Here is a 57503-nt window from a genome sequence, read left to right on the forward strand (position 1 = left end):
GCGCCGGCCAGGCAGGTGTCGAGCGCGCGGCTCGCCATCGCCTCGAGCAGCGGCCGCTTGTCGGCCTCCTCGAGCTCCGACAGCGGGACCTGCTTCGGCTTCGGCAGCTCGTCCTCGACCTTGCCCTTGGAACCTGTCCCTTGGGACTTGCCCGAAGCGCCGGCGGCGGCCTCGGCGGCGGCCGCCTTGACCTCGTCGACCGGCGAGCGCGCGGTCTCGATGTCGTGCAGCTGGCGGTGCAGCTGCTTGTCGCGGCAGCGCAGCGCGGCGGCCAGCTTGGGCCGGGCCAGCAGGGAGATCAGGAACGCCGCCTGGCGCACGCCCGCGTCGGTGTCGGCGGAGAAGCGGCGCAGCGCCGCCTGGACCTCCGGCAGGCCGAGCATGCCGCGCTGGTAGAAGCGGATCAGCGCGGTGCGGCGGATGTCGGCCTGGGTCGCGCGCAGGGCGATGAGCTCGGCCTCGGGCGAGCTGGCGTCGTGCAGGTCCTCGAGCGCGGCCAGGGCGGCGACGCGGACCTCGCGGGGCTGGCCCGACAGCGCCGAGACCAGGCGGGTGAACGCGAGGTCGTCCTTGCGCGCGAGCCCGGTCAGCGCGGTGATCGTCGCGGTGCCGATGTCGCGCTTGCCGACGGCCAGCGCGAGGTCGAAGATCCGCAGCGAGTCGGCGCCCTCGAGCTTGAGCAGGCCGTTCAGCGCGGCCAGGCGGACGGCGTCCTCGCCGGCGCGCAGCAGCGGCTCGAGCAGCTTGATCGCCCGCGGGCTGCCCGACGCGCCGAGCAGCTCGGTCGCCAGCACCTTGAGGCCGTGGTCATCGTCGCTCGAGACCCGCTGCGCCAGAGTCTCGAGCGACTTGGCGTCGTTCCAGCCGGCCAGGGCGCGCAGCGCCACCTCGCGCAGCTTGGGGTCGCGGCGCTTGAGCTCGTACTCGGCCCACTGGTGCGCGCCGTAGTAGACCAGCTCGCGGTCGCCGAGCTTGCCCTCGGCGTCGATCGGGAACAGCCGCAGCGTGTTGTCGATGCACGCGGCGACCAGGTGGTCCTTGCCCTTGTACTGGCCGAGCGCGAGCGCCACGACCTTGGCCAGGCCCTCCTTCTGCGCGGCCGGCTTGCGCTGGCCGGCGCCGCGGACCCACGCCTTGATCTGCGAGTCGAGGCCCGAGGTGTAGAAGCGGTCGCCGCCGCCGTTGACGATCGCGGTCGTCTTGTCGCCGTGGCCGTTCTTGCCCGAGCGGTCCTCCGGGTCGAGGTCGCCGCGCACGTGGGTGAGCAGCAGCTTGTGGTCGACCGCGGCCGACATCACCCGCAGCTCGTCGGGCTCGAAGCACAGCGCAGTGACAGCGCCCTCGTGCAGCTTCTTCGACTCGCCGGCGTAGAACGCCTCCTTGTTCTCGCAGTCGAACACGCTGAGGGTGCCGCGGTCGCTGCCGACCACCAGCCACGTGCCCGACGGGTCGGAGGCGATCGTCGTCGCGAACTCGGCGAGCTCGATGCGCTGCAGCTCCTTGCCGTCCTTCTTGGCGAGGATGACGAGCTGTTTGCCGGCGACCACCGCGAGGCGGCCGTTCGCGGCCGGGGCGAGGGCGACCGGCGGCGGGTCGAACACCGGCCCGAGCGGCTTCGGCTCGCCCTTCTCGAGCCCGGCCTTGTAGACCTGGCCGTCGCTGCCGGCGACGAACACGTGGCCGTCGTCGGCCGCGAGCGCGACGCCGCCGGCCGGCAGGTCGCCGACCACCAGCTCGCCGGTGTCGAGGTTGAGCCGGTACAGCGCGGTCGCCTGGCCCTCGGGGTGGACCGCGGCGATGAGCAGCTGGACGCCGTGGGCGAGGATCGCCTTGAGGTCGCCGCGGATCTGCGTGTACTTGTCGTTCGTGAAGCGATCGGTGACGGGCGTCGACATCAGGCGGCCTCCGGCGAGAGCTTGAGGTCAGGGTGAGCGGCGCCGACGCGGGCGAGGGCGACCAGGCAGGCCGCGCGCTCGCTCGCGCCGCGCGAGCCCATGAATTCGACCAGCACCGGCCCCGCCAGCGCCGCGAACGTGGCGTCGGCCTCGGCCAGGTCGCGCATCGCCTCGACCAGCGCCAGCTTGGCCTTGCGCGCCGGCAGCGGCCGCAGCTTCCTGGCCTTCGGGGCATGTTCGACCGGCGTCGCCACGCCCTCGGCGTCGGCCTGCTTGGCCTCCGCGCTCGGCTTGGTCGGCGGGATCGTGAACAGCAGGCGGCGCATGAAGTCGCGCAGCGCCTCGCCCGGCGCCGGCAACCCGGCCGGCCGCGACGGCGCGCCCGGACCCTCGGGCGGCTCGATCTCCGCCTTCTTGGCCGTCGGCTTCGGACCCGGCGCGGCCTTCTGCGGCTCGGGCCGCGGCGTCGGCTTCCACCCGTCGGTGATGCCGCGGTCTCTGTAGAGGTGCCAGATCGTCCGCACCACGAAGGCGACCACGTGGCGGTCGGGGCTCTCGCTCAGGCGGAACAGCTCCTCGGGGATCGCCAGGCGAGCGTCACGCCGGACCAGGCCCATGCCGATCGCCCGCACCTCGGGGATCAGCGACTCGCAGAACGGGTAGACCGCGGCCGGCGTCAGCGTGGTCGGGTCGATGCGGAAGCGCTTGTTGTCGGCGTTGTCCTCGGCGAACAGGGCCTTGGCGATGAACTCGCGCACCTCGGCGTACGGCCCCTCGACCACGCCGAGCAGCTCGGACAGCGGCGGCGACCAGCGGGCCAGCTCCCAGCGCGCGAGGTCGAGGCCGAACTGCCGGATCGGCGCGCGGCTGTCGGTGAGCAGCGGCTTGACGCGGGCCCACGACAGGAACTCGGCCGGGATCTCCGCGCCCGGATCGACCGGACGATCGGTGAGCGCGAGGCTGATGTCGGGGTGGTGCCGGCGGATGTACTGGCGGGCGAAGTCGGCCTGCGGCGCGTCGGCCGGGCCGGGCCCGGTGGCCATCTCCCACAGCCGCTCGCAGCCGGCCTGCACCGAGTCGCCGCTGAAGCTGCGCTGCTCGCCGGCCAGCATCTGCAAGAACGCGGTCTCGGAGATGATCTTGATCGGCGCGCCCTTCTCGACCAGCTTCTCGGCCGCGACCTGCTTGCTGCCCTTGCGGCCCTGGCCGTACAGCGGCGAGCCGTCGTCGCCGATCACCAGGTAGTCGAGCTTCGCCGTCACGCTGCCGGCGTTCTTGCCCTTGGCGTTCGTGACCTTCTCCTCGGCGTCGTCGCGCTTCATCGTCGCCAGCTTGCCGGTGAAGAGGAAGGTCTTGCCGCCGAGGTCGATCGCCTTGCTCGCGCCCTTGGCCTCGGCCTTCGGCGCACTGGCTTCGCTGGACTTCGGCGCGAAGTCGGCGGGCACCAGCGCCTTCGTCATGTATTCGAGGGCGAAGTTGCGGTACTGCGGCTCGGGCCGCAGCGCCAGCTGCATCAGCCAGTCGAAGCCGAGCTGGCTCGGCCGGAACCGGCGCACGTCGCTGAGGAAGCCGAGCGCGGTGGCCGCGAGGCCCTCGTCGAAGTTGAGCTCGCGGGCCCACGGGCGGCCGCTGGCGATGAGCTCGGCGATCCACTTGTCCTCGGCCCACGTCGGCTGGAACGCGACCGCGCGCCAGAAGCCGGCGTCGATGTCCTCGGCCTTGATCTTCTCCTCGGAGATCCACTTCAGCAGGGTCTGGCGCGCGTACGGGTGCAGGACCATGCGCGCGAGGAAGTCCTTGCCGAGCTCCTCGCCGGGGAAGCGCGACAGCGCGTCGAGGGCGAAGTTGGTCGCGTTGGCGGAGATCCGCGGGTCGTCGAGCAGGTCGCGGAAGTACTCGGCGCCGAGCGACTTGTAGGTGTGGATCTTCGCCAGCAGGTCCGAGGCGAACGCGAACACCTTCTGCCGGCTGTCGAGCAGGCGGTCGGTGAACCACGCCGGCGTCAGCTCGCGCGCGCTGAAGTGCTTCCTCAGGGCGGCGACGGCGAGGTCGTGGCCGTGCTGCGTGCCGAGCAGGCGACCCCACGCGTCGAGGCCGATGTCCTTGCGCGGGTCACGGTCGCCGAGCAGGTCGGCGACCAGCTTGCGCACCTCGGCGTTGCTGTTGTTGGCCAGCAAGATCAGGCGGTCGAGCGCCAGGTCGCGGGCGTGGGTGCGGGCGTAGTTGGCCGCGTACGCGCGGGCCGAGTCGGCGCGCGAGTCGAGCAGCTGCAGCACCGGCTCGTGCAGGCCGAGCTCGCGGAAGCTGCCCTGGTCGAACTTCGGCACGTTCGACAGCAGCCAGATCACGAACTCGTCGACCGTCGCCGAGCCGACCGCGATCAGCCGCGCCGCCCACGGCGCCTCGACCTCGCGCAGGTTGGCGCGGAAGTCGGTCTTCAGCGCCTGCACCGCGAACTTGCGGACCTGCTCCGAGCGCGCCCGCTCGAGCAGCTGCAGCACCGGCCGCGGGGTCCGCCGCCACAGCTCGGCGAACGCCCGCTCGTTCAGCTGCGGCGCGCCCGAGCGGTACAGCTTGAAGTTGCGCCGCGTGTACTTCTTCGTCTCGTGATGGAGGATGTGGTTGTAGACCCACGTGTTCTGCCACGTGGTGCTGTCCTCGTAGTGGCGCAGCACCGCCGCCGCCGCGTCGACGTAGGCCGGCGCCGCGGCCTCGCCGAGGCGCCGCAGGAACCGCCACGCCCGCCGCACCAGGTAGCCGAGCGTGTGCCGCGAAATCTCGCCGACCTTGCGCTGCTTGGTCGCGTACGCGTGGTCGAAGCGGACCGCGAGCGCGCCGAGGATCTCGACGTCGCTCTTGGCCTCGGCCTCCTTGAAGATCTGCTTGAGCCCGCGCCACGGACCCCAGCGCAGCGGCACCTTCTGGATCACGTCGAGCAGCGCGGCCCGCTCGTAGGCGCCTTCGGAGCGCTTCCACAGATCCAGCAGCACCTCGTGCAGCTGCAGCCGCGGGGGCAGCGGAGTCTCGGCGTCCTTGGCCTCGAGCGCCCGCATGCTGTCGATGCGGTAGCGAGCCCGCTCCTGCGGCTTGGAGCGCACGAACTTCCAGCTCGTCAGGTGCTGGGTGAAGCTCGCAAAGGTCAGCGCGCCTTCTCGTGGCGGCTTGTCCGGCCGCGGGTCGGCCGCGTTGGCGAGGCTCACGATCAAGGTGGACAGGTCCGGGTCCCGGCTGTCCCACGCGCGGCGGATATCATCGAGGCTGAGTTCGAGGGCCATCGCCTGCTCCCGAGAGAGGGAGCCGGAGCATGCCGCGAAGGGCCGAGCGCTTTCAACTGTCAGCGTCGCGCCTCGGCTGTCCATTTGGACAGGTCAAACGCTCGACTTCGCGCCCCGCGATCGGGACATCCCCTTAAAGTCGCCTGGCTCGAGGGGCACATCCTTGCAGGTACAGATCGCGCCGAGATCCTCCCCTCGGGCCGTGATAAAAGCGTCGGCATGACGACCACCCGGACCTCGTGGACCCTCGCGCTCTCTCTCGCCACCCTCGTCGCCCTGCCGAGCTGCAAGAAGGAAGCGACGACGCCCCCCGACGGGTCCGCAGGCGGCGACGCGGCGGCCGGGAGCAACGACGGCGGCGGCGGCAACGGCGGCAACGAGGGCGCGAGCGAGGAGCCCCTGACCGCCGACTCGTTCGAGGAGGCGATGCAGGCCAGGCAGGGCGACGTCGCCGACTGCTTCGCCCAGGCGAAGGAGGCCAAGCCCGACCTCGCCGGCAAGCTCGCCCTCGACGTCACCGTCGCCGGCGACGGCTCGGTCTCCAGCATCAAGTTCACCGACACGAGCACGATCAAGGAGGCCAGCATCACCTCCTGCATCGAAGAGAAGGCCAAGGGCTGGAAGTTCAACAAGCCCAGCGACGGCAACCCGATGACCCTCGGCTACTCGCTCAACCTGTCGTAGACCGGGCGGTGAGACCGGGCGCGCGATCGCGCGTGAATTTTTAAACATTACCCAAAAGACATCCTCCTCGACATCGACCGCCGCGGCGGTCACGACTCCGGCGTGACCGTTGCGCGCGCAAGCTCGCCGAGGAACTCGGCGAAGCGGTCGCGTGGGGAGTACCCGAGCTCGCTGCGGATGCGCGTGCCCGCGACGCGCATGGCGGGCGCGTCGTCGGGCGGGTCGGCGGGTCGCCGGCCGGTCGCAGCCGCGAGCGCTTCGTGGTAGGCGCGGGTCTCGCCGTGTCCGTCGACCACGTCGAAGACGCCTCCCACGGCGCGCGGGTGCGTGGCTGCGAGCAGCGCTGCGTCCGCCAGGTTGTCGACGTGCACGAACGGCATCGTCCGGCTCGCGAATTGCGGCTGCGCGCTCCGACGCGCGCGCTCCAGCGCCAGCGGCCCCCAGAACGACGAGCGGTGCATCGACAGGACAGGCACCGGCCGGAGGACGACCCAGGCGAGCCCGTGGTCGTCCGAGCGGACGAGCTCCTCCGCCTCGACCTTCGAGCGGCCGTACGGATACACGTCGTCGGACCACTGCGGGCTCTGTTCGTCCACCGACCAGCCGTGGCGGACGTCGTACACCGAGACGCTCGAGACGAACACGAAGCGCGCGCGACGGGACGCGCCCAGCGCCGCCAACAAGTGGCGAGTGCCCTCGACGTTGGTCTCACGGCACATCCTGCGGTCGGACGACAGGGCGGCCGCGCAGTGGACGACCACGTCGGCGCCCCGACACGCGACGCGCAACGCGTCGGCGTCACCCAGGTCGGCCTGCACCAACTCCACGGGCGCGCCCGGTAGCGCCGGCGACCTGACCAGGCCCCGCACGCCCCAGCCCGCCGCGGCCAGTCTGTCGCAGACCCGGCTCCCGACGGTGCCGGCGGCACCCGTGACGACGGCACGCGGTCTCATCCGAAATTCAGCTCCTCGAGGTCGAGGCTCGGCAGCTCACGCTGCCCGAGCGTGCGGAAGAAGAACGTCTGGAAGAAGCGGCCATTCTCGAACGAGTCGCCCCAGCCGTTCGAGCCGCTGTGAGGGACCCGGCCGCGGTGCAGGATCAGTCGGTTATAGACATTGGCGAACGTGTCGCGCAGCTGCCAATTGTGCTTCGACGTCATCCACTCGAACTGCCGCGCAGGGTCGCGATTGTCCCACGTGCGGAGCCCGCCCTGGTTGGTCGGAGGCGCCGGGTTCAAGTAGACGAGCCCCGCCCATCCGTCGAGGCCCACCGGGTTCCAGCTGTCGTGGTCGGTGTGGCTGTGGACCCCCCCTCCGAGCTCCTGCTTCACGTCGAGCTTCAGGTGAAAGCAGCAGTTCCACCACGCGCTCTTCGGATGGACGAGGCGATGGTCGGACCGGGGGTAGCCGTTCTCGTCGATCGGGAACTCCATCCGCCACGCGGCGACATCGACGAGCTCGCCGGTCAGCGCCTGCAGCCGCGAGATCAGCGCCGCAGACGACTTGAACGGGCATTCGTTCGCGCTGCGGTACCTCGAGGCGAACCATGTCCGTGGACAGCCCTCGCGGTCGGTGCCGGGCTGTGCATATGGGTAGACGTACTCCAGGCCGCGGGCGTGACGGACGACCGCGGCCGGGTCGGCGTAGAAGTCGTCGACGACGATGACGTCCCGCCGCATCACACCACCGCCAGACTCCGCGAAGACGGCGCGCGCGGCTCCGCATCTTCATCGCGCCCGACGCCGTGCTTGCGCACCGCGAGGCTGAGATAGCGGTCATCGAGGTGGAGCACGAGGCGAGACGCGACCAGCCCGTCGAGCACGGGCCGGACCTCGCGCTCGTCGGCGCGGCACGCCGCGACGACCTGCTTCAGGGAGCGGTGCTGGTCGCAACAGACGTACACCGCGCGCTCGAGCCCGCTCAGGACGGTCAGGGTGCGGTGCGCGCCCGGTCGGAAGTCCCACACCGCCAGGTCGTCGCCGTGATCGACATAAAGCAGGCCCTTGTTGCCCTTGTTCGCGTACCAGCGCTTGACCGCCGCGCGCAGCGGCCCGACGTACGTCTCGGGATCTCGGCCGTCGGCGTAGTCGTGTTCGAAGTAGTACGCGAACTCGAACAGCTCCGACTCGGACAGCGCATAGATATTGCCGTAGCTGCGGTCGGGGCGGACGTTGGTGAGCCCGTTCTCGCTGGAGCGCACGAAATTGGGGCTGAACCGATCGAGGCGGATCTGCCCCACCCCGTACGGAGGTTGCAGGTGGTGGAGGAGGTCCAGGACCTCGGCCATGACCTCGTAGTCGCGAGGCTCCTCGCCGGGGAAGCCGAAGATCAAATTCCAGTGCGGGGTGATGCCGAACTCCCGGCACCACTTCAGCATCTGTACGTTCTGAACGCCGCTGATCCCCTTCTTCATGATCCGCAGCACGTCCGAGCTCAGGCTCTCGATGCCCGGCTGGATCATCGTGATGCCGGCGCGCTGCATCGCGCGGAGCTGATCCTTCGAGAGGTTGGCCTTGGTCTCGTAGAAGAGGTCGAGCTTCAACCCGCGGCGCGCGAGCCCCGGAATGAGGGTCTCGAAGTACTTCATGTCCAGGATGTTGTCGACCATGACCACGGTGCGCGCGCCGTACAGCTGCTCGAGCTCGTCGATCTCGCGCAAGACCCGCTGCTCGCTCTTGCTGCGGAAAGCCATGGACGTGCCGTTCAGCCCGCAGAACGTGCAGTGATGCTTCTGCCCCCACCAGCACCCGCGCGAGGACTCCATGAGCACGCTCGCGCCTCGCTTGGCGACCCCTCCCAGGGCGGGCAGTTGTTCGAAGTAGTCGTCGTAGAGCGGGACCGGGAGGTCGTCCATGCGCTCGACTCGATCCGGCGTGAGGGTGGTGTAGCGGCTCTCCCCGTCGCGCCGCGCGATCACGCCGGGGACGGCGGACGGATCGCCGCCGGCGGCGAGCGCCTCGAGCAGGCGGGGAAAGCTGAGGTCCGCCTCCGCCGAGCACACGAAGTCGATGAAGGGGAACGAGCGGTGCGCCTGCAGCCCCATCGACTCCTCGCAGTTCGCCCCGCCGAGCGCGATCTTCACGCGCGGGTGCTCGGCCTTGACGAGCCGCGCGAGCGCCAGCGACGCGGCGTGCTGCGAGAACGTCGACGTGAAGCCGACCACGTCGTAGTCGCCCCAGCTCACCTCGCGCAGGCACTTCTGCAGGAACCCGGCCGCGCGGTCGCGACATCGCTCGAGGATCTCGATCGCTCTGTCCACCGGGCCGAACTTCGAGAAGCGGCGGACGAAGTCCGCGAGATAGCGGGCGTCGGCGTCCGGACGCTCGCCGGACAGCGACCGCGCGAAGATCCAGTCGCCCGCGAGGCTCTGCGACGGCGACCGCTCCGCGACGTATTCATAGTCCGGGAGGCCGATGCTCCGCGCGAATCGGATGTTCAAATAGACAATCTTGCTGGCGATGCCGCGCCGCGCCAGGTGGGCCTTGAGCAGGCTCGGCCCGATCGCCGGACGGAGGGCGCCGAACGGCATCACGGCGAACAGGACCTTCACGGCCCCTCCGTGAGCGTGACCAGCGTGCCGGTCGCCGACCCGGCGTCGAGCCCGGCGATCCTCGTGGCGGCCTTCTCCGCGTCGTCACGGCAGTAATTCGTCGGCATGAGCACGCCGTTGACGCGGATACCGAGGTGCCACAATTCGCTGGCGAGGTGATACACCAGCTGGCAGAGGGCCGCGCTCGTGGCCGAATGGAGCCCCAGCCCCTGGTCCTCGTAGACGTATCGGCCGGCGGTGCCGGCGACCAGGACGACGCTCCGGTTGGCGGCGGCGTTGGCCGCAGGATCGGCGCCCCACGACGCGCGGACGAGCGCGGCGGCGAGTCGCAATGGCGCGAGGACGTCGAGCGCGAAGGCGTGCTCGGCGGCGGCGAGCGACGGCGCCGAGGTGAGCGGGGCCGACATGCGCACGGTCGCGGCCGACAGGAGGAGGTCGAGCCGGGTGGTCCGGGCGATCGTCTCCCCGACGACCTGCTCGCACCCCTTCTCGGTCGCCAGGTCGGCCCGGACCGCGTGGACGGCGTGGTCGTTGGCATCGAGCGGCCGCCGGGGCGCGAGCGGATCGAAGAACGACTGGTCTTGAGTCGCGAACTCGATCTCGCGTGTGCGGTGCACCGCAGTGATCGCGTATTTCGACGCGTATCGCGCGATCCATGCGCTCCCCAACAGGCCGCTCGCGCCGGTGATCAGACATTCACGCTTTGTCACTTCCAGTACTCCAGTCGCTCGACGCCGAACCGCTGTTCGGCGTCTGCGAGCGAGCGATGCGTCCACATGATGACGGATGTGCGCGTTGCGCGACGATTGCTGATGAACGCGTGGTATGAATCGGGCGAACACTCGAAGGCGAGGAGACTGTTGTCGAGCGGCGGCACGCGCACGCTCGGCTCGCCCGGCGGGTCGCGCCCCGAGCGATAAAGGCCCGTCTCGCCGCCGTCGCCGGGGCGCCAGCCGCCGTTCAACAGGAAAAAGATCACCGCCGTCCCGCGGACGACTCGAATCTTCTCCGCGGGGGACAGCTGCCCTTCGCCCGTCTTGTAGTCGCACCTCTGATGATCCGGCACCTGGATCCGCCCCTCCGACGAGACGGGGAACCAGACCGGGTTGTAATCGTTGTGGACGAAACCGTCGCCGCTGCCGACGGCGTGGTGATGCGCGCCCGCGAACACGTAGTCGGTGCGCTGGAGGCCGAAGCAATCTGCCATGAGGTCGCGCCACTCGGGTGAAAGAAAGACCCCGAGCGCGCCGCCGTCGCCCGCCCGAAAGCCGATCCCGTAGGAGTCGTAGTTGGCGATGTTCCGCGAGAATCTCTCGCCGTCCGCCGTCTCGCTGAGGCCGCGCGCGAGGACCTCTCCGAGCTCCTCGCAGAGCCGGGCGTAGAACCGGGGCTTGAACACGCCCCGGGCGACCACGTGAGGGAAGGGCCGCGAGCGACGCAGCCATTCACGGCGGGCGAGGATGTCTTCCAGTCGATCCATTCATCTCCCGTCGCTACGACCATCCAGCGCCTCTCGCCATCGTCGAGTCGTCTCGTCCGCCTGGCGGATGAGCACCGGCGGCGGCAAGAGCCTCGCCGTCGCGCCGTCCAGCCCGAGGAACTCGAGCACGCGCGCGATCTGGCCGCGGTAGTCCGCCGCCAGCGACTCGTAGTACACCGTAAAAGGCTCGATCCCCCGCGCCGCGAAGTATTGCAGCCACGAGGTCTGTTGCCACGTCAGTTGCCGCTCCAGCTGCTCGACCTCGCGCGGATCGAGCGCCGGAGGCGGCGCCGGGGCGACCCCCGGGGTCCGGGCCCATTGATTCGTGTGAATCGCCCGGTAGAACGAGAGGGCCTGGGCCCGGACGTCCCGGCGCACGATGTTGACATAGCGCGCGCCGGGGAACAGGCGCTCGAGCACAGCGTCGCCGGCGCGCGGCCTGCCCGCCCAACGCGCGAGCGACTGGACGTGCATGTACTGGATCTTGATCCCGAAGACCCCGTTTCGACCGGTGCCGTGCCGGCGTGCGGCGGCGAGGTAGTCCGCGAACGGGCAGTCCGGCACCAGGCCCCAGCGATGGAACCAATGGTCGAGGAAGTCCGGCGCGAACGATTCGGCCGGGTGCCCTGCGACCCCGGTGGCCTCCAGACCTTCGCACAGGAGGCTGCTCCCGCTCCGCTGGCTGCCGGCGATGACGTAACGCCGCGCTGGTCGATTGCTCTCCATGGGCCTCCGTTCGTACGACTACGCCTTCCGAGCTTTCGGGTCCTTCGGACCGATCGCGGGGCGACCCGGGCGGCGAGGTGAATCGAGCGCGTCGTGAGCGCCCATCCGCTCGGCGAGCTCGTGCTCCACGACCGCGCGGTGCTGCACGGGCGGGATGTAGAGGGTCCCGAGGTTGGTGTTGGTCGACATCACGTCGGCCAGCCGGTCGAGCGGGATCCGCTGCGTGACGGTCTCGAGCAACGGGTGCGTCTTCGACAGCACGAAGAGCGCGGTGTGCTTGGGCGGGTAGTACTTCAACAGGTACGCCTGGAAGCGGCGGAGGTTGTCGATGCTCTGCTTGCCCGGGAGGCGGTTGCTCGACTCCAGCACGATCGGGACCTGGTAGATGACCGTCCCCACGTCCGTCTGCAGCGGCCGCTGGCGAATGAGCATGTCGCTCGCCTCGTAGATCTGCAGGCCGTCTCCCCCGGGGTCGATTCCCAGGTCGGACAGCAGCGTGTCGAGCGACGAGACGCCCGGCAGGATCATCGTCCTCAGGTCGAGGATCTGCGCGGCGCGCTGGATGAGCTCCGTCGGGTAGCAGTACATCGTGGGGTGCCCGTACGTGGCGAAACAGACCGGGCCTTCGTCGAGCGCCCCTGAGATCACCTCCGACGCCATGCGGCGATAGATGACCATCCTGTGGGCCCCGAGATCGCCCCGTACGGTGAGCTCGGTGACCTTCGGGCAGATGGTACGAAGGTAGTCGCAGACGCCCTCGGCGGTGTCGGTGACGAACACGTGCCGGCAGCGCTTGATGGTCTCCTCGACCTCGCGGGTCATCTGGTGGATGCCCGAGACACCCAGACCTACGATGGCGATGTCGAATGCGTGGTGCTTGGTCGACGTGTTCATCCGAGCTTCTCCATCAAACGGGCGACGGCCACGCGCCTCTCGGCCGAGCTTCGAGCTCCGCGAATCTCTTTCATGGCTTTCACAACTTCCGGATCGGCGATGAGATCGTCGATGACAAAGTCCTTCCAGCGCTGAAAGCTGTTGAACCAGTCGTGGTGGCCAATGACGTTGACCCCGAAACCGGGCCCCCCGGGCGGCGGTCCCGGCGGCGGTCCCGGCGGCGGTCCCGGAACTGGACCGACTCCAAACGACACCCCGGGCGGCGGCCCCGGCGGTGGCCCCGGCGGCGGTCCCGGCGGCGGTCCAGGCGGTGGTCCAGGCGGGGGCGGCGGTGGCGGCGGCGGCGGACCTGGAGGAGGCGGTGGCGGTGGCGGCGGTGGTGGCGGCGGTGGCGGCGGCGGCGGCGGGCCTGGAGGAGGCGGCGGCGGTGGCGGCGGTGGCGGCGGTGGCGGTGGCGGCGGTGGCGGCGGTGGCGGCGGTGGTGGAGGCGGTGGCAACTCCGAGGGAGGCGAAGGCCGGTCCGGATCGGAGCGCACGCCACCCATGATCAGCCGCCAGAGTTCGGCTCGATCGACGATCAGCGCTCGTACCTCGTGGTCCTTGAGCTCGTAGGGCGCGAGCGCCTTACGAGGGTTTGATTGCAGCGCATAAAAGAAATCGAAGTCCGTTTGCGCGCGATCGAGAACGCGTTTGAAATCACTCATGTCCCCTCCACTGGGAACGCATCCCCTATAGGTGGCCCCAGTGTCGCTCCACGTCAAACCCGCCTAACAGCATTCATGCGTCGCAACAAATCGCGCGTGCAGGCGCCTTTCCGGGTCCAGGGAGCAGTCACGAGCCGTGTTCGGACGATGTCGCGAATGTGAAATGGAGCGCTCCGATTACGGGGTCCTCGACGACAGACTCCGCGAGCGCGCCCCGGCGCCGGCCGAGCAGATCTCCGGGCATATGCGTCGAGGTGCCGATCCGGCGTGTGGGCATATTCGCAACGCGGCCCCGGCCCCCCAATCGTCAGCCAGGCCTACCCGTGATCGGCGCATCCGCATGGTATGACCATCACGGCGTACCTCGGATTGCGACGAGTCCTCGCGCCGGCGGTTTCACGTCGCGGCCATATCCGCGCCGAGCATGAGGACAGCCTCGTCCTCACGATGCGCAGCGAATCCGCGCACTGTATTCGCTCGGGCGGCATGGTACCCGAGAGAGTCATCGATTCGCGGAGCTCCGAGGGGACGATGCAGCCGCAGCCGTCGAGGCCCGCAGCGCATCGACTGCGACTGCCCGAGCCGTCGCGGCGATCGTGAGCCGGGCCGGCGATGCGTCGATGCAACCGAGGGAGGCGCGGGCGCGACGCCCGAGCAGGCGTCGTTCGCTGCTGCGTTGATGACGTGCACGCAGCAGAACTGCTTGTGAGCGGGACGCCGCAGACTCGGGCGAGTTCGCGGTGTGGCCGTACGCGACCGCCCGAGCCTGGCGAGATGGTCCGTCGCGGCGAGCGGGCGCTTGCGTGCGGACGAGCCGCGCGAGGCGGCGCGATCGAGGTAGAAGGGTGTGTGCGATCGAATCCTCTCGCGGGCTTCTTCACCGCCGACGCTGCGGCGATCCTCGGCGCGCAGGACCGGCTGGCCGCGGCCGATGAACCGGCGCGCGCGCGGGTCGTGAGGCCGAGTCCGGTGCCGTTCCTCCCGGGCATGCGAGCGGCACCCGAGGGCCTGTGGTCGGAGCCGTACTTCGGCCCGGTGGAGGCGCGCGATCCGGCGGCCTGGGGCGTGATCGAATTGCCGCGACCGGTGGTTCACCCGGGGCTGGTGCCGGCGATCGCCGGGGTGCTCGGGCTGCGCGCGAGCGAGGTTTGGGCGGTCGCCGAGGTACGGGCGTGGATCGACGCCGAGGGCCGGGTTCGTACGCCTCCCGGGCATCCGGGGGTCGACGGGCCGTACGACACGTGGCTGCACGAGTGGCCGCCGCACCGATTCAACGAGGCGATGTTTCGGCTCGAGGCGGAGGGCGATCCGACGTACGGGACCCGTCTCGCGCAGTGGTACGCCGAGAAAGGCATCGACGCCGAGGCGGTCGTGCGCGACGACGAATCGTGGCGGGACGAGGCCAATGCGAATACCGGGCCGGCGGGGCTGCTCGGGCGGCTCTCGGCCCGGCTCGGCGAAGAGGCGGCGGGGCGCCTGTTCGTGCGCCACGTGCCGGTGCCCCCGGTCCCGGAGCGGCCGCTCGAGCGCCGTCCGGGCGGGGTGTTCGTGGCGGGGGCGCGCAGCGGCAGCCTCGCGGCGCTGATCGACGAGGCGGTCTACATGCAGCGAATGATCGAGGCGTCCCCGGGTCTGATCGGCGAACACTATCACCTGCTCCTGGTCCAGCGCGCGCTGCGGTCGGTGCTGGCTGCGTGGGGCGCCGCCGAGGCGCCGGAGACGTTCGCCGCGGCGCTGCCCGAGGCGGGCGGGCCGACCGAGGTGCCGCTGTGGCCGTTGCCGGAGACGCACGCCGAGCTGGCGACGCCGCGAACGCTGGCGTTCGTCGGCCCGGGGCGGGCAGTGCTGGACCTGCGGACGGCGAGCTTCGAGGTCGACCTGACCACCGGGGCGCTGGCGCGCTGGTGGCCGAGCGCAGGGCTGACTCTCATGACATGGCTCGAGGGACATCTCATTTACTTCGGCGGTCCGGCCGTGTCCTGCTTCGAGCTGGCGCGCGGGCGGTGGACGCGGGGGGCGCTGCCGGCCTGCGTGCCGTACACGTTCGAGGAGGTCGAGAAGCTCACGTTCGTGATCGAGACGGCGACGCGGCGGCGGCACCGGCTCACCGTGGTCGCCGAGACGGTCGACCTGCGGGTGTCGCCGTGCGCACGCTACCGGGCGTCGCGCGCCGGCGAGGGCGCGGTGTTTCGCTTCGACGGCGAGCCGCAGCTGCCGCTCGAGCTGGAAAGCGAGAGCGCGCCGGTGATGTGGCCCGAAGGACAGCTGCGCGAGCCGAGCGAGCGCGAGTCGAGTCGGCTCGAGGAGACCGCCTGGTGCGACGCAGGGCTGCACGCCCTGGTGCTCTGCGAGGCCCGCGACGCGTTTCGCCGGGTCCAGGACGGCGGGGTGGTCGAGGGCACGCGCGTGTTGTTCCGGGTGCCGTTCGCGATCTCCGCGGCGGCGTTCGACCCCGCCGGCGGCGAGGTGCTGCTGGCCGGCGAGGCGGAGCTGTGGCACGTCGCGCTCGACCCCGAGCCGCGGCTGTTGACGCGCTTCGACCTGCGGCCGCTGCGGGCGATGATGCTGGGACCCGAGGGCCGCGCGCGCCCGCGGGCCGACGCGCTCAACGCGGCGCTGTGTCGCCACGGGACATTGCTCGGGGTCGGCGACGTCGACGAGGCCGAGCTGGCGCGGCTCGACACCGCCTCGACGTTCGACGAGGCGAAGCCGCTCGGCCTGCGCCGCGCGCGGACCCTCGCCGCGCACGCGCAGCAGGTCGAGCAGGCCCACGAGCTGCCGCGACTCCGGGTCCCGAAGTGATCGGCGACGGGCTCGACCCGTGAGAGTCCATCCTCGCGGTGACTCCTGCGCCGGCGAAGGCCCGCGCGCCCGGCCCTTGACCTGTCCCATGAGACATATTCAAGCCGGACGGCTTCGCGCCACGATCTGTCCGACAAGACAGATGGCAGCCAGGGGGCGTCACGCGCGGGACTGCGATCTCGCCCTTCTCCGTGCCGACGGCCGTGCGCCCGCCGGCGGGATCGAAGGCGATCGCGGTGACGCGGCCTCCCACGAGCCCGTCAGCACGGCAGCAGTGGATGTCTGACTGCCCCGCCGGCGACGACTTCAGACGCCGGTGACGTAGACGATGCCGAGGCACATCTCGTCGCCGGTGCCCTCGCCCCACAGGATGTCCTTGGGCTGCTGCTGGACCCCGTTCTCGACCGGCTGGTTGGCGGCGGTGTTGTCCCACTCGCACTCGAGGCGCAGCTCGTCGCCGGGGCGCACTGTCACGGGCTTGGTGAGCTGGTAGCTGCCCTGCCAGTTGAAATCCCAGCGCGGGATGTCGAGCAGGCAGGTGTCCTGGCCGCCGGTGAGGGACAGCGAGCCGCGCACGCCGCGGGTGTGCATGTGGAGGGCGGCGGCGTGGACGACGAACGGATCGCCGGCCTCGAGCCCGCCGTCGGGGAACAGCAGCGGGAGGTAGTTGCTGACGTCGGCGGCGAAGCTGTGGACGACGGGGGCCTCGCCGGCGGGGATCAGCATCGGCTCGCTGCCCTGGACCCACGCCGGGTTGGTGAACGGCATCATCACCGCGACCTTGTCGACGGTCGGCGAGGTGCGGATCTGGATCCGCGACTGATCGGGCCCCGCGCCCGGGTAGGTGTGGTAGTGCATCTGCACGGCGACGAGCGAGCCAGGCTGTACTTTGATTCCTGTCCCTTCGGGCATGTCACCCGGGTCGCCGCCGGGCACCCAGGCGCCGAGCCAGGGGACGCGGCCGTCGTTGATCTGGCCGCCGCTCGGGCCGCCGTAGCAGAGATAGCCGGGGTCGGGGTCGGCGTCGTCGAGCGCGCGGTAGGCGTCGGTCTGCTCGGGCGGGATGGCGAAGGCGATCACGTGGTGCACGATCTGCCGCTCGCCGGGCGTCACGCTGAGCGCGGTGATGAAGGTCTCCTGGTCTTCGGGCCAGGGCAGCAGGAAGCAGCGGTACTCGTCGGGGGCGATCGTCGGGGTGTAGGGCTCGGGCAGCTGCAGGTCGATGTCGAAGTCGATCGGCTCGGGCGCTTGCGGGGCCGGCGGGGCCTCGGCCGGGTCGCCCTCGGGCGCGCCGAGCTCGACCCATTTCAGGAGGGTCTGGCGCGCGTCGTCGTCGATCGAGCGGTCGTGGAGGTAGGTGCCGCAGGCGGCGTCGGGCGGCCACGGCGGCATGGTCCCGGCCGCGAGCGAGGCCGGCAGCGCGCTGGCGACCGCGCTGGCCTCCGCGTACGAGGCGAGCGAGAACGGGGCGAGGTTGCCGGGGCTGTGACAGCCGGCGCACTTGCCGTCGAGGATCGCCTTGACGTCGCGCCAGTAAGTGACCTCGGCGGCCTCGCCCGCGGTCGAGCTGCCCGTCGTGTCGCCGGCGCCGTCGGTGGTGCCGGCGCTGTCGCCGGGGACGTCGCCGCAAGCGACGAGGAGGAGGCCGAGCGGGAAGATCGCGGAGATGCGCTGCATGGCCTCGAGTTCACCACCCAAGTTGTGGAGAGTGTGTGGAGCGGCGGCGCAACCAAACGAAGAACGGGCAGAAGGACCCGAGCGAGGTCGCGTGCCCCCAGCGCGGGCGTCCGCCTCTGGATGTCCGAAGGGACAGGTTCACGAACCGGCGAACCGGCGACGGCTGTGCGGACCTAGGCGGAGCCGGGAGGGCTGCTGGTGGGGCCCTCGATCGTCGCTCGCAGGCCGCGAGGCTCCTCGCCGGCGAGGGTCATTATTAAACCGGCGCGGCTGCAGACCTCCTGGGTGATCGCCAGGCCCAGGCCGCCGCCCTTGGGGTCGCGGCGGCGGGCCTCGTCGGAGCGGAAGGTCCGGTCGCCGATCTTCGGCAGGTCGGCCGGCGGCACGCCGGGGCCGTCGTCGACGACGGTGAGGCTGAACGCCTTTTTAACATCTGTCTCTTCGAGCAGGATCGCCACGTGGCCGCCGGGGTCGCCGTGGGCGACCGCGTTGTGCACGAGGTTGGCCAGCGCCTGCTCGGCCATCGCCGGGTTGCAGCGGGCCCACAGCGGGGCGTCGGGGCGGGCGCCGTGGACCTCGATGCCGCGGGTGCGGCCGAGCGCGGCGAAGCGGCGGGCGACGCGGTCGACGAGGGCGCAGAGGTCGACGCGGAGGTCGCCGTGCAGCGGGTCGGCGCCCTCTTGCAGGCGGCACGCGAGGTTGAGGTTGTCGATCAGCGAGCCCATGTAGACGACGTCGCCGATGGCCCCGCGCACGAGGCTCGCGGACTCGCCCGGGGACGCGTCGGCGGCCAGCTGCTCGAGGGCGATCTGCAGCGACGCCAGCGGCGTGCGCAGGTCGTGGGCGATGTTGCCGAGGTGCTGCTCGAGCGCGCGGTTGCGGGCCTCCATGCGCGCGGCGTCGGCGGCGATCCGGCCGTGGGCCTGGTCGAGCAGGGCCGACAGCTGGCCGAGGTCGTCGCGCGTGGGGTCGGCCGCCGAGGCGTAACCGGCCGCCTGCCCGACCTGCTGGGTCGCGCGGCGCAGCTTCTCGAGCCGCAGGGCCATCGGTCGCACCGCGAAGAAGCTGGCGAGGCCGACGGCGAGGGCGATGCTGAGGGCGAGCAGGCCGAAGATGATCAGCAGCGCGTAGCGGCGCTCGGAGGGGCTGAGCTTCCAGCGCAGCTGGACCAGGGCGCACGGGCCGTCGTCGGCGGCGCGGCGCAGGCTGGCGCCGCCCCAGGGGTTGAAGTTGAAGAAGTACATGCGCGTCGGCGCGGCCTCGCCGGCCTCGAGGCGCGCGAGCAGCTGCGGGTCGAGCGGGGTGCCGCCGGGGGACGCGGGCGCGAGGGTGGTCGCGTCGTAGACGTTGAGCTCGAGCTCCGGGCCGTGCTGCGCGGTGAAGGCGATCGGGTCGCGCTCGCACTGCGCCAGGGAGATCGTGTCGAGCTGCGGGGTGAGCACGCCGATCCGCCTGATCGCCTGCTCGATGAACAGCGACGTCATGACCACCGCGACGAGGGCGACGCTGAGGCCGGCGCAGACCGCCGCGGCCAGGAACACGCGCCCGGACAGGCCGCGGAGGATCTTGCTCATGCCGGCTCCGGCGCGTCGAAGCGGTAGCCGATGCCCCACACCGTGGCGATCCGCGCGCCCGCGGGCCCGAGCTTGCGGCGGATCCGGGCCACGTGCGAGTCGACGGTCCGCTCGCTGCGGTCGCCCCCGGCCGGCAGCGCGGCCTCGGCCAGCTGGCGCCGGGTGATGGCGCGAGATGGCCTTTCGACCAGGTACAAGAGGACATTGAACTCGTGGGCGGTGAGGCCGAGCGGCTCGCCGGCGAGGGTGACTGTGCGGGCGTCGAGGTCGAGCACCGCCTCGTCCCACGCGAGAGTGCGCGCCGGCGCGGCCACGTCGGGCAGGCGCAGGCGGGCGCGCACGCGGGCCAGCAGCTCCTCGATCCAGAACGGCTTGGGCAGGTAGTCGACGGCGCCGCCGGCGAACGCCTGCAGGCGGGCGTCGAGCTCGGTGCGGGCGCTGAGGACGATCACCGGGGTCGACAGCCGGCCGCGCCACAGCTCGAGCACCTCGAAGCCGCCGAGCTCGGGCAGCATGAGGTCGAGGACCACGAGGTCGAACGGGCGCGACAGCGCCAGCTCGGCGCCGCGACGACCGTCGTGGGCGAGCTCGACGTCGTAACCCGCGGCCTTGAGCCCGCGCACGACGCCGGCGGCGATCGCGGGGTCGTCCTCGACCACGAGGATCGCCGGGGTGCTGCGTTCGCGGGTCGACATGCGCGGGCTCTCGTTCGACGGTAGCAGCGGGCCCGGCGCGAAGGATGGAGGAATTGTGGAGCGCGTGCCAAGCTCGCCGCGATGACGGACGACGCCCCGGTCCACGCGCGCGCGATCCTCCCCGACGGCTGGCAGCGGCCGCGCGGCTACAGCAACGGCATGGCGGCCCGCGGCGAGCTGCTGGCGATCGCCGGGATGATCGCCTGGGACGCGCGCGAGCAGATCGTGGCCGACGCGTTCGCGGCGCAATTCCGCCAGGCGCTGGCGAACGTGGTCGCGGTGGTGACGGCCGCGGGCGGGCGGCCGGAGCACGTGATCTCGCTGACGGTGTACGTGACCGACAAGCGCGAGTACCTGGCGGAGCTGGCCGCCGTCGGCGCCGCGTACCGCGAGCTGATGGGACGACACTACCCGACGATGGCGCTGGTCGAGGTCGCGGCGCTGCTCGAGCCGCGGGCGAAGGTGGAGATCCAGGGCCTCGCCGTGTTACCAGAAAGAGCGTGACCCGCCCCGTCGACCCCGACCTGCGTGACCTGCCGCTGCCGCGCCCCGAGAGCTTCTCGTACGAGGAGCGCGAGCGCGTCGGGGTCATCACCCTGACGCGACCCGACCGCTTCAACGCGCTGACGTTCCAGGTCTACCGCGAGCTGACCGACCTGTTCACGGTGATCGACCGCCGCGCGCACGCGGAGGGCGGCGCGCGGGCGCTGGTGCTGCAGGGCGCGGGCCGGGCGTTCTGCGGCGGCGGCGACGTCGACGACATCATCACCCGGCTGTTCGAGCGCGACGCCGAGGCGCTGCTGCGGTTCACGCGGATGACGGGGGAGCTGATCCACGCGATGCGCCGCTGCAAGCTGCCGATCGTCGCCAGCGTCAAGCGCGTGGCCGCCGGCGCCGGCGCGGTGATGGCCCTCGCCAGCGACCTGCGGGTGATGGGCAAGGGCTCGTTCTTCGCGTTCCTGTTCCCGCAGGTCGGCCTGTCGGGCGCCGACATGGGCGCGAGCTGGCTGCTGCCGCGGGTGGTCGGCCTCGGCCACGCCAGCGAGATCCTGCTGCTCGGCGACCGCGTGCCCGCCGACCGCTGCGCCCAGATCGGCCTGGCCACCCAGGTGGTCGACGACGAGCCCGACCGCGACGCGGTCGACCGCGCCGCGTTCGCCCTCGCCAAGCGCCTGGCCGACGGGCCCCACTTCGCCGCCCGCATGACCAAGACGATGCTGCAGCAGGAGCTCGACATGGACTTCACCGCGGCCATCGAGGCCGAGGCCCAGACCCAGGCCCTGTGCATGCAGCACCCTGACTTCGCCGAGGCCGACCAGGCGCGCCAGCAGAAGCGACCGCCGAGCTGGCGCTAGGAGCATGTCCGCATGCGCATGGCGGAAAAGACCTGTCCTGAGGAGCATGTCCCAATGAGCACCCATCACGCGAGCCCCGGCTCGGGGAGCGAGACCCGATGAACACGCTGCTCACCCCGTACGTGACCGAGCGGGCGCTCGGGCTGCTCGACCGGTCGCGCTGGCGCCCGCTCGAGGACGCGCTGGCGACCTTCGTGGCCGACCTGCGGGCGCGGCCGGTCGACGAGGAGGCCGGCGAGGACGCGGCGGCGCGCGTCTACTTGCAGCGGCTGGCGACCGCCGGGCTGCTCGAGTGGGTGGTGCCGGCGGCCTACGGCGGGGCCGATCTCGACGAGGGGCCGGAGCGGGCCGCCGAGCTGTCGTCGACGGCGATCTGCCTGATCCGCCAGTGGCTCGCGCGCGAGAGCGGGGCGCTCGACACCGCCTTCGTGATGCAGGGCCTGGGCTCGTTCCCGCTGGCGCTGGCCGCCGCCGAGCCGCTGCGCCGCTACGTCCTGCCGCGCGTGGCCAGCGGCGCGACCGTGTGCGCGTTCGCCTTGACCGAGCCGGAGGCCGGCTCCGACGTCAAGAACCTGCGCACCAGCGCGACCGTCGTCGACGGCGGGGTCGTCCTCGACGGCAGCAAGTGCTTCATCAGCAACGCCGGCCTGGCCGACAGCTACGTGGTGTTCGCCCGCGAGGCCGGCGAGGGCAAGCCGCGCTTCTCGGCGTTCTTCGTGGCCGGCGACGCACCTGGCCTTTCGGTCACCCGCACCCGCGTCCTGGCGCCGCACCCGATCGGCACGGTCAAGCTCGAGCGGGTGTTCGTGCCCGAGGCCCACCGCGTCGGCGAACCCGGGGCCGGGCTCAAGCTGGCGCTCGGCAACCTCGACGTGTTCCGCGTCAGCGTCGGCGCCGCGGCCCTCGGCCTGGCCGACCGCGCGCTCGCCGAGACCGTGGCCCACCTCAAGCGCAGGGTCCAGTTCGGCAAGCCGCTCGCCGAGCAGCAGGGCCTGCAGTTCGCGCTCGCCGACCTGGCGACCGAACAGCTGGCGGCCCAGCTGCTGGTCTACCGCGCGGCCGCGGCCCGCGACGCCGGCCACGCGACGTCGGAGATGGCGGCGATGGCGAAGATGCACGCGACCGAGTCGGCGCAGCGGGCGATCGACCGCGCGGTGCAGAGCTTCGGCGGCCTCGGCGTGACCGTCGGCCAGGTGCCGGAGCGGCTGTACCGGGAGATCCGCGCGCTGCGGATCTACGAGGGCGCGACCGAGGTGCAAAAGCTGGTGATCGCCCGCGCGTTGCTCGACGGCTGAGGAGAACGCCAGGTCACTTGCGCTGCGGCCGACGGTCCTTTCCGGAAGAGCGGCCCCCCTCTTCCCCCCGCGGCAAGGCTTCTTGTGCGGGAGGCAGCTGGTGGTCAGGCCGGCGGCTGCCGAGCGACCGCATCAACCGCTCGATGATGAAGAGCGCTTGAACGACCCTTGCCCCGTCAAATGCGAGCCTGTCGGGCTCTGCTGAAATGCCAGCCGCGAGGGCCGTGCTGAGCGCCAGAGCGAGGATGGAATTCCTTTGCAAGTAGAACCACTTTCTCCAGGCGACGCCGTCTCTGCATACTTGCCTCCTTTTAGATGGTTCTACAGACTCCGCTGGCGGCGCACCCGGTCGTTCGCCGCGGAGCTCCGAGTGTGATCGACGCCAGGCAGGCCGGCAACTCCGGGGGGCGGAAAAAGCGAGCGGCCAGCGAAGCGGGTGATGCTCCCACGACGGCCGCTCTGCGGTGGGGCGCGACGCGAGGTGCTACCCGTGGGCGCGTGCCAACGCGACCAGACGATCGCCGGTCGTGACTCAACGCGCTTGCTCGCCGGCGCGGGCCGTCGCTACGCTTCGCGCATGACGAGGTCTCGCAGCGCCGCGTCCGGCGTCATCCTGCTCGCGGCGGTCGTGCTCGGCTGCTCGGCCGCTCCCGGCGCGGCCGACAAGAAGGAGCTCCATGTCTCTGCGGCCATGTCCTTGAAGGAAGCCTTCACCGACCTCGAGGCCGGCTTCGAGGCCGAGCACCCGGAGGTCGACGTCGTCTTCAACTTCGCGGGCTCGCAGATCCTGGCGGCGCAGATCGTCGCCGGCGCGCCGGCCGACGTGTTCGCCTCCGCCGACCGGGCGCAGATGGAGCGCGCCGCCGGCTCGCAGCGGATGCAGCCGGCGCGGACCTTCGCCAAGAACCGGCTGGTGATCGTCACGCCCGCCGGCGACAGCTCGATCCAGGGCCCGGCCGACCTCGCGCGCCCCGGCCTCCGCCTGGTGCTCGCGGGCGAGGCGGTGCCGGTCGGCGCCTACGCGCGCGAGGCCCTGAATCGGGTCGGCCAGCGCGACGCGGCGCTCGCCAACGTCGTCTCCAACGAGGAGAACGTGCGCGGGGTGATCGGCAAGGTCGCGGCCGGCGAGGCCGACGCGGGGGTCGTCTACGCCACCGACGTCGCCGGCGAGGTGGCCGGCAAGCTGCGCACGGTCGCCTTCGCCGGCGCCGACGACGTCGTGCCCGCCTACGAGATCGCCGCCCTGGCCGACAGCCCGCAGCCCGCCCTCGCCGCCGCGTTCGTCGACCTCGTCGCCGGCCCGGCCGGGGCCGCCGCGCTCGGCAAGCGCGGCTTCCTGCCGCCGTGACGCTGCTGTCCCGAGGGTCCTGTCGTGAACGACATGTCCTTGAAGCCCGGTCGTCCCGGGCACGCGCACCTGGCGGTCGGCCTGCTCGCCGGGGCGGCGGTGGTGTTCTTCGCCCTGCCGCTGGTCGGCCTGCTGGTGCGGGTGGCGCCCGCCGAGGTGTGGCGGCAGCTGGCGGCGCCCGCGGTGCAGGAGGCGCTGCGGCTGTCGCTGGTGGTGTCGCTGTGCGCGGCCGGGCTGTCGCTGCTGCTCGGGCTGCCGCTGGCGTACGCGCTGGCGCGGCTGCCGTTCCCGGGCCGCGGGCTGGCGCGGGCCCTGGTGACGCTGCCGATGGTGCTGCCGCCGGTGGTCGGCGGGACGGCGCTGCTGGCGGCGTTCGGCCGGCGCGGCCTGCTCGGCGGTCCTTTAGAACATGGCCTCGGGGTCATCTTGCCGTACACGACCGCCGCGGCGGTGCTGGCGGCCACCTTCGTGGCGGCGCCGTTCCTGGTGATCACCGTCGAGGGCGCCCTGCGCGGGCTCGACCCGCGCCGCGAGCAGGCGGCGGCGACTCTCGGCGCGAGCCGGCTGCGGATCGTCGGCACCGTGGTGCTGCCCGCGATCCGCCCGAGCCTGGTCGCCGGGCTGGCGCTGTGCTGGGCCCGCGCGCTCGGTGAATTCGGGGCGACGATCACGTTCGCCGGCAACCTGCAGGGCCGCACCCAGACGATGCCGCTGGCGGTCTACGAGGCGCTGCACGACAGCCCCGACGGCGCGGTCGCCCTCAGCCTGCTCCTCCTCGCAGTGTCCCTCGCCCTCCTCGCGGCCCTGCGCGGCCACTTTTTTAAATAGATAAATGAGCACGAGCGACGACACGCGAGGGCGCGAGGCCGGTGATGCACGAGGCGGGCGGCTCGCGCTGCTCCACGCGGCACCGCGGATGCGCGACCGCGGAGGAGCGCGGCGATGACGACGACCGCGGGGCTCGTCGCGGACATCGCGGTGCTGCGCGGCGAGTTCTCGCTCGAGCTGCAGTTCGCGCTGGCGCCGGGCGCCACGGTCGCGGTGCTCGGGCCCAACGGGGCCGGCAAGTCGACGCTGGTCGACGCGCTCGCCGGCCTGGCGCCGCTCCACCGCGGCGAGGTGGTGCTGGCCGGCCGCACGCTCGAGCGCCCGGCCGCGCGCGTGCGCCTGTCGCCGCAGGAACGTGGCCTCGGGGTCATGTTCCAGGGGTACTGTCTCTTCGAGCACATGAGCGCGCGCGACAACGTCGCCTACGGCCTGCGGGCCCGCGGGGTCGCGCGAGCGCGGGCGCGGGCGGAGGCGCAGGCGTGGCTCGAGCGGCTCGGCGTCGGCGAGGTCGGCGACCTCAGGCCGGCCGCGCTGTCGGGCGGGCAGGCCCAGCGGGTCGCCCTGGCGCGGGCGATGATCACCCGCCCCGCGCTGCTCCTGCTCGACGAGCCGCTGGCCGCCCTCGACGTGTCGGCCCGCGCGCAGGCCCGACGCCTGCTGGCGGGCTGGCTCGCCGAGGCCGCGGCGATCTGCGTGATCGTCAGCCACGACGTGCGCGACGCGGTCGCCCTCGCCGACGAGCTGCTGGTGATCGAGCGCGGCCGCCTCACCGCCCGCGGCACGGCGGCCGAGCTGCGCGCGAGGCCGCCGACCGAGTACGTGGCTGCAGTGCTCGGCGAGGTCTGACCCCCTGGCGAAGGCGCCCCCGATCGTATCGTCGATGCGCGAGGCGTCGACGAGGATGCCGGGTCGCTCGCGCCCGGCTCGAGGGCCGAGCTCGCCGCAGCCTCCTGTGTACATGTCCCAAAGGCCATGTAGTCGGCTGAAGGGCGGCCTCCGAGCGTATCGACGAGTTGCTCGCGACATCGAGGCCGAGCCGCGCTCTTCAAGCCATGGCCCAAAGGCCATGTGATCGGCTGAAGGGCGGCCCTCCGAGTGTATCGTCCATGCGCGAGGCGACCGAAGAGAACGACGAGTCGCTCGCTACATCGAGGCCGCGCTCTTCGAGACATGGCCAAAAGGCCATGCAGTCGGCTGAAGGGCGGCCCTCCGAGCGTGGCGTCGATGCGCGAGGCGTCGACGAGGATGCCGGTCGCCCGAGGCCGGCTCGCGGCCGAGCCGCGCTTCGATACATGGCCCAAAGGCCATGTGATCGGCTGAAGGGCGGCCCTCCGCGCGTGGCGTCGATGCGCGAGGCGACCGATGAGAACGACGAGTCGCGCGCGACATCGAGACCGAGCCGCGCTCTTCGAGACATGACCCAAAGGCCATGGATTCGGCGTCGTCAGCGCGCGAAGCGGTCGACGAGGGCGCCGAGCCGTTTGCGCAGGACTACGAGGCTCGGGGTGTCCGAGGTGAGGCCGTCCACGGCGAGCAGAAACACCTCGGCGGCGAGCCGGTCGCCCAGGATCTGCTGGACGACGGACAGCAGCTTCCGGGCGTGCTTCTCGGCGACCGCGGGCGCGAGGGTCGCACAGGCCGCGTGGAACTCCTTCGCCATCGGCGCGCCTTCGAGGAGCTTCCACGGCCCCAGCACCGCGAGCTCGCACACCTGCGCGAGCTTGGCCCGCTTGCCGCCGCGCCCGGCGAGGGCCTCGTCGACGCGCGGATAGAGGGCCGCGAACACGCTCTCGTGGACCGCGGCGAGGATGGCGTCCTTGTTGGGGAACTTCTGGTAGAGGAGCGGCCGCGAGAGGTTCGCCCGCCGGGCGATGTCCTCGAGCGAGGTCTTGGCGTAGCCGAACTGCAAGAAGCACGCGAGCGCGGCGTCGATGATCGCGCGCCGCCGCTCGCGGTCCCGGTCGTCTCGGCTCGTCGTCATTTGTACAATTTGACAGATTGAGTTCATTTTGTAAATTCGTAAACGTCGGCGGACGGGCTCCGCAGGCCGCGGACCCGCAGGTCGTCGCCGCCCTCTCGCCCGCCGCCCGGAGGTCCTCGTGCGTGTCCTTCCTCGTTCCTTGTCGGGCTGGTCCGTCGCGGTGTTCGGCGTGCTGGCCCTCCTCCTGGGGCTCCTCGGGCTGCTCAGCCCCGACAGCCAGTTCGACATGATGGGCTTCGAGCTCGTCGACCAGCGCGCGCCCGGCGACTACACGCCCGGAGTCGTGGCGACCACCTCGATCGCGGCGATCAACATGGGCATCCTCTACGTGCTTGGTGTGGCGCTGGCGTGGCCCGGCTTCGTCGCCTTCACGGTCGGCGCTCGCCTGTTCATGTGCGTCGGCTTCGTCGCCCTGATGGCCGCGGGCAGGGCCCCGGATGTGTTCGTCGGCGCTGCCATCTGGGAGGGCGTCGGCGCTGCGATCACCGCCGTCGCCATGGCGTGGGACGGCCGAAGCACGCGCTGAGCGGCGCCCTTCGCGGAGGTAAGCGACGCCCGGCCGTGCCGGGCCCGGCCAGCGACTCACGCATCGGCTCGGTCAGCGAGGTGTCCAGCAAAGATTTAAATATGCCTGAAAGGACATGTGCGAGGCGCCATGCAGCGGATCGCCCGACGTGCGGAGCAGCTTGCGCGCCACCGCTCGCGCGCGCGAGGTCGTGGTATATGCCATGAACAGCGCGGCAGGACGCCGCAGGGCTCACGACATGAGGTCAAGGACTACTTTATTGCTCGTGGTGACGCTCGGCTCGGGCTGCTTCGACGAGGTGTGGGCGACAGGTTCGGCCCTGTTCCCGACGACGAGCGGGACCACCTCCGACACCAGCCTGGAGGCCAGCAGCAGCGCCGGGCCGGGCACGACGGGCGAGCTCGCGAGCGGGGGGATCCAGACAGTCACGGGGGCGGTCGCCAGCTCCGCTCCGGAGGAGACGGCTTCCCTGCCCGGGAGCACCGCGGCCGACCACACGCCGCCGGTGATCGAGGTGTTCAGCGTGAGCCCGCCCCACGTCGACGAGGCGGGCACCGCGCTGCTCCACCTCAGCGCCAGCGCCGACGCCGTGACAATCCGCCTCCGCCGCGACGACGAACCGGCCGCCGAGCTCACGCCCGCCGACTTTCCGCGCCCGTTCGAGGTGCTGTCGGAGGCGCATGACGGCCAGCACACGTTCGAGGCGGTGGCCGTCGACGCCGACGGCCTCGAGAGCGCGCCGGCCTCGGTCACCCTGACGGTCGACGTGCCGGCCTCCGGCACCGAGAAGTGCCTGTTCGAAACCGACAAGACCGACGCGAGCGTGTCGCTGAGCATGATCGCGGGGCTGGCCTACACGGACGAGGCGATCGTGGCCGTGGGCACGCGCGACACCGGCTCCGGCCCGCGACTGACGCTGTGGAAGCTGGGCCGCGATCACTGCGAGGTGCTGCCAGGCTGGCCGCGCCAGGGCGTCGGTGGGCTCTTTAATAAGATGTCCAAAGGGACAGCCGTCGCGCTCGACGAGCACGGCAACCTGCTGGTCGCCGGGTTCGCGCTCGAGGGCATCACGCCGCGCCGCTACCTGGCGAAGCTGAACTCGGAGGGCTCGCTGCTGTGGGAGAGCTTCGGCCAGCTCGGCGAGGAGATCGCCGGGGTCGCGGTGTCGCCCACGCCGCAAGCCGCCGTGTTCGCGGTCGGCTGGCGCCGCTCCACCGCGGACCCGAGCCCGACCGACGCGGCGATCTGGATGTACAAGCCCGACGGGACCGAGCTGCCGCCTGATTTTTTAAAGGCGCCGTTCACTGTGGCGGAGTTCGACCCCGACGTCGACAACATGTACAGCGAACGGCTGCGAGCGGTCGTGTTCGAGCCGCTCTCGGGCTTCGCCCTCGCCGTCGGGGAACGCGAGCTCAAGAGCTCGGATTTGCAAGTCTACGATCGCACCTTTCTTGTCCGCATGAATCCGGTCAGCGGACGCGAGGGCCTTCCCTGGACCTCGCCCGGCGCTGCTTTCAATCGCGATACCGCCAGCGCAGTTGCGACTTGCGGCGATGAGCTCGTGGCCGCGGGTTGGCGCCGCGACCTCGTCGACGATGCTCCACAACCTCTACTGCAGTGGTTCGAGCGCGACGGCACGTTCATCGAGCCGCAGCCGTTCGCTATCACGGCGGCGCAGTTCACCAGCGTTGCTTGCGATCGCGAGGGAAAGATCATCGGCGTCGGCTTTCGCGCTCCGGGCCAGCTCGACGCTTTCGCCATCGCTGCAGCCCGGTCGGGCGGACTCCCGATCTGGTACGAGAATGGGGCTCCAGGGGAAGACGAAGCGGCTGCAGCATCCTGTGATTCGCGGGGCTTCTGCGCATCGGGCGGATACCGCAGCGAAAAAGGCAAGCGTCACGCCGTCGTGCGCGTCCATCATCCTTGATTGTTCACCGTAACCAGCATGGTGATGAAGCACCGTCACCACCTGCGAGCTCGGTTCCCTACTGCTGGGGAACGAAGTCCTCGCACATCTCGACGATGTGCTCGATCGTCTCGGTGAAGAACGGCTTGTAGCTCTCGGCGCAGATCGAGCCGATGAAGCCGTGTTTGACCCCGTTGACGAACACGCGCAAAGGATTCGTGTCCCCGCTCCACACCTGGCAGAGGTGCTCTCCAAAGCCGTCGTCGGCGTCCGTGGTCAGGACCAACAGGGCGAAAGCGTCGTCGTCGCCGTGTTTGGCCTCGCGCAAGGCTGCGATCCAGCTCTCCGGCGTGCCTGCGGATTCTTCGTCGAACGTGTCCTTGATGAGGACCACGACGAGGAGCGCGTCGTCACGAAGAAACCCCTTGTTGCACTTGTTGGGCCCATCGACCCATTCGGGTCCGAGCGCGCGCACCATCGCCTCCGCGACGCGACTACCCCCCGTGAGCCCGACCTGGGCGATGCAGCCGAACATCTCCGCCATGTTCGGCTCGCCGCTGATGATGTAGCGGTTGCCGCCGTGGAGGTCACACCGGCGGTTCGAGGCGTTCTTGCCGACCGGGAACGTCACGCTCGCGCCGATCTTCCCCTTGTCGCAGAACTCGGGCTGCACCCCGCAGAACGGCAACCCAGCCGCGGGATCGCAGCTCGGGCCGTTGCAGTCGGCGCAGTCGTCGAAGGCCCACAGCGCGTGCGAGGCTGCCGAGAGGATGTGGACGTCGAACCCGGGCAACTGCTCTTCGATGGCCTCGACGAACTCGGGGAAGCTGGCGATCAGCTGCTTCTGCTGGTTCAGCATCGTGCCCGAGGCGCTGACCGACACCAAGAAGTCGATCTTGCCGGCACAGCCGAGCGGCGGGCCGGCGCCGCCATCGGGCACGGACATGTCGAGCTTTGGCCCGTCGCCGCCGCTGCTGCCTGCGCCCGTGCTGCTGCCCTCCGTGCTGCTACCAGCCGCCATCGACGTCGAGTCGAGGCCCGTGCTGCTGCTGCTCGACGTGCTCGAGCCGACCGGCGCCGTCGTCACGCCCGGGCCGGTCGAAAAACCCGACATGCTCGCAGCGTCACCGCAAGCCGCGACGGCGAGCACGAGCGCTGCGAGGGCGGGGCGCATCCCGAGAGAACATCCACCATCCATGATCATTATCCAGGCGGGACGAAGTTCTCGCACATGTCGACGATGTGCTCGATCGTCTCGGTGAAGAACGGCGCGAAGCTCTCGGCGCAGATCGAACCAATAAAGCCGTGTTCGATGCTGTTGGCGAGCACGCGCAGCGGGTTTGTATCTCCGCTCCACACTTGGCACAGGTGCTCGCCGTAGCCGTCGTCGGCGTCGGTAGCCAGGACCAACACGGCGAACGCGTCGTCGTCGCCGTGCTTGGCCTCGCGCAGCGCCCCGATCCAGCTCTCCGGCGTACCTTCGGACTCCGTATCGAATGTGTCCTTGATCAACACCACGACAAGGAGCGCGTCGTCGCGAAGAAACCCCTTGTTGCACTTGTTCGGACCCTCGACCCAGTCGGGCCCGATCGCACGCACCATCGCTTCCGCGACGACTCCTCCAGCGGAGGTCCCGACCTGGGCGATGCAGGCGAACATCTCGGCCATGTTCGGTTCCCCGCTGACGATGTAGCGGTTGCCCCCGTAGAGATCGCAGCGCCGATTCGATGCATTCTCACCGACTGGAAAGGTGACGCTCGCCCCGAGCTTGCCCTTGTCGCAGAACTCTGGCTGCACTCCGCAGAACGGCAACCCAGCTGCGGGATCGCAGCTCGGGCCGTTGCAGTCGGCGCAGTCGTCGAAGGCCCACAGCGTGTGCGAGGCTGCCGAGAGGATGTGGACGTCGAACTCGGGGAGTTGGGCGTCGATCGCCGCGATGAACTGCGGGAAGCTGGCGATCAACTGCTTCTGCTGGTCCTTCATCGTGCCGTCTGCGCTGACGATCACCAAAAAGTCGATCTTCCCGGCGCACCCGAGCGGCGGGCCAGCGCCGCCATCGGGCACGGACATGTCGAGCTTTGGCCCGTCGCCGCCGCTGCTGCCTGCGCCCGTGCTGCTGCCCTCCGTGCTGCTACCAGCCGCCATCGACGTCGAGTCGAGGCCCGTGCTGCTGCTGCTCGACGTGCTCGAGCCGACCGGCGCCGTCGTCACGCCCGGGCCGGTCGAAAAACCCGACATGCTCGCAGCGTCGCCGCAAGCCGCGACGGCGAGCACGAGCGCTGCGAGGGCGGGTCGCATCTTCCGTGAAGGCTAGCAAATCGGCCTGTAGAGGCCAAGCGGCCCGGAACGGCGCCGCTTGCGAGCGCCCAGGAGCTTTATGTCCTTGCCGTCCGCGGCTTCGACCGACCGGGGCACGCGCCGCTGGACTTCAACCAGAAGCGCGCCGACTTGCCGGCCACGAACGGCTCATCGGATGAGGTCCGAGGCCTCAGCGGCTGATGGCTCGACTCGCACGGACCGGACCGACCGTACGGCAGACCCGAAGAACATGTCCCATGCGACATGCTCGACAGAACATGTCCTCGGCGAGCCGTCGGACCTGCCCGCGGGGACGACTGACGATCGCGGCAAGAGCCGGGGCGGCGACGAGCTCGTGCATACGCGCTTGCGTCCTCGCCGACGCGCTCGCGCGGATCACCCCGCCTTCGCGCTCGCGCCGGCGCGGAGGCCGAAGCGCTCGCGCATGAGGGCCATGTAGGCTTCCTCCGACGTCTCGCGGCGCGCGGACACCAGCGGGACGATGTCGGGCGTGGCGACGTAGCGCAGGCGGTCGCTCTCGTCGGTGGCGGCGGTGAAGATCACCTCGGCGACGTCGGCGGCGGTGGCCAGCCGGCGATCGCTGCGCAGGCCCTCGAAGACGGCGCCGGCGTGGGCGAGGAACGCGGCGTAGTCGGGCAGATCGACGGCGTGCGTCGCCTCCTCGCCGCTGCGCCGGCCGAAGTTGGTCTCGAGCACGCCGCCGGGCTCGACGAGCTTGACGCGGATGTTCTGCGAGGCGAGCTCCCACGCGAGGCTCTCGGAGAAGCCCTCGACGGCGAACTTGCTGGCGGTATAGAGCGAGACCATCGGCAGGCCGAACACGCCGGCGCCGGAGGTGATGTTGACGATCGCGCCGCGCCGCCGGCCGCGGAAGTGCGGCAGCACTGCGCGGGTGACGTCCATCAGGCCGAACACGTTGACGTCGAACTGCTCGCGGACCTTGGCCGGGCTGTTGGCCTCGAACAGCCCGAACAGGCCGAAGCCGGCGTTGTTGACGAGGACGTCGAGGCCGCCGAAGCGCTGCTGGCCGGCGTCGACGGCCGCGGCGATGCTGGCCGGGTCCTGCACGTCGAGGCGGGTGACGAGGACGTTCGGCTGGGCGCCGAGCTCGGCCTCGCGCTCGGGCGAGCGCATGGTGGCGACGACGTTCCAGCCGGCGCGGACGAAGCGGTGGGCGGTGGCGCGGCCGAAGCCGGTGGAGGTGCCGGTGATCATCACTGTGCGGGTCATGGTGGGCCCAGAAGTAGTCCCCGGGCCGGCGGGCGACAATCCGTGCAATCTGCGATGCATTGATGCAGAATTTCGCACAATGAAGAAGACCACCGGCTTGATGGAGCTCGAGGCGGTGGTGGCCGTGGCGGCGCACCGCAGCTTCCGCGCGGCGGCGCTCGAGCTGGAGCTGTCGCCGTCGGCGCTGAGCCACGCGATCGCCGGGCTCGAGCAGCGGCTCGGCGTGCGGCTGTTCCACCGCACGACCCGCAGCGTGTCGCTCACCGAGGCGGGGTCGCACTTCCTCGCGCGCGTGCGGCCGGCGCTGCAGGAGATCGCCGGGGCCATGACCGCGGTCGACGACTTCCGCTCGACGCCGCGCGGGCGGCTGCGGCTCAACGCGTCGTGCGGGGCGGCCCGGTGGATCTTGCTCGAGCCGGTGCTCGAGTTCCTGCGCCGCTACCCGGAGGTGCAGGTCGATCTGGTGACCGAAGATCGGCTGATCGACATCGTCGCCGAGGGCTTCGACGCCGGCGTGCGCGAGCTCGACCTGGTCGCGCCCGACATGGTCGCGGTGCCGCTGGGCGGGCCGGTGCGCTTCGCGGTGGTCGGCTCGCCGGCGTACTTCGCCGGCCGTCCGCGACCCAAGCTGCCCGCGGACCTGCTGCAGCACGACTGCATCCGCCTGCGCATGGCCAGCGGCGTGGTGTACCGGTGGGAGTTCGAGCGCCGCGGCGAGGAGCTGGCGCTCGACGTGAAGGGCCGGCTGACGCTCGGCGACGACGAGCTGCACCGCCAGGCGGCCCTGCAGGGCGCCGGCCTGGCGTTCCTCAGCGAGTGGTCGGTCGCCGACGACCTCGCCGCCGGCCGCCTCGTCCGCGTGCTCGACGACTGGACGCCCCCCTACCCCGGCCTGTGCCTCTACTACCCGGCCGCGCGCCACGTGCCCGCGAGCCTGCGGGCGTTCCTCGCGGTGCTGCGCGAGGGCGACAAGAAGCGCGGCAAGCGGCGCAAGAGCTGAGAGCGCGGCAGATGTCGCAAGGGACAGGCTACCCGGCCGCGCGCCACGTGCCCGCGAGCCTGCGGGCGTTCCTCTCGGTGCTGCGCGAGGGCGACAAGAAGCGCGGCAAGCGGCGCAAGAGCTGAGAGCGCAGATGTCGCAAGGGACAGACTACCCGGCCGCGCGCCACGTGCCCGCGAGCCTGCGGGCGTTCCTCGCGGTGCTGCGCGAGGGCGACAAGAAGCGCGGCAAGCGGCGGAAGAGCCGAGTGCGTGGCAGATGTCGCAAGGGACAGGTCGGATCTGCGCGAACGCAGGCCTTCAATCAACGTCCTGGTAGACATGTCGCAATGGACATGTCCGACGGCGGCCGGACCGCGACAAACCTGCCCCGAAGGACAGGCGTTACTTGCGGCGCTTGCTCTCGAGGTCGCGGTAGAGCGCGTCGTAGCGGCCGGCCATCTGGGTCAGCGAGAACTCGCGGGCGGCCAGGGCGGCGGCGGCTTCGGACCAGGAGGCGACGGTGTCGCCGTGGACGACCTCGGCGATCGCGCGGGCGAACGCGTCGGGCTCGGCGGGGGCGGCCAGGCCGGCGCGCAGGCCGGCGTCGTGGCCGACGTGCAGCAGCTCGGCGGCGGGCGAGACTTCGACGATCGCGGCCGGGACCCCGCGCGCCAGGCCCTCGAGCAGCGCCAGCGGCAGGTCGACCTTCTTGCGCGTGTGCGTGGCGGCGAACAGCTGCAGCGCGCTGCGGCGGTACAGCGCGTCCATGTCGGCGACCTCGGCCAGGAGCTCGACGCGGCCCGCGGCGAGCTCGCCGGCGAGCTCGCGCTGGAGGCCGGCGCGGGCCTCGGCGTCGCCCTCGGCCTTGGGCCGGCAGGCGATCGTCAGCGACCAGCCGCTCGCCGCGGTGGCGCGGGCGAGCGCGACCAGGCGCGCGGCGATCTCCCCGTCGAGGTCGCCGGCGTACAGGAGGCGCCTCCGCCCCGCGACCTCGCTCGGGTGATCGGCGGCGGTGGTCGCCACCGCCGGGCGGATGGTGGCGATCTTGCTCTCGGGCACGCCGGCGTCGCGCAGGCGCCGGGCTGTCCCGTGGGACAGGGCGACCACCGCGTCGAGCGGCCGCAGCAGCGGGGTCCAGGCCTCGGCGCCGTGCGACGACATCAAGCTCTGCACGAACAGCCGCCGCGGCTGCAGCCGCCGCAGCAGCGACACCACCGCGGCGGTGGCCTTGCCTGGCGTGAAGGACAGGTGCACCGGCATGCCCGGGTGACGCAGCATGGCCGCCAGCGCCCGCAGCTTGTCGGTCATGGTCGGCGCGTAGCCGGCCGGCGGCGCGCCGATCACCCGGTCGCCGGCGGGCCGCAGCGGCGCCGCCGGGTCGCCGAGGTAGGCCAGCGACCGACCCTCCGGCATGTGCAGCACCAGGTCGCGCAGCAGCACGGTGCTGCCGTCGCGGAACGGCGGCCGCAGCGGCTTGGAGATGATGAGCCAGGGCTTTTGGGACATGTCCTAAGGAGCACGCTTCTTGCGGAGCTCGCGGAGCTCGGCCGGCGTGACGGCGCGAGTGACGGCGACGGCGCCGAGGAAGACGACGGCGAGCAGCGCCAGCTTGACGACGATGAGGAGCTTGCCGGTCGGCGCGAACGAGCGCGAGGCGGCCTCGACCAGGGCGACCGCGGCCAGCAGCTTGAGGAGGTACACCGGCGACAGCGCGGCCCCGAGGCTGCGGGCCAGCGCCACCAGGCTGGCGACCGCGCCCGCGGCCCCGCCGATGGCCACCGCCGTGGCCGCGCCGGAGGTGAAGCTCTGCGGGACCAGCACGAGGCCGGCCGCGCTGACGACCACCAGCGGCACCGCGATCAGCAGCAGCGCCAGCTTCGAGCGGCGGGTGCTGTTGAAGATCCACGCCGCGGTGACCGTGAGCGAGTAGCCCGACATGCCCCACACGAGGAGGCGCAGCTCGCCGGCGGCCTCGCCGTAGGCGGCCGGGAACAGCAGCCGCTGGACCTCGGGCGCCGCGCCGGCGCCGACGCTGCTCATGAAGCACAGCAGGAACACGCTGACCTTGGCCGTCGCGGTCACGTAGCGCTGGATCTGCGCCCGGTCGCTCTGGGCCTGCAGCGTCGCGATCAGCGGGAACATCACCAGGCTGACCGCGTTCATCATGCTGTAGGGCACGCGCGCGACCAGGTTCGCGCTCGAGTAGAAGCCCACCGCGTCCTTCTGCGCCTGCGAGGCCGTGAACTGCTTGAGCAGCACCAGGTCGAGCGCCTGCAGCAGGTTGACGCCGGCGGTGAACACGAGCAGGAGGCCGGTGAACTCGGCCATGGCCGGGAGCGGGCCGGCGGCGCCGCCGGTCGTGCGCGGGCGGCAGCGGCTGACGAACACGATCGACAGGCCGAACGCCAGCAGCGACGCGAACGTGAAGCCGCCGAGGATCTCGGCCAGCCCGAAGCCCATGGCGGCGGCGCCGATGATCAGCGTCGTCTTCGTCATCGCCATGAAGATGTCGAGGCCGGCCTGGAACTGGAACTTGCGGACGGCGTTGAGGGTGCCGACGTTGACCGCGTAGGCGGCGTAGATCAGCGGGATGATGCCGACCACCCGCAGCGCGCCGGCCAGCGACGGATCCTTGAGCGCGTGGACGGCGAGCGGGTCGGCGCCGAGGATGAAGATGACGGCGACGAGGCCGCCGAGCACGCCGGCGAGGCGGAAACCCCGCCGGCGCAGGCCGTCGTAGGACGGCAGGCCGGCGTCGTACTCGGCCGACATCGGACGACTGACCGCGAACAGCAGCGTCTGGATCAGCACCATGTTCGGGATGGCGATGATCTGGCTGACGACCGTGTAATCGCCGAACGTCCCTGGAGGCACAAGGCGGGTCAGGGCGATCGAGACGGCGTAGCCGGCGAGCAGGAAGAAGAGCTTGGCAAAGCCGAGAGAAAGGCCGCCCTTGCTGAGTTCGCTGGCGTCTGTGGCCACGGGTCGCGCAGACTAACACGATGCACCGAGCTGCCCCAGCGCGGGCCCCCGGGGCGGCCGTCTCAGGCAGCGGAAGGCGCGCCTGCGGCGAACGCGCGACACCCACGAGTTTGACGTCCCCGCCCTCCGTTACCTACTCTGGACAAGACGATCCCCCAGCGTCGCACGGGCCCATAGCTCAGTCGGTCAGAGCGGCCGGCTCATAACCGGTTGGTCCCTGGTTCAAGCCCAGGTGGGCCCACCCACAGGCGTCCCCATGACAGATATCCACCCGCAAATCCCCGCCCTTCGTACGCTCCAGCGACAGGACCGTCGCCTCACCCTGATGGAGCGGCGCTTGAGGGAGATCCCCAGCAGGATCGTCGCCCTCGACTCCGACCTGCACAAGCTCGAGCAGATGCTCTCGGCCGAGCGCAACAAGCTCGACGACACGCGGTCGTTCCAGCAGCGGCAGGAGATGCAGCTCCACGACGAGGAGGACCTGATCCGCAGCAGCAAGGCCAAGCTGGGCGCGATCAAGACCGCACGCGAGCTCAACGCGCAGCAGCGCGAGCTCGAGACCACCCGCCGCATGGTCCAGACCCGGACCGGCGAGATCGGCAAGCTGCAAGAAGCGGTCAGCAAGACCGAGGCCCAGATCGCCAAGATGGACACGCAGCTGCAGGGGCTGCGTCAGACCGCCGAGGCCGAGAAGGCCAAGCTCGGCGAGGAGCAGGCCCGCCTGAGCGAGTCGATCGACAAGGCCAAGAAGATCCGCGCCCGCCTGGTCAAGGACATCGACCGCGAGACGCTCGCCACCTACGAGCGGATCCGCAAGCGGCTGCACGGGGTCGCGTTCGTCGCGGCCCACCGCGAGCGCTGCACCGCCTGCAAGATGGTCATCCCCCACATCATGTACACCCGCCTGCTCAAGGGCCGGGAGATCCCCGCCTGCGAGTCCTGCGGCCGCCTGCTCTACTGGTCCGGCCACTTCCCCGAGGACCACAACACCTTCGAGTCCAAGAAGGACGAGGACAACAGCAAGCCCAAGCCCGCCGAGGACGTCATCCCCGGCGTGCGCGAGTTCTGACGCGCGGCCGCGGGAGTGCTCGCCTGTCCGAAGAGACAGGCGAGCACCTGTCGACGCGGACCGGCGGGACCGCCGCGCGGGGGACATTCTGTCCGAGCAGACAGGCGCCAGGAGCCTGCCCGCTCGGACAGAAATTTTTGGAGAGGGCTATCCGAACGGACAGGTCTTTCAGGTCTGTCCTTACGGACAGGTCGCGCGTCACACGTAGCGCGTCGGGTCGGGCACGCCGGCGGCGGTGAAGCCGTCGCGGCGCAGGCGGCAGCTGTCGCAGCGGCCGCAGGCGCGCGGGAGGTCGTCCTCCACGCGAGGGTCGTAGCAGGACACCGTGTCGGCGTAGTCGACGCCGGCGGCCCGGCCGGCCTGGATGATCTGGCTCTTCGACCAGCTGATCAGCGGGGCGCGCACGTGCAGCGGCTTGCCCTCGACGCCGGCGCGGGTGGCCTCGGCGGCGAGGCGCTCGAACGCGGCCAGGAACTGCGGGCGGCAGTCGGGGTAGCCGGAGTAGTCGACGGCGTTGACGCCGACCCAGATCTCGCCGGCGCCGAGGACCTCGGCCCAGCCGAGCGCGTAGGCGAGGAACAGGGTATTGCGCGCGGGCACGTAGGTGCTGGGGATCTCGCCCGCGGCCGCCTCGCTGTCCTTGGGGACAGCCTCGCTGCTGGCCCGCAGCAGCGAGGTGCCGGCGGCGACCAGGCGACCGAGGTGGGCGAGATCGACGACCTCGTGGGCGCGGGCGCCGAAGCGGGTCGCCTGGCGCGCGGCGCTGGCGAGCTCGACCTCGTGGCGCTGGCCGTAGCGGAAGCTGAGGGCGTAGGTCTCGCGGCCCTCGGCGGCGGCGAGGGCGAGCACTGTGGTCGAGTCGAGGCCGCCGCTGAGGAGCACGACGGCGCGGACTGGTTCGGTCATGGCGACCTCGTGGAACGATGAGCTCGGTCGTGGCGACGCGAGCCCTGGCGAGCTCAGGCGGGCGCGAAGCTCGAGTCGATGCTGTTGACGATCTCGATGCCGACCTGGCCGGCCGAGATGTTGGTGGTCGACGACGAGGTGCGGCGGACCGGCAGCTGGTCGTCGAGGTTGAACAGGACGGTGCCCTCGGCGGCGACGTCGAGGGTGATCATCTGCTTGCCCTGCTCGACCGCGCCGGACGACTCGGACTCGACCTTGACCTCGGCGACCCGCTTGCCGGAGGAGCTGTCGATCTTGACCAGGGTGAACTTGCTGGTGGTGTCGACCGGGATCACCAGGCCCTGCAGGTTCTCGTCCTTGCGCTCGGTGGTCTCGACCGTCTTGCCCTCGACCAGCGGGACCTTCGGCAGCTCGGGCAGGCCGAGCACGCCGGTGGCGAAGCCGGCCACCGCGGCCTCGACGCCCTTCTTCTCCTTGGCGGCGGCGGTCTCCGGCAGCGCCTTGGTGCCGGCCTCGTCGAGCTCGCCGCGCATGTCGGCGACGAAGGCGCCGGTGAAGCTCTGGACCGCGACCTTGGGGTCGACCGGCGTCTCGCCCTCCTTCGGCGGCGGCATCATGTCCTTGCCGACGACGAAGTCGCGGACCTCGGTGACCGACAGGCCGACCTTGACCTTGTCGCCGGCGTCGCTCACGTCGAGCACGCCCGAGAGGTCGCCCGAGGCCTCGTTGACGCCCTGCGGCGAGGTGGCCTTGAACGAGAACTTGACGTCGGTCTTGAGCTTGAACGGCGGCTCCTTGTAGCGCAGCTCCAGACCCGCGGCCTGGTCGGCGGTGCCGCCCGCGGCGTCGGGACCGGCCGTGTCGGCGCCCTTCTTGCAGGCGAGCGGGGACGAGGCGAGCGCGACGAACAGGGCGAAGACCGCAGAACGGCGGAGCAGGTGGCGTGGGGTCGACATCGGCGGCAACGCTAACCGCGCAAGCCAGGCGGTGCAACCGGGCCGCAGGCGCACGACCGTGAAAAAGCTCTGCCCCTCTGCTAAGAAGTCGCCGCCTCATGGTTCTGGCTCTCTTCAAGCGGCTCCTCGGGCGCCGGCCGAAAATGCCGCGCGACCAGATCACCCGCATCCCGCGGGCAGTTCGCAAGGCCACCGAGCCGCAAGTCGCGGCCGTCCAGGCCGCCCTCGACGAGATCGCGGCGCTCCCGGGGCTCGCCGACATCGCCCTGAACAAGCGCGCCCCCAAGGGCTTCTACGCCGCCGCCGCCCGCTTCGTCGCCGCCTACGACGGCTATGTCGAGGCTGTCGCAAAGCACATGAACTTGGGGTCAGCCGCGCGCCCCGGCACCCCCGAGGGGTTCCGCTGCTGCCACGAGCAGCCGGTCGGCGTCAGCGGCGTCGAGGCGCTGCTGATCTACCGCACGATCCGCCCGTGGCGCGACTTCGCCGACGTCGCCAAGCGGCTGGCCGAGACGGGCGAGGCGCAGTTCAAGGAGATCCAGCAGCGCCACACCGGCAAGGACCCGGAGAAGATCGCGATGACCGACGCCGCGGTCGAGGAGGGCCGACTGGCGTTCGCCAGGCGCGGCGACCTGTGCCCGCTGCTCGACCCGCAGACCCACCGCTGCCGCGTCTGGGACGTGCGCCCGAACGTGTGCCGCCAGCACTTCGTGGTCACCGACCCGAGCTGGTCCGACCCGCAGAGCCCGTCGTTCGCCAAGGTGATCGCCCGCAACATCCGCCTGCCGGTGCGCCAGCAAGTGGCGTTGATGCAGATCGAGAAGCGGATGATGCTCGGCGTGGCGCCGTTCCTCAACGCGGGCCTGTTGCAGATGCTGCAGTTCTGCGAGGGGCAGACGATCCCGGAGGTCGGCGAGACCCCGCCGCGCTTCGCCCCCGACGGTCAGCCCGCCCCCAAGGCCAACCGCAACAACCCCGCGGCCAAGAAGTTCCAGAAGGAGCGCGCCAAGGAGCAGCGGCGCGCGGCCCACAAGAAGAAGTGAGGCCCGCGGGCCCGTGCGCCGCGACGACACCCGCCCGCGAGGGTCCGGGCGGCCCCGGCGACGAGCCCGACCGTCGGCGCGAACGTGGCCCCAGCTCTACGGCGCGGCCGGCGGAGGTTGCGTCCACCGGTAGCTGACGAAGGAAGTCAGCGTGCCGTTGGCGTCGCCACACATGAACATCACGTGCTGGTCGGCAGTGTCGCCGGTCAGCGTCACTCGCCCGTCCTTCTCCTCGCGCTGCACCGTGGGCACGATCTTCGCCAGCGCCGCTGCCAGCGGATCGACGCAGTCCTTCAAGGTGGCGCCGGCCGGAAAGGCGAACAGAATTTGAGCCGTGAAACGGCCCTGGTCATCGGTGGGCGAGCGCCCCTTCTTCGTCACCGTCGCCCCCGGCAACAGCGCCGGCGAGAACCATGACGGGTCGGGCACCGAGGACGCCGGCACATTGGTCGAGAACTGCGGTCCCCCCGACGGACCCGTCGGCGCAGGCGTCGGTGGTGCTGCCTCGGGCGTAGCCGACTTCACAGATTCGGCTGTCACCTTCTTCGATGCCTCGGGCGAAGGACCGCAGGCGACGAGCGCGAGGGTCAGGACGGACAGGGCGAATGGGACAGACCGCATAGGCATGCGCGAAAGTGTAGCGGAATCTGTTAGAAGGGAGCCGGTATGAGCGGGCCGTCGGTCATTGCAACCTCGACGTCGTCCTCGCCCCGTGAGCAGGCGCAGCCGGTGCGTACCGGGGTCGTCGTCGCCTACTGCCACCGCGAGCGCGATCTCCTGGGCGAGCTGCAAGTGCACCTGAAGCCGCTGCAGAAGGCCTGGATGCTCGACCTCTGGGACGACCTGCGGGTCGCCGGTGCCGCCCCCGAGCTGCGCCGGGCCCTCGCGGGCGCGCGCGTGACGGTGCTGCTGATCTCGCCGGGCTTCCTGTCCTCGGCGTTCATCGACGAGCACCGCCTGCCGGCCGTGCTGGCCGCGCAGCCCCACCCGCGCGCCGCCGTGCTGTGCCTCTACATGCGCCCGGCGATGGACGCGTTCGTCGAGTACGAGTTCGTCGACCCGAACACCCAGCAGGCCAAGCGCGTGCGGATCTCGAGCTTCTACGGCCTCAACGACCCGATGAAGCCGCTGGCCGCGTTCGACCGCCGCGGCCGCGCCGAGATCCTGGCCGCCGCCGCCGACGAGATCATCCGCGCCGCCCACCGCGCCCCGGTGATGAGCGTCGGCTCCTGAGCGGGGTGCGAGCTGCGAGCGAACGCCGCGCCCGGACCGCTCGCGCATCCGCCCGGCCGTTCGCGGCGCCCGACTTGACATGACCTGTCCCTGAGGACAGGAGGGCTGCCCCGCTCATTCCCCGGGCGGCGCCGGCGAACCCGGCGACGCGTGGGTTCGCTCGCGGGGGTGTCGCCGTTCGGCGCGGCTTGTGTCGCCTGCGGGCGGCGATCTATCCTCGCGTCGCCGCCTCCGTTCGCGCGATTTTGCGCCGCCGCCCTCTCGCATGTTGACCTCGCTGGCGACCTCGTGTTCGCGCGCCCGCTGGAGCGGGTGGGTCGTCGCCGCGGCGCTGGCGGGGCCGACGCGACCGGCGACGGCGGCCGAACCGGCGCCGATCTCCGAGGCCGCCCAGAGCGCCTACGACCGCGGCCTGGCCGAGCGCGACGCCGGCCAGTTCCCGGCCGCGGCGCGCGAGTTCGCGGCCGCCTACTCGCAGATCCCCGTGAGCCAGCGCGAGCTGCGGGCCGCCGTGCTGTTCGACCTCGTCGACGCCCACCGCGGCGCCTACACGGCCGGCGGCGAGCGCCGCGGCAACGAGCACCCGGCCGCGCACCTGTGCGCCGCCGACCGGGCGCTGGCCGACTTCATCGAGACCGAGCAGGAGCGCAAGCGCGGCCGCAAGTCGCCCGACATGGTCAAGGCGACCGGCCTGCGCGAGGAGGTCCGGAAGGACTTCCTGACCGCCAAGGCCCGCGAGGCCGACCTCGACTGCGCCGCGCTCGAGCTGCCGCGGGTGGTCGAGAAAGAGGAGCCGCCGCCGCCGCCGCCCGAGGCGCCGAGCAAGGCCCGCGCGCCGAACAAGCTGCTGATCGCCGGCGGCGTGACGGCCGGGGTCGGCCTGGCGCTGGTCGGCCTGATGATCGGCGGCATGGTCCGCGGCCAGCGCACCGAGGCCGACGGCGTCGCGCTGGTCCAGGCGATGCCGGAGCTGCCGACCGACGACCGGCAGCTGGCCGAGCTCGAGCGGCGCGGTCGCGGCGACAACGCGATGGCGGTGGTCGGCGGCGTGTTCGGCTCGCTGGCGCTCGGCGCCGGGATTGCGCTGCTGGTGGTCGGGGTCCGCGCGAAGCAGGCGTCCGGGCGGTCGTCCGCGCCGGAGCCGGCGGCCGTCGCAGTGTGGCCGCTGGCCTCGCCGACGGGCGGCGGCGCGGCGCTGCGCTGGCGGTTCTGACGGGCCCGCAACTTTCTGTCCTCGGGGACAGATGAGCCCTGCTTCACGCGCGGCCGCGAGGATCGCGGCGGGGCGACTTCCGCTATGCTGGGGTCGCCCGATGCGTTCGCGTTCTTCCGGCCCGCGCAGGGCGAGCGGCTCCGCCGGTCGCGGGATGTGGCCCGCCGACGGGCCCGACCCGCTGCTCGGCCACACCCTCGCCGACCGCTACAAGCTCGAGCGGGTGATCGGCCACGGCGGGATGGGCACCGTCTACCGCGCCGAGCACGTGGTGATCCGCAAGCCGGTCGCGGTCAAGGTGCTCGACGCGGCCCACAGCGAGCGGCGCACCGAGGTCGAGCGGTTCCTCAACGAGGCCCGCGCGGCCTCGAAGATCCGCCACGAGAACGTGGTCGACATCACCGACTTCGGCTCGACCAGCGACGGGCTGGTGTTCCTCGTCATGGAGTACCTCGAAGGCGAGGACCTGGCGAGCACCAGCGAACGCGAGGGCGCGCTGCCGTGGCGGCGCGCCGCGGCGATCGTGCTGCAGATCGCCGCGGCGCTGGAGGCCGCGCACGCGCAGGGGATCGTCCACCGCGACATGAAGCCGGAGAACTGCTTCCGGCTCCGCCGCGGCAACGACCCCGACTTCATCAAGGTGCTCGACTTCGGGATCGCCAAGATCATCGAGGACAGCGACGTCGAGCGGCCGTCGAGCTCGGGCCTGCTCGGCACGCCCGAGTACGTCGCGCCCGAGCTGATCCGCGGGCTCCAGCCGGACGCGCGCGTCGACATCTACGCCGTCGGCGTGATGTTCTACGACCTCCTGGTCGGCAAGCTGCCGTTCGCCGGCGAGAGCTTCATGTCGACGCTCACCGCCCACTTGATGCAGCTGCCGCAGCCGCCGTCGCAGGCCCGACCGGCGGCGCAGATCCCCGAGGCCGTCGACACCGTGGTCCTGCGCGCCCTCGCCAAGGACCGCGACCAGCGCTACGCCAACATCCGCGAGTTCTCGGCCGCCCTGCGCGCCGCGATCGCCGAGGCCGACGCCGCCCTCGCGCCGCCGCCGCTCCCGCTGCCGCCGCCCCCGGAGCCCGAGCCGCGCGGGCTCCACCCGCGCGTGGTGATCGCCGCCGGCACCGTGATCCTGCTGGTGTTCTCGGCTGTCCTTTGGACCATGGCCAAAAGGTTCTATACGAAGGGACAGGACGACGGCGGCGAGGGCGAGCTGGCCGCCCCGGTCGTGGCGATGGCGCCGGTGGTGCCGACCCGGCTGGCGGCGCCGGTCAACGAGGCGCCGAAAGTCGAGGTTCCGAAAGTCGAGGCCCCGCCGGTCGTCGCGCCGCCGGGCGAGGCGGTCAAGATGGCGGCGCCTGTGGCGACCCCGCCGCAAGTCGAAGCCGCGGCCGAGCCGCAGGTCGAGCCCGATGCCGAGACGGCCGCCGAAAGCGAGGTCGACGGCGAGTCCGAGCCGCTGCGGGGTCCGGCCACCACGCCGAAGAGCCCGAAGAGCGGGCCCGGGCCGGTGACCGCGGGCGAGTTCTCGACGGCGATGACCAAGGTGGGCCCGCGGGTCAAGCTCGAGTGCTCGCGCTACTCGCTGCGCAAAATGGAAGTCACGGTGCAGGTGGTGGTGGGGCCCGACGGTTCGGTCAAGAGCGCCGAGCCGACCGGGTCGCAGGCGGGCAGCACGCTCGGCAACTGCGTGGCGCGGGTGGTCAAGACGGCGCTGCTGCGGCCGACGCGGGCCAAGTCGACGCACCGGCACACCTTCACGATGTGATAGCGTCGCCGGCGATGAAGCGACTCACGGGCAAGCGGGCGCTGGTCACGGGAGCGACCAGCGGGATCGGGCGGGCCATCGCCCTGCGGTTCGCGGAGGAGGGCGCGAGCCTGGCGATCACCGGGCGCCGGCTCGAGCGGCTGAAGGAGACCGCCGAGCAGGCGCGGGTGGCCGGCGTCGAGGTGGTGGCGATCGCCGCCGAGCACACCCGCGGCGAGGACAACGAGCGGGTCGTCAACGAGGCGCTGCAGGGCCTCGGCGGCCTCGACGTGCTGGTCAACGCCGCCGGGGTGATCGGCAACGACTCGATCCTCGACAGCCCGAAGCCCGACGAGTGGCGGCGGATCATGGACTGCAACCTCGAGGCGGTCTACGACCTGACCCGAAGGGCAGCTCCGTCGCTGGTCCACGGCAACGGCCCGTCGATCGTCAACCTGTCGAGCATCGCCGGCCTGCGCCCGTACCCGACGATCCTGTCGTACTGCGTCAGCAAGGCCGCGCTCGACATGCTGACCCAGTGCCTGGCGCTCGAGCTGGCGCCGCGCGGGGTCCGGGTCAACGCGATCTGCCCGGGCGTGGTCGTCAGCGAGCTGCACACCGCCACCGGCGCGGTCGCCGACTACGCGGCCTTCCTCGAGCGCGCCAAGTCGACCCACCCGCTCGGCCGCCCGGGCCAGCCGCAGGAGATCGCCGCGCTGGCGGCGTTCCTCGTCAGCGACGAGGCCGGCTGGATCACCGGCGGCCTGCACACGATCGACGGCGGCCGCACCCTGACGTCGTTCCGGTGAGGCGCCGGGCCCGGGTCATGTCCCGAAGGGCATGTCCCTGCGGACATGCCCTCTAGGCCAGGCCGATGCCGAGCTTGGCCGCGACGGCCGGGTCGTCGACCGGATAGACGTCCTCGCGCGGGGTGACCAGCGCCTGGCGATCGCCCTCGAACCACACCTGGCGCTGCTCGGCGACGAAGCCGGAGATGTCTTCGATGTCGACGATCCACTCCTGCGCGTAGGCGGCGATCGCCGCGCCGCGCAGGCCGAGCTGGATCGCCCGCCGCTCCTGCTTGTCGCCGGAGGGCCCGTGGTCGGGGTCCCACTGCAGCCGCACGTCGGAGCGCTTGCCGAGTCTTTCCCAGGCTTTGCGCTCGCCGTAGACCTCGGGCACGTAGGTCGAGTGGACCGCCTCCGCGAGCACTTTATTAAAGGCGTCGCGGCGGAGGCGGACCGCGAGGGTCACCTCCTGGCCGTCCTTGGTGCCCCAGCCGGAGCGGTACTGCATCCACAAGAAGTTCGGCTTGATCCACGTCATCCGCTCGAGGCTGAACGGGCCGCCGAAGCGCTGGTGCTCGGCGGCGAAGCGGCCGATCGCGGGGCGGTAGGCCTGGTAGACCACGACGGTGTCGGCGTCGAACTGGGCCAGGATGTGCCGGCCCGTCTGCGGCCAGCGGGTCTTTTGCAGGTGATACGGTTCGGTGAGCAGCTTCATCGGATGGATTTCAGGACAGGTCTTCCGGGACATGTCCTTTGAAGTGGGAGAACTCCATGTGGATGGTCGCGCCGATCGTCACCATGCGCGCGGTCAGGCCCGGGTCGGCCTCGGCGACGATGCCCATGTTGGGCTTGTCGGGCCGCGCGTGCGGGCGCAGGCCGGCGAGCAGCGCGGCCGCGTGGTCGGGGTCGGCGACGCGGAACGGGAAGGCGCCCGGGAAGTCGGGGTTGAACGAGGCGAAGCCGAGCTGCATCGCGGCCGGCTCGGCCGGATCGACGAGGCGGACCAGGACCCGCCCGGCGGCGCGCCCGCCGGCGAGCTGACCGCTCGGCAAGGCGAAGGCGGCCTCGATCGCCGCGTCGTCGGCCGGGTCGATCGCGCGGGTCGTCAATAATTTCGGCGGCGGCGGCAAGGCGTCGGTCTGCGACCACAAGAACCGCAGCGCGGTCGAGCGGTAGGCCTCGCGCATGCCGAGGCGCTGATACAGGCGCACCGCGGGCAGGTTGCCGGGCTTGACGTTGAGGCACCAGGTGGCGCACCCGGCCGCGCGCAGGTCGGCGGCCGCCGCCCGCAACATGGCGACGCCGAGGCCCCGACCGCGATGCTCGGGCACGACGACGACGTGGCGGATGTAGCCGACGCCCGCCAGGCGCTCGAAGAACAGGTAGCCGACGGCCGCGCCGCCCTGTTCGAAGAGCCAGGTGTTCGGGGCGATCTCGGCGACCCAGTGCGACGGCGAGGGGATCGGGTCGCCGGTGTCGAGCTCGGGGAAGAGGCGGGCGAACGTGGCGTAGTCGTCGCCACGCGCGGGGCGGTGCGCGAGGGCCATGGGGGCAAGCGTAGCAGGTCGCCGAGGGCCGCCGCGCAGCGACTCGCGGGCGCGACGGTTTTCGGCGCTCCGCTCGCTGGCGCGGAGCGATGCTGCGTCGCACGAGGCCGTGAGACGGGCTCGTTGGCGACGATTCGCGCCGCTCGAGTGCGGGGGCGCTGCGATCGACCGACGCCCGAGGTGGCCCCAGTCCGGCGAAGGCGAGGGCTCGGCGCTCGACCCGGTGCGACGCTGCGATCGACCGGGTCCGCAGCAACTCCACCTCGGCGACGCCGGCCACCCACGGGGGCTCGCGCCGGAACCCTACGGGGCGCACGGGGCGGTTGAATTTCACCGCGCGCGGCACTACGGTCCAGGGTCGTGTCGGCGCGCGCCCTCCTGCTGGCGATCGGCCTGGTCGCGGGCGCGGCCGGCGAGGCGCGGGCGGCCCCGGCGTGGCGGCTCGCGGGCGCGGCGACCCCGAAGGCGCTGGCCCCCGGGCAGCGGGTCACGGTCGGCGTCGCGCTGCAGAACCTGAGCCGAGAGACATGGTCCGAAGGACAGAAGGACCACCTGTCGTACCACTGGGAGTCGCCCGACGGCGCGGTGCTCGAGCGCGACGGGGCGCGCACGCGGCTGCCGTACGCGGTCGAGCCGGGCGAGACCGTGGCCCTGGCGGCGACGCTCGCGGCCCCCGCGACTGCCGGGCGCTACGTGCTGCGCTGGGCGCTCGTGCGCGAGAACGCGTTCTGGTACGACCCGCCGGTCGGGGGCGGCGACGCGGTCGCGGTCGACGTCGGCCCTGCTCCCGGCACCTGGTCGATCGAGCAGGTCGAGTCGCCGGCCGAGATCGCCGCGGGGGCGCGGGCGACCGCGCGGGTGCGGCTGTGCAACACCGGCGCGAACGCGTGGGCCGACGAGCTCGGCGACGCCCTCAGCTACCACTGGCTCGGCCGCGAGGGCCAGCGGCTCGAGGGCGTGCGCACCACCCTGCCGGCCGCGGTCGAGCCCGGCGGCTGCGTGATCCTGCCGGCCGAGCTGCGCGCGCCGGCGCAGCCGGGGCAGTACACCGTGGTGTGGCAGCCGGTCCGCGAGGCCGTGGCCTGGTACGGGCCCGGGGCCGGCGAGGCGACCGCGCAGGTGCGGGTCTCCGCCCCGCGCGACGCGTTCGCGGCGCTGTCGCTGAGCCTGCCGCCGCTGCAGGCCGGGCTGCCGGCGCTGGCCCAGCTGGCGCTCGAGAACCGCGGCGAGGAGGCCTGGCTTCCAGGACAGGGCCTGAAGGTCAGCTACGTTTGGACAGGTCCTGACGGACATGTCCTCGAGGGCATCCGCACCGAGCTGCCCGGGCCGGTCGAGCCCGGCGAGGTCGTCGAGCTCGAGCTGCGGGTGCGGCCGCCCGACGCGCCCGGCAGCTACGCGCTGGCGCCGCGGCTGGTCCGCGAGGGCGAGGCGTGGATCGCCCCGGAGCGCGAGCTGGCGGCCGCGGCGACGGTCGGCCCGCCGGCGCTGGCGTGGGAGCTGGTCGCCGCCGACTGGCCGACCCGGCTGGCCGCCGCCGACGCCGACGCGTTCACGGTCACCGTCCGCAACACCGGCGCCGAGACCTGGTCGCCGGCCGCGGGCGATCGCCTGTCGTACCGCTGGCGCACGCCCGAGGGCGCGCCGCTGCAGCACGAGGGCATGCGCACCGAGCTGCCCCACGCGGTCGCCCCCGGCGAGACGGCCACGGTGTCGGTCCGCGTGATCGGCCCGCCGCGCGCCGGCAGCTACACGCTCGCGCTGGCGATGGTGCGCGAGCAGGTGCGGTGGTTCCCGCCGCCCGCCGGCGGTCCTTCGGAACATGTCGTCAAGGTCAGGTTGCGCGCGGCCTCGTGGCAGTCGGCGCTGGTGCTGGCGACTCTTGCGCTGGTGGTCGTGGCGCGGCGGCGACGGCCGGCGCCCGGCTCGTGGCGGTGGGCGGCGCTCGACCTGGTGCCGGCGCTGTGGCTGTGGGCGGCGCTGGCCGGGCTCGGGGCGGCGTTCCACGAGCTGGCGGCGATCGAGCTGTGGCAGGGCGGGCGCGCGGCGGGGATCAGCGCGGCCGCGGTCCCGGGCCTGCTGGTCCTGCTGGCGCCGGCGGGGCTGCGGCCGTGGCTGGCGTTCGTCCTGTCCCTCGGGACAGCCGTGCTGCTGCTCGCCGATCTGCTGTACATGCACGTGCTCGGGGCGATCGTGCCGGTGCAAGCGCTGGTCGGCGCGCACCAGGTCGGGGCGATCGGCGCCAGCGTGAAGGCGCTGCTGCGGCCCGAGTACGCCTGGCTGGCCGCGGCGCCGCTGGCCGGCCTGATCCTCGCGTGCGCGTGGCCGCGGGCCCGCGGGGAGGCGCGGCCGGGCCGGCAGATCTGCCGGCGCGTCACCCTGGCGGGCGCGGCGGCGCTGCTGGCGGCGAGCCTGCCGATCGCGGTCAGCCTCGGCGGGGCGATGCGCAGCGGCCTCGGGTCGCGCGTGTTCTCCGAGCAGCACAACGCCGGCCGCTTCGGCGTGCTCGGGGCCCACCTGTTCGACGTGGTCCGCACGGTCGCCGGCGCGCTCGGCCAGCGCTCGCTGTCGGCCGAGGAGCGGGCCGAGATCGCGGCGTTCTTCGCCGGGCGCGACAAGACCCCTCCGCCCGGCTTCGGCCTGGCGCGCGGGGCCAACTTGCTGGTGATCCAGGCCGAGGCGCTGCAGGGCTGGACGATCGGCGCCACAGTCGCAGGCCAGGAGATCACGCCGTTTTTGAACCGCCTGCGCCAGCGTGCGCTCTACTACAGCGCGGTGGTCGACATCACCGCCCAGGGTATGACCTCGGACGCGGAGTATGCGATCCTGAATTCGCAGTACCCCCTCGGCCAGGGCGCGGTCGCGTTCCTGCGCGCGGGCAACCGCTTCGAGACGATCGCCCACGCGCTCAAGGCGGCCGGCTACTCGACGCTGTCGGCCCACCCGTTCAAGCGCGGGTTCTGGAACCGCGCGACGCTGCACCCGCGCTACGGCTTCGACCGCTCGCTGTTCGACCGCGAGCTCGGCCCGGGGCCGGTGATCGGCTGGGGCCTGGCCGACGAGGCGTTCTTCGCCCGCATGCTCCCCGAGCTGGCCGCCGCCGAGAAGCCGTTCTTCGCGTTTTTGGTGACCCTCAGCCTGCACCACCCGTACGACGAGTTCCCGCCGGGGCTGCGCCGGCTGCAGCTCGGCGCGCTCGAGGGCACGAGCCTCGGCAACTACCTCCACGGGATCCACCACCTCGACGCCGCCCTGGCCGAGCTGTTCGCCGGCCTCGAGGCGGCTGGCCTCGCGGACAGCACGGCGGTGGCGATCTACGGCGACCACGACGCCCGGCTCGGGGTCACGCCGGAGATCGCCGCCCTGGCGGGCGAACCGGCCGGGTCGCCGTCGCTGCCGCTCCGGCTCGAGCGCGTGCCGGGCTTCCTCGTCTTGCCGAAGGGACAGGCGGTCGGCGAGGTCGACGCCGTCGGCAGCCACGTCGACCTGGCCCCGACCTGGCTGCACTACCTCGGCCTACCAGCGCCGCCGGCCTTCGTCGGCCGACCGCTGGTCCCGGCTCGGGTCGACCCGGGGGTGGCCGCCCTCCCCGACGGCTCGGCGGTGGGCGACGGGCGCCTGTTCGCGGTCGCCGGGCGCGACATCCCCCCCGGCGGGGCCTGTTTTGCGGCCGAAGGGCCCCGGATCGAGCGCGAGGCCTGCACCGGGCTGGTGGAGCGGGCCCGGCGCGCGCTGGCGGTGTCGCGGGCGATCGCCGACCACGACCTGGCCCGAGCGCTCCCTTCGAGGACGGAGCCGGGTCCGTGATAGCCTGAGGCGCAGCGTCGTGAGCTTCGACCTCGCCATCGACACCGAGCCGGAGGCCGCCGGACCCGAGGGCGACTTCCCCCCGGGCACGATCCTCGTCGGCCGCTATCAAGTGCTGCAGGTCCTCGGCCGCGGCGGCATGGGCTCGGTATACCTCGCCGAACACGTCGAGGTCGGCCGCAAGGTCGCGATCAAGGTGCTGCTGCCGCAGTGGAGTCAGACCGACTCGATCGTCCGCAGATTTCGCGCCGAGGCCCGCACCGCCAGCACGATCGGCCATCCGAACATCGTTCAAGTGTTCGACGCCGGCGCCCTGCCCGACCGCCGCCTGTTCCTGGTGATGGAGCACCTCGCCGGCCGCGACCTCGAGGCGGAGCTGATCGAGAGCACCTCGGTCGAGCCGCCGCGCCGCGCGTGCAACATCATGCGCCAGATCGCCCTGGCCCTCGGGGCAGGTCACCGCGCCGGCATCGTCCACCGCGACCTCAAGCCGAGCAACATCATGCTCGTGCCGCAGCTCGACGGCGAGGCCGTCAAGGTGCTCGACTTCGGCATCGCCGCCAACACCGGCCTCATCGTCGCCGGCGCCGAACGCATCACCAGCCCCGGCTCGCTCATGGGCACGCCCGAGTACATGGCGCCCGAGCAGGCCACCAACATGCCCGCGCGCCCGACCTTCGACGTCTACGCGATGGGCGTGATGCTGTTCGAGATGCTGACCGGCGACATCCCGTTCTCGGCCAGCAACGCGTTCGAGCTGCTGGCCTTCAAGCTCAACCGGCCGGCGCCGTCGGTCGACACGCGCCGCCCCGGCCTGCCGCCCGCGCTCGTCAAGCTGATCGCCGACTGCCTCGCGACCGACTCCGCCGAGCGCCCGCCCGACGGCGACGCGGTCGCGGCCCGCCTCGACGCGATCTTGCAGGACATGCGGCGCGAGTCGCTGATCCTCGCCAACAAGCTCGGGCCGACCCCGGCGGGCGAGGCCTCCGAGTCGCGGCTGCCGCGGCTCGACGTGCCCGCGCCCGTGATCCCGACGCCGTCGACGTCGATGCCGTCGGCCTCGCCCTCGCCGGCGGCCACGCTCGCGCCGCTGCGCCGGCCCCAGCCGCGCTACCGCGCCGCGACGCAGGTGCTCGCGCTGCTCACCGTCCTGGGCCTCGTCACTGTGGTGTGGCTGCTGCTGCGCGGGCCCGACTCGCCGCCGCCCCAAGAGCTGGCCGCAGTGACCCCGCCCGCGCCGGCGCCGGTCGAGCCGGTACCTGTCCCGAAGGACATCTCACCGCCGCCGCCCGCGGTCGAGCCGCCCCCGACCCAGCCGCCGGTCGAACCGCCCCCGCTGGAGCCGACTCCGCCGCCCCCCGAGGGCACGAGCGCGCGCCCGACCACGAAGACGGGGTCCCGCCCGGGTGGGGACGCCTACCTGAGCCCGCGTTGCCAGCGACTCCGCACGTCGGCGGAGGAGGCCCGAAGGACCCAGCGCTGGGCGATCTTGCGAGACTATAGTCGTCAGCGCGAGTGCTGGGCCTCGACCGCCGAGGCCCGCAAGCTCGAGACCAAGGCGCTGATGGAGCTCGGGGACTTCACAGGATGCATGTCCGTAGGGAAAGGTCTCAAAGACCAGGAGGCTCAAGGTTGGCTCAAGCTGTGCCAAAAGCGCGTCGGGGGCTGAGCCTCGTCTGCGTTCTGTCCGTCGCCGCGATCCCGTCCGCGCCCGTGCACGCCGCGCCCGCGAAGCCGCCGGCCGCCGCCGCGAGCGGCTCGACCTCCGCGCCCGCGAGCGGCTCGACCTCCGCGACCACACCCGCGAGCCCGACGCCCCGCCCGGCCGAGCCGGCGCTCGCCAGCGAGACGATCGCCCGCGCGAGCCTGGCGATCGACACCAACGCGGCCGGCCCGGCAGGGCCCGTGATCCACGAGCGCCTCGACGAGGTCGGCAACCGCCAGCTGCGCCGCGCCGAGGTGCTGCCCGGCCGCGGCCCGCGGGACCCGTGGATCCGCGTGATCGTGCGGGCGCTGCCGGGCGAGGAGCCGGGCTACGTGATCGGCTCCGGCCTCTACGTCGGCACCGACCCGGTCGGCGACAGCGTGCACGAGACCGAGTGCCGGCTGTGCACGGAGGGCGAGGCGGTGGAGCGCGGGACCGCGGAGATCGAGCGCCTGGTCCCGTTCGTCCGCGACTTCGCCCAGGCCCAGCGCGAGGCCCAGCTGAAGGCCGCAGCGCCGCCGCCCGAGCCGCCGAAGCCGGAGCCGCCGCCGCCGCCGAAAGGCCTCGGCGGCCGCGGCAAGGCCGGCGTGGCCCTGCTCGCCGTCGGCGGGGTCGGCGTCGTCGTCGGCCTCGGCCTGGCGATCCGCGAGCCTCGCCCCGACCCCGACATGCCGCTCTACGAGATCTCCACCCGCCCCGCCGGCGTGGTCACCCTCGGCGTCGGCCTCGCGGCCGCGATCACCGGCGCAGTCCTGCTCGCCCTCGACCGCAAGAACACCCAGCGCCGCGTGTCCTGGCTGCCCAGCGTCGGCCGCGGCACGGCCGGCCTGTCGCTGGCCGGTTCGTTCTGACCCGCGCTTTCACTAGCCTAAAGAGACAGGTTGTTCGGAACATGTCCTGGAGAACATTCGCAGTCGGGCTCGCCTTCCTCGCCGGGTGCTCGGTCCCCAACGTGAGCCACTGCGGCAATCAGTCCGGCGATCTCAGCTGCGCCCAGCGCGACGCCGACCGCCCGTACTGCAACCTGTGCGAGGCCAGCAACGACGGCTGCGTGGCCGAGCCGGTGACGATCGATGCGTGCCACCGCGAGTCCGACAGCGGCGCGGTCACCACCACCACCACCACCGGCGACCCGTCGACGACGATCCCCACGACCGGCACGCAGACCACCAGCACGTCGACGACCACCGCGGTCGACCCGACCACCAGCACGTCGACCTCCACCAGCACGTCGACCTCCACCAGCACGTCGACCTCCACCGGCACCACCGACGACTCGACCACGACGACCAGCACGACGACGCTCGAGACGCTCTCGGACACCCTCGTCGAGACGATCACCGACACCCTCGAGACGACGACCGACACGACCACCGAGACGTCGACCGACTCGACGACGATGGTCGGCCCGGTGTGCGGCAACAACCTCGCCGAGCCCGGCGAGACCTGCGACGGCACCGACCTCAAGGGCAAGGAGTGCGTCGACTTCCCCGCCAACTACGGCGGCGGCGACCTGGCCTGCGGCGGCAACTGCAAGTCCTTCGACTTCGCCAAGTGCTGCCGGCTCGCCGGCCAGAGCTGCAGCAGCGGCTCCCAGTGCTGCAGCGGCTCGTGCGTGCTGTTCTCCTGCGGCGGCTGAGCGCACGGCCGTCGAGCCGCCGCAGCCCGGCTCGCGCCGCATGCCGTCGCGGGGCGAGCCGCGGACCGCGAGACAGCTCGGGCCGCCAGCCGGCGAGCCGGGAGCCGCTCGGTCCACGAGATGCACGAAAGGACATGTCCCCGCGGACATGTCCTTTCTACGTCGAGTAGCGGGAGGAGGAGCGGACGAGCGGGGTCGTAAGCCGGGTTTTGTCCCTGGGTTCGTCGCCTCCCCCAGGTGGCGGTCATTCTTCTACGCGGCACTACCCGGGGCGGGACGGGCAGCCCCTGGTGACTTCCTTGCGGAGAGCCACCGTGCCCCTGTTTGGCCTTGCTCCGGGTGGGGTTTACCGTGCGGTCCCTGTCGCCAGGTCCCCGGTGCGCTCTTACCGCACCTTTTCACCCTTACCCGCGCGGACGCGGGCGGTTTGAGTTTCTGTGGCACTTTCCTTCGGGTCGCCCCGACTGGCCTGCGCCAGCACCCTGCCCTGCGGAGCCCGGACTTTCCTCGAGTGCTTCGGCCGTGGCCTATCACCCGCGAACGCCTTGTCCCCCTCGGCCGCTCCTCTCCCGCGGGCGGTGTAGCACGCGGAGGCGCGGCGGCCAAGCGGGGGCGCGGCGCGCCGGGCGGCGAGCTCAGGGCAGCGAGGGCAGCGTGTCGGTCGCGGTCTTGCTGAGCTGACGGACCGCGTGGCGCTCGTCGTGGTCGTTGCAGGCGAGCACCACGACCACGGTGATGTTGTCGTCGCCGCCGCGCTCGAGCGCCAGCTCGGTACAGACCTGCGGCAGCTCGGAGTACAGGTTGTCGCGGGCCAGCGCGGCCAGCTCGTCGAGCGACACGTAGTTGGCGAAGCCGTCCGAGCACAGCAGGTACACGTCGCCGAGGTTGACGTTGACCGGCACGATGTCGGCCTCGACCAGGCGTTCGAAGCCGACCGAGCGGGTGATGATGTGCTTGAGGTCCGACTCCTGCGCCTCTTCCTCGGTGATGAGGCCGGCGAGCACCTGCTCGTTGAGCCAGGAGTGGTCGGTGGTCAGCTGGCACGCCATCGCCGAGCGCAGCAGGTACGCGCGGCTGTCTCCGACGTGGACCACGTAGCCGCGGTCGCCGTGGAACAGGATGCCGGTGAGCGTGGTACCCATCCCGTGGAGCGAGCGGTCCTGCTGCGCCTGGTCGTAGATCCTCGCGCTCGCCTCGCTCGCCGAGGCTTGCAGGATCTCCGCGATCGCCTCCGACCACGCCTGTTGCGGCATGCCGTGCAGGCGTGCCATCCCGCGGCGAACGACCTTGTTCACGACGTCGGCGCACATGGCACTGGCATGTGCACCGCCAGCGTGGCCGCCCATGCCGTCGGCGACGAGGTACAGCCCGAGCGAGCTGTCGACGAGGAAGCTGTCCTCGTTCGCCATGCGGACGCGGCCGACGTCGGTGGATGCCCACGCGATCAAACGCACAGCCTGGACGATACCACGTACGGCAGCGAATCGAGACCTATCCCTTCGTGGTCCGATGCGAGCAGCGTGGGCCGCCGGTGCAGACACGGCGGCGCCGGCAGCGCGTGAGTAAACCGACGGCTCCGAACGGCTCCGGCGGTCCGCGCGTCGGCGGAGCCGGGCCTCGGGGCCAGGTACGGCTGTGGGCCGCCAGGGGCCCGAATCACACGCGGAAGGCCGCCGGCTCGTCGGACATGGAGATCTCCGCGCCGTCGAAGCGGATCCGCTTGGGCTTGTCGTCGAGGACCGTGAGGATGGAGACCGGGCGCCGCCAGATCCGCTCGACGTTGCGGAGGGTGTCGCGGGCGTAATCCATCTTGAGGTCGACGCCCTCGTGGCGGTGGCCGAGCAGCAGCTCGCTGCGGTTGAGGTAGTTGGCGTCGACGACGTAGATGAACGGCTGGCCGAAGTTCGACAGCTGCTGGAGGATCTGCTGCTTGATCTTGCCGAACTCGCGGCCTTCGATCTCGAGCCGGCCGGTGCGGCGGTTCTCCTTGTAGGTGAAGAATTTCTGCTCGCGGCAGAAGTCTTCGGTGAAGAACTCGTCGAGGAAGGTGACGTCGTTGTGCATGCGCCGGACCTCGTAGAGCTTCTGGCGCCCGAGGCCGAGCTTCTTGTCCCACGCGGCGCGCTGCGACAGCGAGGTGCACTCGTCGTACTCTTTGCCGAAGCGGCCGGTGTTCCAGCGGTCTTCGATGTGGCGGTAGAGCTCGACGCCGAGCTTGTACGGGTTGAGCTGGCCGGGGCCCATCGCGGTCACGCCGCTGGCGGCGTCGGCGTAGTCGATGAGCTCGTCGTCGCGCAGCGCTCGCGTGGTCATGATGCGCGAGTGCCAGTAGGTGGCCCAGCCCTCATTCATGATCTTCGTCTGCATCTGCGGCAGGAAGTAGTAGGCCTCCTCGCGGATGATGCCGAGGACGTCGGCCTCCCACGCCTCGAGCGGCGCGTACTGCATGAGGAAGCCGAGCACGTCGCGCTCGGGGTGCGGCGGGTTCTTGCGCTTCTGGGCCTCGTCGGCCTGCTTCTTCTTGGCCTTCTGGGCGGCGAGCAGCTCGGGCGGGTTGATGTAGCCCTCGAGGTAGCTGCGGGTGTTGTGGAGGCGGCCGGGCTCGGGGCCGTTGGCGTCGACCTCGGGGGCGCTGGGCTCGGGGGCGCGGCGGCTCTCCTTGCGGCGGAACGGCAGCCAGGGGTCGATGAGGTTGTCGACGGACAGGCAGGTGTCGACGAAGGTCTCGACGTTGGACACGCCCTGGCGGTCCATGTAGCGGCGCACGCGGGACGCGTTGTTGGCCATCCCGTCGATCATGCGGCGGTCGGTGTGCGAGAAGAAGTAGTTGTTCTTGAAGAAGTCGCAGTGGCCGTAGACGTGGGCCATCACCAGCTTCTGGTCGACGAACGAGTTGCCCTCGAGCAGGTACGCGTAGCAGGGGTTGGTGTTGATGACGAGCTCGTAGATCTTCGACAGCCCGTACGTGTGGCTCTTGAGCATGTGGTCGTACTCCATGCCGAAGCGCCAGTGGGGGTAGCGGACGGGGAAGCCGCCGTAGGCCGCGATCTCGCACATGTGGCGGTAGTCGATGGTCTCGAACACGACCGGGAAGGTGTCGAGGCCGAACTCGTCGGCGTACGACTTGATCTCGTCCTGCAGGTCGCGGAG

At 71.6% G+C, this 57503-nt stretch carries 47 protein-coding genes, 1 tRNA gene and 1 other RNA gene (2 of these 49 running past the window's edge); 23 read left to right on the forward strand and 26 right to left on the reverse strand.

All coding sequences use genetic code 11. From position 1 onward, the window contains the following. Positions 1–1895: the 5' end (the start) of a HEAT repeat domain-containing protein gene (locus O0S08_RS42725; RefSeq protein WP_269035287.1), read on the reverse strand. The gene continues 4828 nt to the left of window position 1, outside the view; the window shows 1895 of its 6723 coding nt (coding positions 1–1895); its start codon is at positions 1893–1895; the stop codon falls past the left edge of the window. Beyond that, a complete protein-coding gene (locus O0S08_RS42730; protein ID WP_269035288.1) occupies positions 1895–5170 on the reverse strand; it encodes a BRCT domain-containing protein in 3276 nt (1091 codons plus the stop codon). The genes O0S08_RS42725 and O0S08_RS42730 overlap by 1 nt, the downstream gene beginning before the upstream one ends. 219 nt (positions 5171–5389) lie before the next feature. On the opposite strand from O0S08_RS42730, the gene O0S08_RS42735 reads away from it, so the two are divergent. Further along, complete coding sequence (locus O0S08_RS42735; RefSeq protein ID WP_269035289.1) at positions 5390–5854, forward strand: AgmX/PglI C-terminal domain-containing protein; 465 nt, start codon at positions 5390–5392, stop codon at positions 5852–5854. A gap of 89 nt (positions 5855–5943) precedes the next feature. On the opposite strand, the gene O0S08_RS42740 is transcribed toward O0S08_RS42735, so the two are convergent. The 7 genes from O0S08_RS42740 to O0S08_RS42770 are packed head-to-tail and all read right to left on the reverse strand — an operon-like array spanning position 5944 to position 12503. Beyond that, positions 5944–6807 carry an NAD-dependent epimerase/dehydratase family protein gene (locus tag O0S08_RS42740; RefSeq protein ID WP_269035290.1) on the reverse strand — a complete coding sequence of 288 codons (864 nt, stop codon included), beginning with the start codon at positions 6805–6807 and terminating at the stop codon, positions 5944–5946. Next, positions 6804–7532 carry a hypothetical protein gene (locus tag O0S08_RS42745; protein ID WP_269035291.1) on the reverse strand — a complete coding sequence of 243 codons (729 nt, stop codon included), beginning with the start codon at positions 7530–7532 and terminating at the stop codon, positions 6804–6806. The genes O0S08_RS42740 and O0S08_RS42745 overlap by 4 nt, the downstream gene beginning before the upstream one ends. After that, on the reverse strand, positions 7532–9403 hold the full coding sequence (locus tag O0S08_RS42750) for a RiPP maturation radical SAM C-methyltransferase (RefSeq protein WP_269035292.1): 1872 nt from the start codon (positions 9401–9403) through the stop codon (positions 7532–7534). The genes O0S08_RS42745 and O0S08_RS42750 overlap by 1 nt, the downstream gene beginning before the upstream one ends. After that, a complete protein-coding gene (locus O0S08_RS42755) occupies positions 9400–10179 on the reverse strand; it encodes an SDR family NAD(P)-dependent oxidoreductase (RefSeq protein WP_269041904.1) in 780 nt (259 codons plus the stop codon). The genes O0S08_RS42750 and O0S08_RS42755 overlap by 4 nt, the downstream gene beginning before the upstream one ends. Beyond that, entirely contained in the window at positions 10110–10883 is a 774-nt protein-coding gene (locus O0S08_RS42760; RefSeq protein WP_269035293.1) for a 2OG-Fe(II) oxygenase family protein, read from the reverse strand. The genes O0S08_RS42755 and O0S08_RS42760 overlap by 70 nt, the downstream gene beginning before the upstream one ends. Beyond that, positions 10884–11609, reverse strand: coding sequence for a Stf0 family sulfotransferase (locus tag O0S08_RS42765; protein ID WP_269035294.1), 726 nt, complete (start codon positions 11607–11609; stop codon positions 10884–10886). Between the two features lie 18 nt (positions 11610–11627). Next, positions 11628–12503 (reverse strand): SAM-dependent methyltransferase, encoded by an 876-nt coding sequence (locus tag O0S08_RS42770; protein WP_269035295.1) that lies wholly within the window; start codon positions 12501–12503, stop codon positions 11628–11630. 274 nt (positions 12504–12777) lie between these two features. On the opposite strand from O0S08_RS42770, the gene O0S08_RS42775 reads away from it, so the two are divergent. Further along, positions 12778–13050 (forward strand): hypothetical protein, encoded by a 273-nt coding sequence (locus O0S08_RS42775; RefSeq protein WP_269035296.1) that lies wholly within the window; start codon positions 12778–12780, stop codon positions 13048–13050. Between the two features lie 1006 nt (positions 13051–14056). Then, positions 14057–16009, forward strand: a complete 1953-nt coding sequence (locus O0S08_RS42780; RefSeq protein ID WP_269035297.1) for a hypothetical protein — start codon at positions 14057–14059, stop codon at positions 16007–16009. A gap of 306 nt (positions 16010–16315) precedes the next feature. Here the strand turns inward: O0S08_RS42780 and O0S08_RS42785 are convergent, their stop codons facing one another. From O0S08_RS42785 to O0S08_RS42795, 3 genes are all read right to left on the reverse strand, one after another. Continuing rightward, on the reverse strand, positions 16316–17686 hold the full coding sequence (locus O0S08_RS42785; protein ID WP_269035298.1) for a monooxygenase: 1371 nt from the start codon (positions 17684–17686) through the stop codon (positions 16316–16318). Positions 17687–17859: 173 nt separating this feature from the next. Then, positions 17860–19260: a sensor histidine kinase gene (locus tag O0S08_RS42790; RefSeq protein WP_269035299.1), complete on the reverse strand. Its 1401-nt coding sequence runs from the start codon at positions 19258–19260 to the stop codon at positions 17860–17862. After that, a complete protein-coding gene (locus O0S08_RS42795) occupies positions 19257–19955 on the reverse strand; it encodes a response regulator transcription factor (protein WP_269035300.1) in 699 nt (232 codons plus the stop codon). Before O0S08_RS42795 ends, O0S08_RS42790 begins: the two co-directional genes overlap by 4 nt. An 81-nt stretch (positions 19956–20036) precedes the next feature. Between O0S08_RS42795 and O0S08_RS42800 the strand changes: the two genes are divergently transcribed. The 6 genes from O0S08_RS42800 (at position 20037) to O0S08_RS42825 (ending at position 25627) form a co-directional block, all read left to right on the forward strand. Beyond that, on the forward strand, positions 20037–20459 hold the full coding sequence (locus O0S08_RS42800; protein WP_269035301.1) for a RidA family protein: 423 nt from the start codon (positions 20037–20039) through the stop codon (positions 20457–20459). Beyond that, complete coding sequence (locus tag O0S08_RS42805; protein ID WP_269035302.1) at positions 20456–21310, forward strand: enoyl-CoA hydratase family protein; 855 nt, start codon at positions 20456–20458, stop codon at positions 21308–21310. The genes O0S08_RS42800 and O0S08_RS42805 overlap by 4 nt, the downstream gene beginning before the upstream one ends. A 98-nt stretch (positions 21311–21408) precedes the next feature. Then, on the forward strand, positions 21409–22605 hold the full coding sequence (locus O0S08_RS42810) for an acyl-CoA dehydrogenase family protein (RefSeq protein WP_269035303.1): 1197 nt from the start codon (positions 21409–21411) through the stop codon (positions 22603–22605). 577 nt (positions 22606–23182) lie between these two features. Next, a complete protein-coding gene (gene modA / locus O0S08_RS42815; protein ID WP_269035304.1) occupies positions 23183–23953 on the forward strand; it encodes a molybdate ABC transporter substrate-binding protein in 771 nt (256 codons plus the stop codon). Positions 23954–23986: 33 nt separating this feature from the next. Further along, a complete protein-coding gene (locus O0S08_RS42820; protein ID WP_269041905.1) occupies positions 23987–24781 on the forward strand; it encodes an ABC transporter permease in 795 nt (264 codons plus the stop codon). Positions 24782–24895: 114 nt separating this feature from the next. After that, a complete protein-coding gene (locus tag O0S08_RS42825) occupies positions 24896–25627 on the forward strand; it encodes a sulfate/molybdate ABC transporter ATP-binding protein (RefSeq protein ID WP_269035305.1) in 732 nt (243 codons plus the stop codon). Positions 25628–26225: 598 nt separating this feature from the next. Here the strand turns inward: O0S08_RS42825 and O0S08_RS42830 are convergent. After that, a complete protein-coding gene (locus O0S08_RS42830; RefSeq protein ID WP_269035306.1) occupies positions 26226–26762 on the reverse strand; it encodes a TetR/AcrR family transcriptional regulator in 537 nt (178 codons plus the stop codon). Positions 26763–26901: 139 nt separating this feature from the next. Here O0S08_RS42830 and O0S08_RS42835 point away from each other — a divergent pair, with 139 nt between their 5' ends. Continuing rightward, positions 26902–27288, forward strand: a complete 387-nt coding sequence (locus O0S08_RS42835; protein WP_269035307.1) for a hypothetical protein — start codon at positions 26902–26904, stop codon at positions 27286–27288. Between the two features lie 238 nt (positions 27289–27526). Beyond that, positions 27527–29215, forward strand: a complete 1689-nt coding sequence (locus tag O0S08_RS42840) for a hypothetical protein (protein ID WP_269035308.1) — start codon at positions 27527–27529, stop codon at positions 29213–29215. Between the two features lie 58 nt (positions 29216–29273). On the opposite strand, the gene O0S08_RS42845 is transcribed toward O0S08_RS42840, so the two are convergent. The 3 genes from O0S08_RS42845 to O0S08_RS42855 all read right to left on the reverse strand — a co-directional run bounded on the left by O0S08_RS42845 (position 29274) and on the right by O0S08_RS42855 (position 32743). After that, entirely contained in the window at positions 29274–30308 is a 1035-nt protein-coding gene (locus tag O0S08_RS42845) for a hypothetical protein (protein ID WP_269035309.1), read from the reverse strand. Positions 30309–30397: 89 nt separating this feature from the next. Continuing rightward, positions 30398–31492, reverse strand: coding sequence for a hypothetical protein (locus O0S08_RS42850; RefSeq protein WP_269035310.1), 1095 nt, complete (start codon positions 31490–31492; stop codon positions 30398–30400). Between the two features lie 396 nt (positions 31493–31888). Then, positions 31889–32743 (reverse strand): SDR family oxidoreductase, encoded by an 855-nt coding sequence (locus tag O0S08_RS42855; protein WP_269035311.1) that lies wholly within the window; start codon positions 32741–32743, stop codon positions 31889–31891. A gap of 79 nt (positions 32744–32822) precedes the next feature. On the opposite strand from O0S08_RS42855, the gene O0S08_RS42860 reads away from it, so the two are divergent. Continuing rightward, positions 32823–33743 (forward strand): LysR family transcriptional regulator, encoded by a 921-nt coding sequence (locus O0S08_RS42860; protein WP_269035312.1) that lies wholly within the window; start codon positions 32823–32825, stop codon positions 33741–33743. A gap of 383 nt (positions 33744–34126) precedes the next feature. Here the strand turns inward: O0S08_RS42860 and O0S08_RS42865 are convergent, their stop codons facing one another. Both O0S08_RS42865 and O0S08_RS42870 read right to left on the reverse strand, forming a co-directional pair. Next, positions 34127–35230 (reverse strand): glycosyltransferase, encoded by a 1104-nt coding sequence (locus O0S08_RS42865; RefSeq protein WP_269035313.1) that lies wholly within the window; start codon positions 35228–35230, stop codon positions 34127–34129. Positions 35231–35233: 3 nt separating this feature from the next. After that, positions 35234–36706 (reverse strand): lipopolysaccharide biosynthesis protein, encoded by a 1473-nt coding sequence (locus O0S08_RS42870; protein WP_269035314.1) that lies wholly within the window; start codon positions 36704–36706, stop codon positions 35234–35236. A 167-nt stretch (positions 36707–36873) separates the two neighbouring features. Here O0S08_RS42870 and O0S08_RS42875 point away from each other — a divergent pair. Next, a tRNA-Ile gene (locus O0S08_RS42875) sits at positions 36874–36947 on the forward strand. A gap of 96 nt (positions 36948–37043) precedes the next feature. After that, a complete protein-coding gene (locus O0S08_RS42880) occupies positions 37044–37775 on the forward strand; it encodes a zinc ribbon domain-containing protein (RefSeq protein ID WP_269035315.1) in 732 nt (243 codons plus the stop codon). Positions 37776–37973: 198 nt separating this feature from the next. Here the strand turns inward: O0S08_RS42880 and queC are convergent, their stop codons facing one another. After that, on the reverse strand, positions 37974–38681 hold the full coding sequence (queC, locus tag O0S08_RS42885) for a 7-cyano-7-deazaguanine synthase QueC (RefSeq protein ID WP_269035316.1): 708 nt from the start codon (positions 38679–38681) through the stop codon (positions 37974–37976). Between the two features lie 53 nt (positions 38682–38734). Continuing rightward, positions 38735–39637 carry a hypothetical protein gene (locus tag O0S08_RS42890; protein ID WP_269035317.1) on the reverse strand — a complete coding sequence of 301 codons (903 nt, stop codon included), beginning with the start codon at positions 39635–39637 and terminating at the stop codon, positions 38735–38737. A 98-nt stretch (positions 39638–39735) separates the two neighbouring features. Between O0S08_RS42890 and O0S08_RS42895 the strand changes: the two genes are divergently transcribed. Beyond that, on the forward strand, positions 39736–40680 hold the full coding sequence (locus tag O0S08_RS42895) for a YkgJ family cysteine cluster protein (RefSeq protein WP_269035318.1): 945 nt from the start codon (positions 39736–39738) through the stop codon (positions 40678–40680). Between the two features lie 96 nt (positions 40681–40776). Here O0S08_RS42895 and O0S08_RS42900 read toward each other — a convergent pair whose 3' ends face one another. Beyond that, positions 40777–41109, reverse strand: a complete 333-nt coding sequence (locus O0S08_RS42900; RefSeq protein WP_269035319.1) for a hypothetical protein — start codon at positions 41107–41109, stop codon at positions 40777–40779. Between the two features lie 237 nt (positions 41110–41346). Between O0S08_RS42900 and O0S08_RS42905 the strand changes: the two genes are divergently transcribed. The 4 genes from O0S08_RS42905 to O0S08_RS42920 all read left to right on the forward strand — a co-directional run bounded on the left by O0S08_RS42905 (position 41347) and on the right by O0S08_RS42920 (position 45679). Beyond that, entirely contained in the window at positions 41347–41913 is a 567-nt protein-coding gene (locus O0S08_RS42905; RefSeq protein ID WP_269035320.1) for a hypothetical protein, read from the forward strand. 265 nt (positions 41914–42178) lie between these two features. Beyond that, positions 42179–43126 carry a hypothetical protein gene (locus tag O0S08_RS42910; protein ID WP_269035321.1) on the forward strand — a complete coding sequence of 316 codons (948 nt, stop codon included), beginning with the start codon at positions 42179–42181 and terminating at the stop codon, positions 43124–43126. A 100-nt stretch (positions 43127–43226) separates the two neighbouring features. Next, positions 43227–44891: a serine/threonine-protein kinase gene (locus O0S08_RS42915; RefSeq protein WP_269035322.1), complete on the forward strand. Its 1665-nt coding sequence runs from the start codon at positions 43227–43229 to the stop codon at positions 44889–44891. A gap of 14 nt (positions 44892–44905) precedes the next feature. Next, positions 44906–45679 carry an SDR family NAD(P)-dependent oxidoreductase gene (locus O0S08_RS42920; protein WP_269035323.1) on the forward strand — a complete coding sequence of 258 codons (774 nt, stop codon included), beginning with the start codon at positions 44906–44908 and terminating at the stop codon, positions 45677–45679. Positions 45680–45731: 52 nt separating this feature from the next. On the opposite strand, the gene O0S08_RS42925 is transcribed toward O0S08_RS42920, so the two are convergent. Further along, positions 45732–46373, reverse strand: a complete 642-nt coding sequence (locus O0S08_RS42925) for a DUF4291 domain-containing protein (protein WP_269035324.1) — start codon at positions 46371–46373, stop codon at positions 45732–45734. Between the two features lie 10 nt (positions 46374–46383). Then, positions 46384–47205, reverse strand: coding sequence for a GNAT family N-acetyltransferase (locus O0S08_RS42930; RefSeq protein WP_269035325.1), 822 nt, complete (start codon positions 47203–47205; stop codon positions 46384–46386). Between the two features lie 360 nt (positions 47206–47565). On the opposite strand from O0S08_RS42930, the gene O0S08_RS42935 reads away from it, so the two are divergent. The 4 genes from O0S08_RS42935 to O0S08_RS42950 are packed head-to-tail and all read left to right on the forward strand — an operon-like array spanning position 47566 to position 54353. Continuing rightward, on the forward strand, positions 47566–51009 hold the full coding sequence (locus O0S08_RS42935; protein ID WP_269035326.1) for a sulfatase-like hydrolase/transferase: 3444 nt from the start codon (positions 47566–47568) through the stop codon (positions 51007–51009). A 19-nt stretch (positions 51010–51028) separates the two neighbouring features. Further along, on the forward strand, positions 51029–52678 hold the full coding sequence (locus O0S08_RS42940; protein ID WP_269035327.1) for a serine/threonine-protein kinase: 1650 nt from the start codon (positions 51029–51031) through the stop codon (positions 52676–52678). 44 nt (positions 52679–52722) lie between these two features. Continuing rightward, positions 52723–53565 (forward strand): hypothetical protein, encoded by an 843-nt coding sequence (locus tag O0S08_RS42945; RefSeq protein WP_269035328.1) that lies wholly within the window; start codon positions 52723–52725, stop codon positions 53563–53565. 41 nt (positions 53566–53606) lie between these two features. Continuing rightward, positions 53607–54353, forward strand: coding sequence for a hypothetical protein (locus O0S08_RS42950; RefSeq protein ID WP_269035329.1), 747 nt, complete (start codon positions 53607–53609; stop codon positions 54351–54353). A gap of 182 nt (positions 54354–54535) precedes the next feature. Here the strand turns inward: O0S08_RS42950 and rnpB are convergent. The 3 genes from rnpB to O0S08_RS42965 form a co-directional block, all read right to left on the reverse strand. Then, positions 54536–54910, reverse strand: an RNA gene (rnpB, locus tag O0S08_RS42955) — RNase P RNA component class A. Between the two features lie 78 nt (positions 54911–54988). Further along, a complete protein-coding gene (locus O0S08_RS42960) occupies positions 54989–55807 on the reverse strand; it encodes a PP2C family protein-serine/threonine phosphatase (protein ID WP_096328098.1) in 819 nt (272 codons plus the stop codon). 202 nt (positions 55808–56009) lie between these two features. Further along, positions 56010–57503, reverse strand: the 3' portion of a protein-coding gene (locus O0S08_RS42965; RefSeq protein ID WP_269035330.1) for a SpoVR family protein. 45 nt of this gene lie beyond the right edge of the window; the window shows 1494 of its 1539 coding nt (coding positions 46–1539); the start codon falls outside the window, past its right edge; its stop codon occupies positions 56010–56012.

Origin of the sequence: Nannocystis punicea (assembly GCF_026965555.1) — a bacterium.
Taxonomy (GTDB): domain Bacteria; phylum Myxococcota_A; class Polyangia; order Nannocystales; family Nannocystaceae; genus Nannocystis; species Nannocystis punicea.

Coding starts and splice junctions, on each gene's coding strand:
- O0S08_RS42760 (WP_269035293.1), bottom strand. CDS start 10,883: ATGGATCGACTGGAAGACATCCTCGCCCGCCGTGAATGGCTGCGTCGC.
- O0S08_RS42950 (WP_269035329.1), top strand. CDS start 53,607: ATGTCCTGGAGAACATTCGCAGTCGGGCTCGCCTTCCTCGCCGGGTGC.
- modA (WP_269035304.1), top strand. CDS start 23,183: ATGACGAGGTCTCGCAGCGCCGCGTCCGGCGTCATCCTGCTCGCGGCG.
- O0S08_RS42840 (WP_269035308.1), top strand. CDS start 27,527: ATGAGGTCAAGGACTACTTTATTGCTCGTGGTGACGCTCGGCTCGGGC.
- O0S08_RS42770 (WP_269035295.1), bottom strand. CDS start 12,503: ATGAACACGTCGACCAAGCACCACGCATTCGACATCGCCATCGTAGGT.
- O0S08_RS42850 (WP_269035310.1), bottom strand. CDS start 31,492: ATGCGACCCGCCCTCGCAGCGCTCGTGCTCGCCGTCGCGGCTTGCGGC.
- O0S08_RS42730 (WP_269035288.1), bottom strand. CDS start 5,170: ATGGCCCTCGAACTCAGCCTCGATGATATCCGCCGCGCGTGGGACAGC.
- O0S08_RS42830 (WP_269035306.1), bottom strand. CDS start 26,762: ATGACGACGAGCCGAGACGACCGGGACCGCGAGCGGCGGCGCGCGATC.
- O0S08_RS42820 (WP_269041905.1), top strand. CDS start 23,987: ATGTCCTTGAAGCCCGGTCGTCCCGGGCACGCGCACCTGGCGGTCGGC.
- O0S08_RS42890 (WP_269035317.1), bottom strand. CDS start 39,637: ATGTCGACCCCACGCCACCTGCTCCGCCGTTCTGCGGTCTTCGCCCTG.
- O0S08_RS42865 (WP_269035313.1), bottom strand. CDS start 35,230: ATGTCCCAAAAGCCCTGGCTCATCATCTCCAAGCCGCTGCGGCCGCCG.
- O0S08_RS42790 (WP_269035299.1), bottom strand. CDS start 19,260: ATGAGCAAGATCCTCCGCGGCCTGTCCGGGCGCGTGTTCCTGGCCGCG.
- O0S08_RS42910 (WP_269035321.1), top strand. CDS start 42,179: ATGTTGACCTCGCTGGCGACCTCGTGTTCGCGCGCCCGCTGGAGCGGG.
- O0S08_RS42745 (WP_269035291.1), bottom strand. CDS start 7,532: ATGCGGCGGGACGTCATCGTCGTCGACGACTTCTACGCCGACCCGGCC.
- O0S08_RS42920 (WP_269035323.1), top strand. CDS start 44,906: ATGAAGCGACTCACGGGCAAGCGGGCGCTGGTCACGGGAGCGACCAGC.
- O0S08_RS42845 (WP_269035309.1), bottom strand. CDS start 30,308: ATGTCGGGTTTTTCGACCGGCCCGGGCGTGACGACGGCGCCGGTCGGC.
- O0S08_RS42930 (WP_269035325.1), bottom strand. CDS start 47,205: ATGGCCCTCGCGCACCGCCCCGCGCGTGGCGACGACTACGCCACGTTC.
- O0S08_RS42735 (WP_269035289.1), top strand. CDS start 5,390: ATGACGACCACCCGGACCTCGTGGACCCTCGCGCTCTCTCTCGCCACC.
- O0S08_RS42800 (WP_269035301.1), top strand. CDS start 20,037: ATGACGGACGACGCCCCGGTCCACGCGCGCGCGATCCTCCCCGACGGC.
- O0S08_RS42895 (WP_269035318.1), top strand. CDS start 39,736: ATGGTTCTGGCTCTCTTCAAGCGGCTCCTCGGGCGCCGGCCGAAAATG.
- O0S08_RS42855 (WP_269035311.1), bottom strand. CDS start 32,743: ATGACCCGCACAGTGATGATCACCGGCACCTCCACCGGCTTCGGCCGC.
- O0S08_RS42825 (WP_269035305.1), top strand. CDS start 24,896: ATGACGACGACCGCGGGGCTCGTCGCGGACATCGCGGTGCTGCGCGGC.
- queC (WP_269035316.1), bottom strand. CDS start 38,681: ATGACCGAACCAGTCCGCGCCGTCGTGCTCCTCAGCGGCGGCCTCGAC.
- O0S08_RS42860 (WP_269035312.1), top strand. CDS start 32,823: ATGAAGAAGACCACCGGCTTGATGGAGCTCGAGGCGGTGGTGGCCGTG.
- O0S08_RS42925 (WP_269035324.1), bottom strand. CDS start 46,373: ATGAAGCTGCTCACCGAACCGTATCACCTGCAAAAGACCCGCTGGCCG.
- O0S08_RS42795 (WP_269035300.1), bottom strand. CDS start 19,955: ATGTCGACCCGCGAACGCAGCACCCCGGCGATCCTCGTGGTCGAGGAC.
- O0S08_RS42915 (WP_269035322.1), top strand. CDS start 43,227: ATGCGTTCGCGTTCTTCCGGCCCGCGCAGGGCGAGCGGCTCCGCCGGT.
- O0S08_RS42810 (WP_269035303.1), top strand. CDS start 21,409: ATGAACACGCTGCTCACCCCGTACGTGACCGAGCGGGCGCTCGGGCTG.
- O0S08_RS42740 (WP_269035290.1), bottom strand. CDS start 6,807: ATGAGACCGCGTGCCGTCGTCACGGGTGCCGCCGGCACCGTCGGGAGC.
- O0S08_RS42785 (WP_269035298.1), bottom strand. CDS start 17,686: ATGCAGCGCATCTCCGCGATCTTCCCGCTCGGCCTCCTCCTCGTCGCT.
- O0S08_RS42905 (WP_269035320.1), top strand. CDS start 41,347: ATGAGCGGGCCGTCGGTCATTGCAACCTCGACGTCGTCCTCGCCCCGT.
- O0S08_RS42765 (WP_269035294.1), bottom strand. CDS start 11,609: ATGGAGAGCAATCGACCAGCGCGGCGTTACGTCATCGCCGGCAGCCAG.